Genomic DNA, 49,559 nt, shown 5'->3' with positions numbered 1-49,559 from the left:
GATGAGTCAAGCCGGCGACGATGCAGAACGAAGTGATGCTGAGGAGTGGCGCCGATGAGTCAAGCCGGCGACGATGCAGAACGAAGTGATGCGCAGGAGCGGCGCCCATGAGCCCCGCCGAGGGGGTGCCGGAGGTTCCCCCGCTCGATGCGTCCGGCCTGCGACTGGCCCTCGTTGCGAGTACCTGGCACAGCGAGATCTGCGACGCACTGCTGGCGGGTGCCAGCAAGGTGGCCTCGGAATCGGGTGTCGACGACCCGACGGTGGTCCGGGTGATCGGCGCGATCGAGATTCCGGTGGTGGCCCAGGAGCTTGCCCGCAACCACGACGCCGTCGTAGCGCTGGGCGTCGTGATCCGTGGGCAGACACCGCATTTCGAATACGTCTGCGATGCGGTGACCCAGGGCCTGACCCGGGTGTCGCTGGACACTTCCACACCGGTGGCCAACGGGGTGCTGACCACCGACACCGAGCGGCAGGCACTGGACCGCGCCGGCCTTCCGGAATCGGCCGAGGACAAAGGGGCCCAAGCCACGTTGGCGGCCCTGACCACCGCGCTGACCCTGCGTGAGTTGCGCGCTCGGTCGTGACTGAGCCTCCCGACCGCGAGACCTGGGATGCGGTGTTGCGTCCCCACCGCACGCGGCTGTTCGCCTATGGGGCTGCGGTGCTCATCGCCGGCGCGCACATCGTGGTGGGGCTGTTGCTCAAGGCGAGATCGACCGGCGTGGTTTTTCAGACTGCCGACCAGGTGGCGATCGCGGTGCTGGGGCTGGTCATCGCCGGCATCGTGCTGTTGTTCGCCCGCCCCCGGCTGCGGGTCGGGCCGTCGGGCGTATCGGTGCGAAACCTGCTGGGAGACAAGCTGATCGAGTGGCCCGATGTCGTCGATGTCTCGTTTCCGGTGGGCCACCGCTGGGCGCGCATCGACTTGCCCGACGACGAGTACATCCCGGTGATGGCCATCCAGGCCGTCGACAAGGGCCGCGCGGTGGAGGCCATGGACACGGTGCGTGCGTTGCTGACGCGCTATCGGCCGGACCTGCCGGCCTCCTGAGCGCTGTACAGGCCGGCGGGCTCGCTGCGTACCCGCAGCGGCCCGCCGCCTGACTACCTAACGCTTGAGTCGGAGACCCGTATCGGAGGCACTCAGTATCGGGTGCAGTCCGTCATCATCTGCTGGAAAATCGGCAGGGCCTGCTGGGCCCCCTGGTTGTGCTCGATCGCGTGCAGCAGGTTCACGCGCTGATCGGGCGACGACGCCAGGTACTGCTGCAAAAACTGCTGGTTCGGCGGCGACTGGTCGAGGTACTGGGCGGCCATCGGGTTCTCCGCGTGCACGGCCCGCATCGCCTGGTCGTAGCTACAGGTCGTGTTGATCATCGGACCGTAATCGGGGCTGGCCGATGCGACCCCGGCCCCAGCGGTCGACGCCAAAGCCAGGCCGCCGACGGTGACGGCCAGTTTGGCCCACGAGCGCTTCATCATTTACGGACTCCCTCCATTGCTGTGCCCCCACTCTAACGTTGAGTTAGAGCCTTGGTAGCCAGAACCGGCGCCGCCCAAACCGCCGGCAACGCGTACGGGCCGCTCAGGGGGCGTCCGTCTGCCCCGGTTCCGCCCCCTCGCTTTCGGGGCCCCAGCTGCTCGGTAGCAGCGGCATCCGGGGTCCGTCGTCCAAGGAATCGGCGCCGATTGTGGTCAACCCCACTGGGGCCGCATCGGGCCCGCGGGCGGTGCCGGCGAACCCCAGGGGCCCCGCGCCCCGGCTCGAGGCCGTCGCCGTGGTTTTGCCGGCGGCATCGGGCTCCGGGTCGGCGTCGAGGTATTCGTGGCGGCGGCCGGGGTCGATCAGGCCGGGCCGCTGGCGGCGCCGGCGGCGGGCCTGTTCCCGCCGGGCCGGGGCGGTCGCCGCGGCCGCGGTGCCGGGTTCGGCCGACCTCTGCTGGGCCCGCGCGCCGGCCGGGAGGTTCGCACCGGCGCCGATGCCCGGCGGGCCGACGACGTAGGGGTAATTGAAGCCGGCGACGGCGGTCGCGGGTGGCGCCGCGGGCGCCGCGGCGGACGCCGGGGCCGCCGCCGGTGCGGGCGCGGGCGCCGCGGCCGGTGTTGCGGCCGGAGCGGGGGCGCTCAGGCCGGGCGCCATCGCGACGGGCGCGCCGGTGTGGGACGGCGCCGGCGCGGCCGCCGCCCCGGGCAGGGTGGGCGCGGGTTGGGCGACGCCGGCCAGCCCGGCCAGCCCCGCCAGGCCGGCCGCCCCGGCGACGGGGAGGAAGGGGACGATCAGCCCGACCGAGAGCTGCGTCAGTTGCGGCACTTGGGGAATGAAGGTGTAAAGCGACTCGCCCGCCCAGTGCGGAACCTTGAGGAGTAGCGGGTCAGTCAGCAGGCTGTGGATGGCCGTGGACGGGTTGGATCCAGGCTGGTTCAGGTCCGTGGTGAGTTCCTGGGCGACCATCTGAACGCGATCTACCCACCAGCTCAGCTGATTTGCCCCCCCGCCCGCATCTTGGTTGGGGGGGTTGGTCAGCTGGATCGGCGGGGGTGGCGCGGTGGGCGGGACCCACGTCATCGCGGTCTGGGACACCGCTTCATACATCGCCATCGCGGTGGCCGCCCGCAGCCACATCTGCAAATACTCGAACTCGTTTTGCGCGATCGGAATCGTATTGACACCAAGGAAATTCGTCGCTATCAGGGAGGCGTTCAGGGCTTTGTTGGCTGCTATCTCCGCCAGTGTCGGCATGGCCGCCACCGCGGCGTTGTACGCGGCGATCACGGTGTCGTGCTCGAGGGCCGCCGCCGTGGCGTTGGCGCTGTTCTGCAAAAGCCAGGCCAGGTACGGCACGTGCGCGGCCACGAACTTCTCCGCGGTGGGCCCCTGCCACGTCCCGGCCTGCACCTCGGCCAACAACTCGCTGAGTTCGGTAGCCGCCGTGTCGTATTCGGCGCTCAAGTTCAGCCACGCCGTCTCCGAGTTCAACAACGAGGCGGGCCCCGGGCCGGTGGTGAGCGCCGCCGAATTCACTTCCGGTGGAAAGGCCGCCCAGATCGGCATCGTCATCGTTGGCCACCCTCGTCGTTGCGACACTGCGATTCGTTCGAAGGCTGCGGCGCCGTCGCGTGGCAGTGACGAGGGCGGCCGCGGTGCGGACAGCGGTCCGCATGTCATGAAGCTTATCGCCAGAGTGTCCGCAAATACGGATACGATCCGCGACTTTCACCGGAAATGCGAAGGTATTTGTCAGTCAGTGGACAGCCGGGCCAGGAACCCGTTCAACAGGAGCGTCTGGACCAACCCCGTCTGCTGCGGGGCGCTCAGGCCGGGCAGCTCGCCGACCCGGAATGGCTCGGTGCTCGACGCGAGGAACCGCATCGCGGCCTCGTGGTCGAGGCCGGCGGCCACGGACAGCTGAGCGAAGTGCAGGACAACGCGATCGGCGGCGCGGGTCACCCGCGCGTAGAGCGGCTGGTGCTTGCGCACCAGCGTCCGGGCGTCGATCCCGGCCGTGTCGCTCACCCGCCCGACCGGTGGGCATCGGCCGCGCCGGACCAGGACGTCCTCCAATGCGCCGAGGCCGTCGGCGACGATGTCGGGGCCCTCGACGGTGCGCAGGGTGTCGTGCACCAGGTCTTCCAGGCCGGCGCGGGCACCCGCGTCGTCCAGGTGGCGCGGCGACAGGCGGGTGTGCAGCCGGGGGTCGCGCAAGCTCAGCGCGTAGAGCGCGTGCGTGACGAGCGTGAGCACGGTGGGTGCGTGCAGCCCGATCGTCAGATGGACGGATGGCTCCGAGCGCGTTTCGGCCGAATGCACTTGGCCGCGTGGCAGATACAGCACGTCGCCGGCGCGCAGGCACACGTCGGTCGCCGCCGCGGGCCCGTCCGTCCCGACCCCTTTGCGGCTTTCGATCTCGTGTGGCGGCACGGGGGCGCCGGTGGACACATGCCACGTCTTGGATCCCCGGATCTGCAGGACCAGCACGTCGTGCGGGTCGTAGTGCGGGGCAAAGCCGGTGGCGTCGGGCGGCGTGACGTAGGCGTTGACCCGCGTCGGGAAGTTCAGCTCGACCTCGAGGGAATGCGACAGCGTGGCGACCGTGCGCAGGTACCGCTCGAGGCCGTTCAGCACGATGGTGTACCCGTCGGCCAGGCCCTCGCGGGCGCGGTCCGGGTCGAGGCTGCCGTCGCCGCGGCGATAGCTCGCCGGATCCCTGTCCTGGCCGCCCTTCACCAGCCGCACGGCCGACGGCTCCGCTCGCATCTGCTCGAGGAGTTCGTCGGCCGCGGGCAGCAGGCCGTCGAAGTAGCCCGGCTCGCCGCGCTGGATGTGGTGGTGCCTGATCGCCCAGATCTCGTCGAGGAACGCCTCGACCGAAACCGGCCGCAGCAACCAGGCCAGCGAGGACTCGGCGGCCACTGTTCCTCCCAACCCTTCCCGGCCTCCCCAACGTTCGTGGGCACCACAGTAGACCGGCGCCCCGCCTTTCTCGGCGCGTCGTTCCCGGCTACTAGCCTGGATCTGTGCCAGATCCCGCCACGTACCGCCCCGCGCCCGGGTCCATCCCGGTCGAGCCGGGCGTCTACCGATTCCGGGATCCGCACGGCCGGGTCATCTACGTCGGCAAGGCCAAGAGCCTGCGCAGCCGGCTCACGTCCTACTTCGCCGACATCTCCGGACTGCACCCGCGAACGCGGCAGATGGTCACCACCGCGGCCAAGGTCGAGTGGACGGTGGTCAACACCGAAGTCGAGGCGCTGCAGCTCGAATACAACTGGATCAAGGAATTCGACCCGCGGTTCAACGTCCGCTACCGCGACGACAAGTCGTATCCGGTGCTGGCGGTCACCCTCAACGAGGAATTCCCGCGGTTGATGGTCTATCGCGGCCCGCGCCGCAAAGGCGTCCGGTATTTCGGCCCCTACTCGCACGCGTGGGCCATCCGGGAAACTCTGGACCTGCTCACCCGGGTGTTCCCGGCGCGAACCTGTTCGGCGGGAGTGTTCAAGCGGCACAGGCAGATCGACCGTCCGTGCCTGCTGGGCTACATCGACAAATGCTCGGCGCCGTGCATCGGCAGGGTCAGTGCCGAACAGCATCGTCAGATCGTGGACGATTTCTGCGACTTCCTGTCGGGCAAGACCGATCGGTTCGCCCGCGAGCTCGAACAGCAGATGAACGCCGCCGCCGAGCGTCTCGATTTCGAGCGGGCCGCGCGGCTGCGTGACGACCTCGGCGCGCTGAAGCGGGCGATGGAAAAGCAGGCCGTGGTGCTCGGTGACGGGACCGACGCCGACGTGGTGGCCTTCGCCGACGACGACCTCGAGGCCGCGGTGCAGGTGTTCCACGTGCGCGGCGGGCGGGTCCGCGGTCAGCGCGGCTGGATCGTCGAAAAGTCCGCCGACCCGGGCGATTCCGGCGAGGAGCAGTTGGTCGAGCAGTTTTTGACGCAGTTCTACGGCGAGCAGGCCGAATTGGGCGGCGCCGCAGACGAATCGGTGAACCCGGTGCCTCGGGAGGTGCTGGTGCCCTGCCTGCCGTCCAACGCCGACGAGCTGACGAGCTGGTTGTCCGGCCTGCGCGGGTCCAGGGTCGTCTTAAGGGTGCCGCGGCGCGGTGACAAACGCGCGCTGGCCGAAACCGTGCAGCGCAACGCGAAAGAAGCTCTGCAGCAACACAAGCTCAAGCGGGCCGGTGATTTCAACGCCAGATCCGCTGCGCTGCAGAACATTCAGGAAGCCCTCGGGCTGTCCGAGGCGCCGCTGCGCATCGAATGTGTGGACATCAGCCACGTGCAGGGCACCGACGTCGTGGGCTCGCTGGTGGTGTTCGAGGACGGTCTGCCACGCAAATCGGACTACCGGCACTTCAGCATCCGGGAGGCCGCCGGACAGGGGCGCTCCGACGATGTCGCCTCCATCGCCGAGGTGACCCGGCGCCGCTTCGCGCGCCACCTCAGCGAGCAGAACGACCCGAATATGCTTTCGCCGGAAGGGAAGTCCCGCCGCTTTGCCTACCCGCCGAACCTGTACGTCGTCGACGGCGGCGCGCCGCAGGTCAACGCGGCCAGCGCGGTGCTCGAAGGGCTCGGCATCACCGACGTCGCGGTGATCGGGCTGGCCAAGCGGCTCGAAGAGGTGTGGGTGCCCTCGGAACCCGACCCCGTCATCATGCCGCGCAACAGCGAGGGTCTTTACCTGCTGCAGCGTGTCCGCGACGAGGCGCACCGGTTCGCGATCGCCTACCATCGCAGCAAGCGCTCCAAGCGAATGACGGCATCGGTGCTGGATTCGGTGCCAGGATTGGGAGAACATCGCCGTAAGGCACTGGTAAGCCATTTCGGATCGATAGCCCGCCTCAAGGAGGCCACCGTCGACCAGATCACCGCCGTTCCCGGCATCGGCGTCGCCACCGCCACCGCCGTCCTGGAGGCGCTGCGACCCGAGCAGGCCCCCGACGAGTCCAGGGCCGCGCAATGACGGGTCCGGGCGAGTTGGCGGGGAATCACTCGGTGGACGCCCCGGCCGGTATCGACGTCGTTCTCGTGACGGGGTTGTCCGGGGCCGGGCGGGGTACGGCGGCCAAGGTGCTCGAGGACCTCGGCTGGTATGTGGCCGACAACCTGCCCCCGCAGCTGATCACCCGCATGGTCGACCTCGGCATGGACGCGGGGTCGCGGATCACCCAGCTGGCGGTGGTGATGGACGTGCGGTCGCGGGGCTTCACCGGAGATCTGGATTCGGTGCGCACCGAGCTGGCGACCCGCAACATCGCCCCGCGGGTGGTGTTCATGGAAGCATCCGACGACATGTTGGTGCGCCGCTACGAGCAGAATCGGCGCAGCCACCCGCTGCAGGGCGATCAGACGCTGGCCGAGGGCATCGCGGCCGAGCGCCGGATGCTGGCATCGGTGCGCGCCACCGCCGACCTGATCATCGACACGTCGACGCTGTCGGTGCGGGGCCTGCGCGAGACCATCGAGCGGGCGTTCGGCAATGACGCCGGCGCGACCACCAGCGTCACGGTCGAGTCGTTCGGTTTCAAGTACGGCCTGCCGATGGACGCCGACATGGTGATGGACGTGCGATTCCTGCCGAACCCGCACTGGGTCGACGAATTGCGCCCACGCACCGGACAAGATCCCGCGGTGCGGGATTACGTGTTGAGCCAGCCCGGCGCGGCCGAGTTTCTCGACGCCTACCATCGACTGCTATCTCTGGTCGTGGACGGCTACCGCAGGGAGGGCAAGCGCTATATGACGGTCGCCATCGGCTGCACGGGGGGGAAGCATCGCAGTGTCGCGATCGCCGAGCAATTGATGCAGTTGCTGAACGCCGATCACCAGCTGTCGGTGCGCGTGCTGCACCGGGATCTGGGTCGCGAATGAGCGAGCCGTTCAACCGGGGCATCGTCGCGCTGGGCGGCGGACACGGCCTGTACGCGACCTTGTCGGCGGCCCGGCGCCTCACCCCCTACGTCACCGCCGTGGTGACCGTCGCCGACGACGGCGGATCCTCGGGCCGGCTGCGCGGCGAACTAGGGGTGGTGCCGCCCGGCGACCTGCGAATGGCGTTGGCGGCCTTGGCTTCTGACAGCCCGCATGGGCGTCTGTGGGCGACCATCCTGCAGCACCGGTTCGGCGGCAGTGGCGCTTTGGCGGGGCATCCGATCGGCAACCTGATGCTGGCCGGCCTGTCGGAGGTGCTGGCCGACCCGGTGGCCGCCCTCGACGAGCTCGGGCGCATCCTGGGCGTCAAGGGCAGGGTGCTGCCGATGTGCCCGATCGCCCTGCAGATCGAGGCCGACGTGTCCGGCCTGGAAGGCGACCCGCGGATGTTCCGGGTGATCCGCGGCCAGGTGGCGATCGCGACCACCCCGGGCAAGGTGCGCCGGGTGCGGCTGCTGCCGGACCACCCCCCGGCCACCCGGCAGGCCGTCGACGCCATCATGGCCGCCGACCTGGTGGTGCTGGGCCCCGGCTCGTGGTTCACCAGCGTGATCCCGCACGTGTTGGTGCCCGAGCTGGCGGCGGCGCTGCGGGCGACGTCCGCGCGCCGCGCCCTGGTGCTCAACCTGGTGGCCGAGCCCGGGGAGACCGCCGGGTTCTCCGTCGAGCGTCATCTGCACGTGCTGGCCCAGCACGCTCCGGGATTCACCGTGCACGACATCATCATCGACGCCGACCGGGTGCCGAGTGAGCGGGAACGCGAGCAACTGCGCCGCACCGCCACCCTGCTGCATGCCGAGGTCCACTTCGCCGACGTGTCCCGACCTGGTACACCTTTACATGATCCAGGCAAGCTCGCGGCGGCCCTGGACGGGGTCCGGGCGGCCCGCAAGGGTCCGGAAGCGGCTCCGGCCACGGCCACCGCGGATATTCGGGTCGACGGTGCAAAACCACCACCAGGTGGGGATGGGCCCGCCGGCAGCGGACCAAGGGGTGACGACTCGTGGCGATGACGACCGAAGTCAAGGACGAACTGAGCCGCCTGGTCGTGAAATCGGTCAGCGCGCGCCGGGCGGAGGTCACATCCCTGCTGCGGTTCGCCGGCGGGCTGCACATCGTGGGCGGTCGCGTCGTGGTCGAGGCCGAGGTCGATCTCGGCAATGTCGCCCGGCGGCTGCGCAAAGACATTTTCGAACTCTACGGCTACACCGCCGTCGTGCATGTGTTGTCCGCCAGCGGAATTCGCAAAAGCACCCGGTACGTGTTGCGGGTGGCCAACGACGGTGAGGCGCTGGCCCGCCAGACCGGGCTGCTCGACAACCGCGGCCGCCCGGTGCGCGGGCTGCCGGCCCAGGTGGTGGGCGGCAGCGTCGGCGACGCCGAGGCCGCGTGGCGGGGGGCCTTCCTGGCGCATGGGTCGCTGACCGAGCCGGGTCGGTCCTCGGCGCTGGAGGTCAGCTGCCCCGGCCCGGAGGCGGCGCTGGCGTTGGTGGGCGCGGCGCGGCGACTGGGGGTCAGCGCGAAGGCCCGCGAGGTGCGTGGCGCCGACCGGGTGGTGGTGCGCGACGGCGAGGCGATCGGCGCGTTGCTGACCCGGATGGGCGCCCAGGACACCCGGCTGGTGTGGGAGGAGCGCCGGATGCGCCGCGAGGTGCGGGCCACGGCCAACCGGCTCGCCAACTTCGACGACGCCAACCTGCGCCGCTCGGCGCGCGCGGCGGTCGCGGCGGCCGCCCGGGTGGAGCGGGCGCTGGAGATCCTCGGCGACACCGTCCCCGACCATTTGGCCTCGGCCGGCAAGCTGCGCGTCGAGCATCGTCAGGCGTCGCTGGAGGAGCTCGGCCGGCTCGCCGACCCGCCGATGACGAAAGACGCTGTGGCCGGCCGCATTCGGCGGTTGCTGTCGATGGCCGACCGCAAGGCGAAGATCGAGGGCATTCCCGACACCGAGTCGGCGGTGACGCCGGATTTGCTGGAAGACGCCTAACTGGTCGCGCGAATCGCTGTTCGCAAGGGGTGGCGGGGGCTACGGTCGGGGAATGAAACGGCTTTCGAGCGTTGATGCGGCGTTTTGGTCGGCCGAAACCGCGGGCTGGCACATGCACGTGGGGGCGCTGGCGATTTGCGACCCGAAGGAATGCTCCGAGTACAGCTTTGCGCGACTGCGCGAGCTGATCATCGAGCGGCTGCCGGAATTGCCGCAGTTGCGGTGGCGCGTCACCGGGGCGCCATTCGGCCTGGACCGGCCGTGGTTCGTCGAGGACGAGGACCTGGACCCCGACTTCCACATCCGGCGCATCGCGGTTCCGGCGCCCGGCGGCCGGCGCGAACTCGAGGAACTGGTGGGGCGGTTGATGTCCTACAAGCTGGACCGAGCCCGGCCGCTGTGGGAGATGTGGGTGATCGAGGGTGTCGAGGGCGGCCGGATCGCGTCGCTGACCAAGATGCACCACGCCATCGTCGACGGCGTCTCGGGCGCCGGCCTGGGTGAGATCCTGCTGGACGTCACGCCGGAACCGCGACCGCCGCAACAGGAGACGGTCGGATCGCTGGTGGGGTTGAATATTCCGGGCATCGAGCGGCGGGCGGTGGGCGCGCTCATCAACGTCGGCGTCAAGACGCCGTTCCGCGTCGCGCGGCTGGTGGAGCAGACCGTGCGCCAGCAGATCGCCACGCTGGGCGTGCGCAGCAGGCCGCCGCGCTACTTCGAAGCGCCCAAAACCCGCTTCAACGCGCCGGTTTCGCCACACCGGCGCATCACCGGCTGCCGCGTCGAACTGGCCCGCGCCAAGGTCATCAAGGACGCCTATGGTGTGAAGCTCAACGACGTGGTGCTGGCGTTGGTGGCCGGCGCCGCCCGCGACTACCTACTCAAACGCGGTGAGCTGCCTGCCAAACCGCTCATCGCGCAGATCCCCGTGTCGACGCGCACCGACGAGAACAAGGATGACGTCGGCAACAAGGTGAGCTCGATGACCGTCTCGTTGGCCACCCACATCGAAGACCCCGGGGAGCGGCTGCGGTCCATCCACGAAAGCACCCAGAACGCCAAGCTGATGGCCAAGGCGTTGTCGGCGCACCAGATCATGGGGCTGACCGAGACGACGCCGCCGGGGTTGTTGGGGCTGGCCGCGCGGGCCTACACCGCCAGCGGTCTGTCGCGAAACCTGGCCCCTATCAACCTGGTTGTCTCGAATGTTCCCGGCCCGTCGTTCCCGCTGTACATGGCCGGCGCCAAGCTCGATTCGCTGGTGCCGCTGGGGCCGCCGGTGATGGACGTCGCGCTGAACATCACCTGCTTCTCCTACACGGATTACCTCGACTTCGGCTTCGTGACGACGCCCGAGGTGGCCAACGACATCGACGACATGGCCGATCGCATCGAGCCGGCGCTCACCGACCTCGAAAAGGCCGCCGCGCGGGAGAACAGCTCGAGCTAGGCGTGCTGCCAGGCGATCTCGCGACTATGAGGCGCCGCCATCGGACCTAGGCGATCGCAAAAAGTGTTATGCAGCCCCCGGATTGTCGGCTTCGTCGTCGTCGTGTTCGTGGTGGAGGAGTTTTTCGGGGTGGTGGTAGGTGTTGGTGCGGGGTTGGCCGCGCTCGAGGTGGGGTGGTGGTTTCCATTCGGTGCCGCCGCGGGTGTTCTTGCGGGTGGTCCAGCCGCCGGGGTCGAGCATGCGGTGATGCGGGCCGCAGGCGAAGGTGAGGTCGTTGATGTCGGTGCTGTGACACTTGCTGTAGTCGGTGACGTGATGCACCTCGCAGTAGTAACCCGAGACGGTGCAGCCCGGGGCGGTGCAGCCGCGGTCCTTGGCGTACAAGACGATTCGTTGCCCTGGGGAGGCCAGCCGTTTGGTGTGGTAGAGCGCCAGGGCCTTGCCTTTGTCGAAGATGGCCAGGTAATGATGCGCGTGGCGGGCCAGGCGGATCACGTCGCTCATGGGCACGATGGTGCCCCCGCCGGTCAGCGCTCGCCCGGCGGCGGCCTCCAGCTCTTGCAGGGTGGTGGTGACGATGATGGAGGCCGGTAATCCGTTGTGCTGACCCAACTCCCCGGAGGCCAACAGCCCACGCAGCGCCGCCAGCAGGGCGTCGTGGCCGCGCTGAGCCTTCGAGCGGGTGTCACCGTCGATGGCGTCTTGGCTGGGCGTGCCGTCGACGCAGGGGGTGTCGTCGAGGGGGTTGCACATGCCCGGGGCGCCGAGTTTGGCCTCCACGGCTTCGAAGGTGGCCCGTAGTTCGGGGGTGATCAGGCCCCGCAACTCCGACATGCCGTCGGGTTGTTGGCGGCCCAGGGTCACCCCGCGTTTGCGGGCGCGGTCCTCGTCGGTGAAGAGGCCGTCGGGATTGAGGCAATCTTCGAGGACGTGGGCCAGGCCGTCGAGTTCGTCGGGCCGGTGATACGCGGCGTGACCGGCCAGGTCGGCTTCGACGCGCTCGCGGGTGACCGTGTCGATCCAGCCGGGCAGGCGGCGAAAGAATCTGCGGATCACCGCCACATGGGCAGCACCCAACTCACCGCGGCGTTGAGCGGCGGCGGTGGCCGCCAACACTGGGGGCAAGGGTTCACCGGTCAGGCCGTGGCGTGGGCCCAGATCGGCGGCGTCTTTGACCCGCCGGGCGGCTTCGGCGCGGCTGATCCGCAGGCGGTCGGCGATCGCGTGGTCAAGTTTGGCGCCGAGTTCTTGGATGCTGGCTTGGCGGGCCAGGTGGTTGATCAACGCATGCTCAGGCACGGGCAATCGGCGGCGCACGGTTTCGCAGCGTTCCAACAGCGCCAGGCACTCCCGAGGAGCCAGCGCATCAAAACTGAGCCCCGCCACGCCCTCGATGGCGGCATCGAGGGCGTCGAAGGCCGCGCTGATCGCGTCCCGATCGATGATGCCGCCCGAACTCATACCGCAGACATTACGAAGCGCCACCGACACAAAACCCCGCATTGTGACCACTGAAACAACAGTGACACAAGGGATTTCAATATACGTTTCCGATATCCGAAACCGCGTCGGCAGGAGGTGCGAGAACCGACGGCCCGGGGCGCGAGAGCCGACGGCCCGGGGCGCCGGAGCGCTGCTCGGGGCACCGCCTCGGGCGGCGGCGAGCCGTCCTAGTCGCGCTGGGGCGGACGCGTCGCGTACACCCACGACAAGAACCGCGCCACGGCCTCCGCGGAACGGTGGGCCCGCGGGGAACTGAAGATGTCGAAAGCGTGTTGGGCGTGCGGCAATTCGGCGTAGGCGACCGGCGACTTCGACACCGCGCGCAGCTCCTCGACGAACTCCTGCGCCTCGCCCACCGGGATCAGCGAATCGTCGTGGCCGTGCAGGACGAAGAAGGGTGGCGCGTCGGCGCGCAGCCGACGGATCGGTGAGGCGTCGACGTAGATGTCGCGGTGGGTGCTGAATTTCCGTTTGACGACGAACTTTTGGAGCAACTCCACGAATTCGCGGCGGCCCTCGCCCTCGGTGGAAAACCAGTCGTAGCGCCCGTACACCGGGACCGCGGCGACCACCGACGTGTCGGCGTCCTCGAAGCCCGGCTGGAACGCCGGGTCGTTGGGTGTCAGCGCCGCCAGCGAACACAGATGGCCACCGGCCGAACCGCCCGTGATCGCCACGAAATTCGGATCCCCGCCGTAGCGGGAGATGTTCTCCTTCACCCAGGCCAGCGCGCGCTTGACGTCGACGATGTGGTCGGGCCAGGTGTGCCGCGGCGACACCCGGTAGCCGATGGACACGCACACCCAACCGCGCGCGGCCAGGTGGCTCATCAGCGGATAGGCCTGGGGCCGGCGCATTCCGATCACCCACGCGCCGCCGGGCACCTGCACCAGCACCGGCGCCTTGCCGTCGCGCGGTAGATCGTGGCGGCGCCAGATGTCGGCCAGATTGGCGCGGCCGTGCGGCCCGTAGGACACCACGTTCGTCTTCTCGACGTAGCGGCGCCGCGCCACCGTATTGCCCAGCGGCAGGGTGCGACGCCCGCTGCGGGTGGGCTTGGTTTGCGGCAGCTTGTCGAGCGCCTCTTCATAGTCGTCGCCGAGTTGCTCGCGCAGCCCCGCCTCCAGCACCGGCCCGGGGGTCGTCACGCCGCGATACTTGATCACCGCCAGGATGGCCCAGGACGCCGCCGTCAGCGCCAGCGCCACCTTCCCGCGACGTCCCGCGAAGTCGCCGCGGCGCCCGCGCCGCAGCACGTCCAAAAGCGAAGCGGAGAAGTACACGCCCGGCACCTCGGACGCCGGCCATCCGAACCAGAACACCAGCACCGTGCTGTAGCCCTTGCGGGCCAGCGGCCGTAAACCGTTGGCGGCGTTGGCCAATTCCAGCGTGGCGCGCACCAGTGGCCTGGGCCTTCTGATCATCCGGGTAAACCGCATCAGCCGCCGACCCGTGCTCGCAGCTCCGCGCGCAGGATCTTGCCGGTGCTGCTGCGGGGAAGTTCATCAAGGACCGCGATCTCGCGCGGCACCTTGTAGTTGGCGAGGTTGTCCCGCACGTGTTGCTTGAGGGCGTCAGGGGTGGCCTTCTCATCAAGGTGGCCGCCCGGCTCCAGCACCACGAACGCCGCCAGTCGCTGGCCGTATTGTTCGTCGTCGACGCCGATCACCGCCGCCTCCGCCACGTCGGGATGTGCGGCGAGCGCCTTCTCCACCTCGATCGGGTAGACGTTCTCGCCGCCGGACACGATCATCTCGTCGTCGCGGCCGACGACGAACAGCCGTCCCGCGGAATCCAGATACCCGACGTCGCCCGACGACATGAATCCGGCGTGAAAGTCTTTCGTGCTGCCCGAGGTGTAGCCGTCGAACTGGGTGTTGTTGCGCACGTAGATGCTGCCGACCTCGCCGGCGGGCAGCTCGTTGAATTCCGGGTCCAGGATGCGGATTTCGGTTCCACCAGCCGGCCGGCCCGCGGTGTCGGGCGCCGCGCGCAGGTCGGCCGGCGTGGCGGTGGCGATCATGCCCGCCTCGGTGGCGTTGTAGTTGTTGTAGATCACGTCGCCGAACTCGTCCATGAACGCGGTGACGACGTCGGGGCGCATCCGCGAACCGGATGCCGCGGCGAACCGCAGGGACCGGCCGCTGTAGCGGCGCCGCACCTCGGCCGGCAGATCCATGATCCGGTCGAACATCACCGGCACCACCACCAGGCCGGTCGCCTTGTGCCTGTCGATCAGGTCCAGGGTGGCCTCCGGGTCGAATTTGCGCCGGGTGATCACCGGGCAGGCGAACGACGCCGCGAGCAGCAGCTGGGAAAAGCCCCAGGCGTGGAACATCGGCGCCACGATCACGATGGGCTCCTCCGCCCGCCACGGCGTGCGGTCCAGGATCGCCTTCAGCGTGCCGATTCCCGCGTTGCCGCCAGATTGCTTGGCGCCCTTGGGGGTTCCGGTGGTGCCGGAGGTGAGCAGGATCATCTTGCCCTTGCGCCCGGTGCGCTTCGGTTGCGCGCCTGCCCGGGCCGCGATCAGCCCCTCGACCGTGCGCTCATGCTCGGCATCGGTCCACGCCACGATGCGGGTCGCGTCAGGCGTGCCGGCCAGCGCGCGGTCCACCGTCTCGGTGAACTCCTCGTCGTAGATGACGGCGTCGACGCCCTCGCGGGTCACCACGTCGGCCAGCGCCGGCCCGGCGAACGACGTGTTGAGCAGCAGGATGTCGGAGCCGATCCGGTCGGTCGCCACCAACGCTTCGACGAATCCGCGGTGATTGCGGCACATGATCCCGACGACCCGGGGCTGGCCCGACGGCAACCCCTGCAGCGCCGCGGCGAGTGCGTTGCACCGCTCGTCGAGTTCGCGCCAGGTCAGGCTGCCCCGCTCGTCGATCAGGCCGGGCCGCTCCGGGCAGCGTTGGGCGGCGCTGGCGAACCCGGAGGTCATGCCCATGCCTTCGCGGCGCATGGCCGCGGCGATCCGCACGTAGCGATCCGGGCGCATGGGCGCGATCAGTCCGGCGCGGCGCATGGTGCCGATCAGACCAAGGGTCTCGCTCAAAGGATTTGGCATGACTCAGCCGAGGATCGGGAAGCGGCGCTTGGCGGCGAGCTCGGTCAGCGCCTCCTGCATCACCGACCGCACGTACTCGTCGACCTCGTCGATGTCGGGGTCCTCGCCGAACTTGCCGGCGATGTCGATCGGCTTCAGCACCCGGGTCACGATCTTGGTCGGCAGCGGCAGGTTGGGCGGGATGACGGCGCTCAGGCCGAAGGGGAAACCGAACGACACCGGCAGAATCGCGCTGCGCAGCAACCGTTTGATGCCCAGCCGCTCGGCCAGCCAGGTGCCGCGCGTCAGGTAGAGCTGCGTCTCCTGCCCGCCGATCGACACCGCGGGCACGATCGGGACGCCGGCGTCGATCGCGGTGCGGACGTAGCCCTTGCGGCCGTTGAAGTCGATGACGTTCTCCGACAGCGTGGGCCGGTAGGCGTCGTAGTCGCCGCCGGGGAACACGATCACCACCCCGCCGGACCGCAGCGCGACGGCCGCGTTCTCCCGGTTGGCCCGGATGTATCCGGTGCGCCGGAAGAAGTCCGCGGTGGGGCCCGTCATGAGGATGTCGTGGCTCAGCGTGTAGACCGGCCGGTCGTAGCCGAGCTTGTCGTAGAAGTGGGCGCTGAAGATCGGGACGTCCATCGGGAACATGCCGCCGGAGTGGTTACCGACCACCAGCGCACCGCCGGGCGGGAACGAGTCCAGGCCGTGTACCTCCGACCGGAAGTACGTCTTCAAGACCGGGCGCATCACCGCCATCAGGCGCTGGGTCAAGACGGGGTCGAATTTGCCGATGTCCCCGCCGTCGGCGTTGTCGCTGTCGGTCACGTTCCTCCCTTGACGCTCGCGCCGGGCCAGGTGCCGAGTCGAGTCCCTCGATGGTAGCGACCAAGGAAGCGCCGCCGTCATGGTGTTTCGCCATTTTCGCCCGCGTAAGCCGTTGAGCGGGCTGCGGTGCCGATACATTCGATGGGCCAGCTGGTTTTCCGACAGGAACGAGGCCGCCCATGGGATTCATGTCACCGGAGCTTCCGGACGTCGACCGCAGCACCTGGCCCACGTTGCCCCGTGCCACCCGGCTGCAAGTCGTGACCCGGCACTGGGCGGAACACGGCTTCGGCACGCCATACGCGGTGTATTTGCTCTACCTGCTCAAGATCGCCCTCTACGTCGCCGCGCCCGCCGCGATCATCTCGCTTACCCCCGGCCTGGGCGGTCTGGGCCGCATCGGCGACTGGTGGACGCAACCCATCGTCTACCAGAAGGCCGTCATCTTCACGCTGCTGTTCGAGGTCACCGGCCTCGGCTGCGGATCCGGGCCACTGACCGGGCGGTTCATGCCACCGATCGGCGGCATCCTTTACTGGTTGCGACCCAACACAATTCGGCTACCGGCCTGGCCCGGCAAGGTTCCGTTCACCCGCGGCGACACGCGCACCGCCTTCGACGTCGCGCTGTATGCCATCGTTCTGATCGGCGGGGTGTGGGCGCTGCTGTCGCCCGGTCACGGCGGGCCGGTCACCACCGCGGTCGATGTCGGCCTGATCGACCCCGTGCGGGTCATCCCGACGATCGTGGCGCTGGCCCTGTTGGGTCTGCGCGACAAGACGGTCTTCCTGGCCGCCCGCGGCGAACACTATTGGCTGAAGCTGTTCGTGTTCTTCTTCCCGTTCACCGATCAGATCGCGGCCTGCAAGCTCATCATGCTCTGCTTGTGGTGGGGCGCAGCGGTTTCCAAGCTCAACCATCATTTCCCTTACGTGGTGGCGGTGATGACGAGCAACAACGCGCTGCTGCGAAGCCGGGTGTTCACTCCGATCAAGCACCTGCTCTACCTCGACCATGTCAATGACCTGCGACCGTCGCTGCTGCCCAAGCTGATGGCCCACGTCGGCGGCACCACAGCGGAATTCGTGGTTCCGACGGTGCTGGTCTTCGTCGCCGCCGATCACCCGTGGCGGTGGTTTCTGATCGGGTTCATGGTGCTGTTCCATCTCAACATCATTTCCAACCTCCCGATGGGAGTCCCCTTGGAATGGAACGTGTTCTTCATCTTCTCGCTGTTCTATCTGTTCGGGCATTACGGCGCGGTCCGGGCCACCGATCTTCGCTCGCCCGTGCTGCTCGCCCTCGTGATCCTCGCGGTGGTGGTGGTCATCGTGGGAAACATGTTCCCCGAAAAGATTTCGTTCCTCCCGGCGATGCGGTACTACGCCGGCAACTGGGCCACCAGCGTGTGGTGCTTCCGCGCGGGCGCCGAGGAGAAGATCGACGCCGACATCGTGAAGAGCTCCGCGCTCGTCGTCAATCAGCTGGCGAGGCTCTACGACCCGGAAACCGCCGAAGTCTTGGCGGACAAGATCGCCGCCTTCCGCGCGATGCACGTGCATGGCCGGGCGCTCAACGGGCTGCTGCCGCGCGCGATCGACGACGAAGCCGACTACAAGATCCGTGAGGGCGAAATCGTTGCCGGGCCGCTCGTCGGGTGGAACTTCGGCGAGGGCCACCTGCACAACGAGCAACTGGTGGAGGCGGTGCAACGCCGCTGCCGCTTCGAGGACGGCGACGTCCGGGTCATCGTCCTGGAGGGTCAGCCCATCCACGTTCATCGGCAGTCGTATCGCATCTTCGACGCCAAGACCGGCCTGATCGAGGCGGGCTACGTCGACGTCAAGGACATGCTGACCCGCCAGCCGTGGCCCGAGCCCGGGGATGACTGCCCCGTCCACGTCATTGATGGCGCCCATGGCTAGGGCAGTCGTCGTCGGCGCCGGGCCCAACGGGCTGGCCGCCGCGATCCAGCTCGCCCGCCACGGTGTCGACGTGCAGGTGCTGGAGGCCGGCGAGACGGTCGGCGGGGGAGCGCGCTCGGCCGAGCTGACGGTGCCCGGGGTGATCCACGACGTCTGCTCGGCTGCGCATCCGATGGCAGTGGGTTCACCGTTCTGGCAGGAGATCGACCTGCCGAGCTACGGGCTGACCTGGAAGTGGCCGGAGGTCGACTGCGCGCATCCGCTCGACGACGGCACCGCCGGGTTGCTGTGCCGGTCGATCGACCGAACCGTGGCCGAAATGGGCGCCGACGGACGGCGGTGGCGGCTCGCGGTGGGCGATCTCGCCGCCGGCTTCGACGAGCTGTGCCAAGACCTGATGCGTCCGGTCCTGCATGTTCCGCACCACCCCATCCGGCTTGCTGCCTTCGGGCCGCGCGCGCTGTTGCCGGCGACCGTGCTGGCCCGCTGGTTTCGCACCGAGCGGGTGCGCGCGCTATACGGCGGCCAGGCCGCGCACGCTTACACCCGGCTCGACCGGCCGCTGACGGCCGCAATGGCGCTGATGTTCATGGCCAGCGGGCACCACTACGGCTGGCCGGTGGCTGCGGGCGGATCGGGTTCGATCATCGCGGCGCTAGCAGCCGTCCTGGCCGAACACGGCGCTGCGATCACCACCGGCGTCACGGTGACCAGCCGCAAAGACATTCCCGACGCCGACATCGTCATGCTCGACCTCACCCCGGCCGCGACGCTGCGGCTCTACGGCGACGCCATGCCCGGCCGCATCAAGCGCTCCTACCGGCGCTACCGCCAGGGGTCCTCGGCCTTCAAGGTCGACTACGCCATCGAGGGCCACATTCCCTGGACCAATCCCGACTGCGGTCACGCCGGCACCGTGCACCTGGGCGGGACATTCGCCGAGATCGCACACAGCGAACGCGAGCGGTCGCAAGGACGGATGTACCGGCGGCCGTTCATCATCCTTGGGCAGCAGTACCTGGCCGACCCGTCGCGCTCGGCGGGCAATATCAACCCGATCTACGCCTACGCCCACGTGCCGTTCGGCTACACCGGCGATGCCACCGAGATCATCACTGACCAGATCGAGCGCTTCGCGCCCGGATTCCGCGACCGCGTCGTCGCCACCGTCACCAGCGGTACCGCCGATCTGCAGGCCTACAACCCCAACTTCGTCGGCGGCGACATCATCGGCGGCGCCAACGACGGGCTCCAGGTGATCCTGCGGCCGCGGGTCTCGGTCAACCCGTACGCGACCGGTGTCCCCGGTGTCTATCTGTGTTCGCAGTCCACCCCGCCGGGGGCCGGCATCCACGGGTTGTGCGGCTACCACGCGGCCGAGGCGGCCCTGGGCTGGCTGCGCGAGCGCCGCAATCCGGCCTAGCGGTACGGGCCGCGTGTGGCCGACGTCACGGCCGATGTACCAGCGCGGCAACGGGTGGCGCCGCTGATCTAGGCTGGCGACGAGCGCAAATCAGCGGACACAGGAAAGAAGACGACAGGAGAGACAAGTGACGGTCCGAGTAGGTATCAACGGCTTCGGTCGAATCGGGCGGAACTTCTACCGGGCCTTGCTGGCTCAACAGGAGCAAGGCACCGCTGACATCGAGGTGGTCGCGGTCAACGACCTCACCGACAACGCCAGCCTGGCGCACCTGCTGAAATTCGACTCCATCCTGGGCCGCCTGCCGCACGACGTCAGCCTCGAGGGTGACGACACCATCGTCGTCGGCAACGCCAAGATCAAGGCGCTCGAGGTCGAGGAGGGCCCGGCGGCCCTGCCCTGGGGCGACCTGGGCGTCGACGTCGTCGTCGAGTCCACCGGCATCTTCACCAACGCCGCCAAGGCCAAGGGCCACCTGGACGCCGGCGCCAAGAAGGTGATCATCTCCGCGCCCGCCACCGACGAGGACATCACCATCGTGCTCGGCGTCAACGACGACAAGTACGACGGCAGCCAGAACATCATCTCCAACGCCTCGTGCACCACGAACTGCCTCGGCCCGCTGGCCAAGGTGCTCAACGACGAGTTCGGCATCGTCAAGGGCCTGATGACCACCATCCACGCCTACACCCAGGACCAGAACCTGCAGGACGGCCCGCACAAGGACCTGCGCCGCGCCCGCGCCGCCGCCCTGAACATCGTGCCGACCTCCACCGGCGCCGCCAAGGCCATCGGCCTGGTGCTGCCCGAGCTGAAGGGCAAGCTCGACGGCTACGCGCTGCGGGTGCCGATCCCGACCGGCTCGGTCACCGACCTGACCGCCGAGCTGCGCAAGTCCGCCACCGCCGAGGAGATCAACGCCGCGATGAAGGCGGCCGCCGAGGGCCCGATGAAGGGCATCCTCAAGTACTACGACGCGCCGATCGTCTCCAGCGACATCGTCACCGACCCGCACAGCTCGATCTTCGACTCCGGGCTGACCAAGGTGATCGACGACCAGGCCAAGGTGGTGTCCTGGTACGACAACGAATGGGGCTACTCCAACCGCCTGGTGGACCTGGTCGCCCTGGTCGGCAAGTCGCTGTAACCCGTGGCCGTCCACACGCTCAAAGACCTTCTCGGCGAGGGGGTTTCGGGCCGCGGCGTGCTGGTGCGCTCGGACCTCAACGTGCCGCTCGAGGACGGCAAGATCACCGACCCCGGGCGCATCACCGCCTCGGTGCCGACGCTGAAGGCGCTCGTCGAGGCGGGCGCCAAGGTGGTGGTCACCGCGCACCTCGGGCGTCCCAAGGACGGGCCGGACCCGAAGCTGTCGCTGGCGCCGGTCGCCGCGGCCCTCTCCGAGCAGCTGGGCCGCCACGTGCAGTTGGCCGGGGATGTCGTCGGTACCGACGCGCTGGCCCGCGCCGAGGGGCTGACCGACGGCGACGTCCTGCTACTGGAGAACATCCGCTTCGACCCCCGCGAGACCAGCAAGGACGACGGCGAGCGGCTCGCCCTGGCCCGCCAGCTCGCCGAATTGGTCGGGCCCACAGGCGCTTTCGTGTCCGACGGCTTCGGCGTGGTGCACCGCAAGCAGGCGTCCGTGTACGACATCGCGACCCTGCTGCCGCACTACGCCGGCACGCTGGTGGCCGAGGAGATCCAGGTGCTCCAGCAGCTGACCAGCTCCACCAAACGCCCCTACGCCGTGGTGCTCGGCGGGTCGAAGGTCTCCGACAAGCTCGGGGTCATCGAGTCGCTGGCCACCAAGGCCGACAGCATCGTCATCGGTGGCGGCATGTGCTTCACTTTCCTTGCCGCGCAAGGCTTCTCCGTCGGCAAGTCGTTGCTGGAGACCGAGATGGTGGACACCTGCCGCCGGCTGCTGGACACCTACGTCGACGTGCTGCGGCTCCCGGTGGACATCGTCGTGGCCGACAAGTTCGCCGCCGACGCGACACCGCACACCGTCGCCGCCGACGCCATCGGAGACGACCTGATGGGCCTGGACATCGGGCCCGGATCGGTCAAACGGTTCACCACCTTGCTGTCCAACGCCGAGACCGTCTTCTGGAACGGGCCGATGGGCGTGTTCGAGTTCCCGGCGTTCGCCGCGGGCACCAAGGGCGTCGCCGAAGCGATCGCCGCCGCGACCGGCAAGGGCGCCTTCAGCGTGGTCGGCGGCGGGGACTCGGCGGCGGCCGTGCGCGCGTTGGGCATCCCGGAAGGCGACTTCTCGCACATCTCCACCGGTGGGGGAGCGTCGCTGGAATACCTTGAGGGCAAGACGCTTCCGGGTGTCGAGGTACTGGACCGTCCGCAACCGACTGGAGGCGCAGCGTGAGCCGCAAGCCACTGATCGCCGGCAACTGGAAGATGAACCTCAACCACTTCGAGGCGATCGCGCTGGTGCAAAAGATCGCGTTCGCGCTGCCGGACAAGTACTACGACAAGGTCGACGTCACGGTGCTGCCGCCGTTCACCGACCTGCGCAGCGTGCAGACCCTGGTCGACGGCGACAAGCTGCGGCTGACCTACGGCGGCCAGGACCTGTCCCAGCACGACGCCGGCGCCTACACCGGAGAGGTCAGCGGCGCCTTCCTGGCCAAGCTGGGCTGCACGTTCGTCGTCGTCGGGCACTCCGAGCGCAGGACGTACCACCACGAGGACGACGCCGTCGTCGCCGCCAAGACCGCCGCGGCGCTCAAGCACGAACTGACCCCGATCGTCTGCATCGGCGAGCACCTCGAGGTGCGCGAGGCCGGGAACCACGTCATCCACTGCGAAGAGCAGCTGCGGGGGTCGCTGGCCGGGCTGTCCGCCGAACAGATCGGCAAGGTCGTCATCGCCTACGAGCCGGTGTGGGCGATCGGCACCGGGCGGGTGGCCAGCGCCGCCGACGCCCAGGAGGTGTGCGCGGCGATCCGCAAGGAATTGGCGTCGCTCGCCTCGCCCCAGGTCGCCGACTCGGTGCGGGTGCTCTACGGCGGCTCGGTCAACGCCAAGAACGTCGGCGAGCTCGTCGCCCAGGGCGACATCGACGGCGGCCTGGTCGGCGGCGCGTCGCTGGACGGCGAGCAATTCGCCACGCTGGCGGCCATCGCCGCCGGTGGGCCTCTTCCGTGATCCGGCCAAGGCACCGGTAGGCTGGCCGTCATGCAGTTGGCTTTGCAGATCACCCTGGTCGTCACCAGCATCCTGGTGGTGCTGCTGGTGCTGCTGCACCGCGCCAAGGGTGGCGGCCTGTCCACGCTGTTCGGTGGTGGCGTCCAATCGAGCCTGTCCGGATCCACCGTGGTGGAAAAGAACCTGGACCGCCTGACGCTGTTCATCACCGGCATCTGGCTGGTGTGCATCATCGGCATGGCGCTGCTGATCAAGTACCACTGACGACCTGACCGCCCCGCGGCACGCCGATACTGGGACGCATGGCTGACGCCTCCGAAGCCTCCGAGGACACCCTGGAACCGATCGGCGCCGTCCAGCGCACCCCGGTGGGGCGCGAGGCGACCGAGCCCATGCGGGCCGACATCCGGCTGCTGGGCGCCATCCTGGGCGACACGGTGCGCGAGCAGAACGGGCGCGAGGTGTTCGAGCTCGTCGAACGCGCCCGGGTGGAATCGTTCCGGGTGCGCCGCTCCGAGATCGACCGGGCGGAGCTGGCCCAGCTTTTCGAGGGCATCGACATCCACCAGGCCATCCCGGTCATCCGCGCGTTCAGTCACTTCGCGCTGCTGGCCAACGTCGCCGAAGACATCCACCGCGAGCGCCGCCGCGCTGTCCACGTCGCCGCCGGCGAACCACCGCCGGACAGCACCCTGGCCGCGACCTACGCCAAACTCGACGAGGCACAACTCGATTCGGACACGGTTGCCGACGCGTTGAAGGGCGCCGTGGTCGCTCCGGTGATCACCGCCCACCCCACCGAGACCCGCCGGCGCACCGTCTTCGTCACCCAGCACCGGATCACCGAGCTGATGCGGCTGCACGCCGAGGGGCACGCCGAGACCGACGACGGGCGCAACATCGAACTCGAGTTGCGCCGCCAGGTCCTCACGCTGTGGCAGACCGCGCTGATCCGGCTGTCCCGCCTGCAGATCACCGACGAGATCGAGGTGGGTCTGCGCTACTACGCCGCCGCGTTCTTCAAGGTGATCCCGCAGGTCAACGCCGAGGTCCGCGACGCCCTGCGCGCCCGCTGGCCCGACGCCGACCTGCTCGACGAGCCGATGCTGCAGCCCGGCTCCTGGATCGGCGGGGACCGCGACGGCAATCCGAACGTGACGGCCGACGTGGTGCGCGAGGCCACCGGCAGCGCCGCGTTCACCGCGCTGGCGCACTACCTGGCCGAGCTGACCGCGCTGGAGCAGGAGCTGTCGATGTCGGCGCGCCTGGTCTCGGTCACCCCCGCGCTGACCGAACTCGCCGGGGGCTGCGCGGAGAAGGCCCGCGCCGACGAACCGTACCGGCGGGCGGTGCGGGTGATCCGCGCCCGCCTCAGCGCGACGAGCGCGGCGATCCTGGACCGGACACCGCAGCAGGTGCTGGATCTGGGGCTGCCGCCGTACGAAACCCCGGCCGAACTGGGGGCCGATCTCGACATTATCGACGAGTCGCTGCGCGGCCACGGCAGCGGGCTGCTGGCCGACGACCGCCTGGCGCTGCTGCGAGAAGGCGTGCGGGTCTTCGGGTTTCACCTGTGCGGCCTGGACATGCGCCAGAACTCCGACGCGCACGAAGAGGTGATCGGCGAGCTGCTGGCGTGGGCCGGGGTGCACCCGGACTACCGTTCGCTGCCCGAAGACGAGCGCGTCGAGCTGTTGGCGGCCGAGCTGGGTACCCGCCGCCCGCTGGTGGCCGACGACGCGCAGCTTTCCGACCTGGCCCGCGGCGAGCTGGGTGTGGTGCGCGCCGCCGCGCACGCCATCAAGCGCTACGGACCGTCCGCCGTCCCCAATTACGTGATCTCGATGTGCCGTTCGGTCTCCGACGTACTCGAGGCCGCGATCCTGCTGAAAGAGGCGGGGCTGATCGACGCGTCCGGTCCCGAGCCCTACTGCCCGGTGGGCATTTCCCCGCTGTTCGAAACCATCGACGATCTGCACAACGGCGCGACGATCCTGCACGCGATGCTGGAACTTCCGATCTACCGGGCGCTGGTGGCCGCGCGCGGCGAGACCCAGGAAGTGATGCTGGGTTACTCGGACTCCAACAAGGACGGCGGATATTTGGCGTCCAGCTGGGCGGTGTACCGGGCCGAGCTGGCGCTGGTGGAAGTGGCCCGCAAAACCGGAATCCGGTTGCGGCTCTTCCACGGTCGCGGCGGCACCGTCGGGCGTGGCGGAGGGCCGAGCTACGAGGCGATCCTGGCGCAGCCGCCCGGCGCGGTGAACGGCTCGCTGCGGCTCACCGAGCAGGGCGAGGTGATCGCCGCCAAATACGCCGAACCGCGAGTGGCGCAACGCAATCTGGAGAGCCTGCTGGCCGCCACGCTGGAGTCCACGCTGCTGGACGTCGAGGGCCTGGGCGACGCAGCGGAACCGGCGTACGCGGTGCTCGACGAGGTGGCCGTGCTGGCCCAGCGCGCCTACGCCGAATTGGTGCACGACACACCGGGTTTCGTCGACTACTTCATGGCCTCCACCCCGGTCAGCGAGATCGGGTCGCTGAACATCGGCAGCCGCCCGACGTCCCGCAAACCCACCGAATCGATCTCGGACCTGCGCGCCATCCCGTGGGTGCTGGCGTGGAGCCAGTCGCGGGTCATGCTGCCCGGCTGGTACGGCACCGGGTCGGCATTCGAGCAGTGGATCGCGGCGGGCCCGCAGAGCGAGGCCGAGCGGGTGAGCATCCTGCACGACTTGTACCAGCGCTGGCCGTTTTTCCGCAGCGTGCTGTCGAATCTGGCTCAGGTGCTGGCCAAAAGCGACCTCGGCCTGGCGGCCCGCTACGCCGAATTGGTCGACGACGAGGAATTACGGCGCCGGGTCTTCGGCAAGATCGTCGACGAGCACGGCCGAACCATCGCCATGCACAAGCTCATCACCGGGCAGGACAACCTGCTCGCGGACAACCCTGCGCTGGCGCGGTCGGTGTTCAACCGCTTCCCGTACCTCGAGCCGCTGAACCACCTGCAGGTGGAGTTGCTGCGCCGGTACCGCTCCGGCGACGACGACGAACTGGTGCAGCGCGGGATATTGCTGACGATGAACGGGCTGGCGAGCGCGTTGCGGAACAGCGGCTGACGACGCGCGTACTTCCCGCGCTGACCACCGGTGTTGCGGCACGCGGTGTCGGCGTCGTTATGGTTGAGTCGTGGCTTGCCTGCGCGGGCCGCGCACGCAGGGACGAATATCCAACGGGGGAGGTTGGCATTTGAAATCCATCACATTCGGCAAGACGGGGCTTGAGGTTTCCCGGTTGGCCTTCGGTACCTGGGCGTTCAGCAGCGACTGGGGCCAAGCCGACGAGGACGCCGCGATCACCATGATCCAACGCGCGCGTGACCTGGGGATCAACTTTTTCGATACCGCCCAGCAATACGGGTTCGGGGAATCCGAGCGCATTCTCGGCAAGGCCCTTCGCGACGATTTCGCGCGGGCCCGCGACGAGTTGGTGATCGCCACCAAAGGCGGGTTGCGCAAAACCGACACGGGACTGGTCCGCGACGCCAGCCGCGAGTACCTGCGCAGCGGTGTCGAATCCAGCCTTCGCGCGCTGGGCGTGGATTACATCGACCTCTACCTGGTGCACTGGCCGGATCCCACGACTGCGGCGGCCGAGACGGGTGAAGCGCTCGCAGAACTGGTGTCGGAGGGCAAGATTCGGCACGTAGGTGTCTCGAACTACGACACGACCCAGATAGAGGAACTCTCGGCCACGCTTCCGGTAGAAGCGGTGCAGCCGCCGTACCACCTGTTTCGCCGTGACATCGAATCCGACCTGCTGCCCTATTGCCACGCCCACGACATCGGGGTGATGGTGTACGGACCGTTGGCGCACGGCCTGCTCACGGGAACCATGAAGCCAGACACCAGCTTTGCCGACGGCGACTGGCGCGGCAAGAGTCCGATCTTCACCGGCGAGGATTATCTGCGCAACCTGAAAGTCGTTGATGACCTGAGCCATTTGGCCATCGATCTCGGCGTCACGACGAGCCAGCTGGCCATCGCCTGGACGCTCGCGCAACCCGGCGTGCATACCGCCATCATGGGCGCGCAACACGTCACCTACCTGCAGGACAGCGCCGGTGCGGCCGACGTCACGCTGACCGACGCGGACCTCGCCGCGATCGAGGACATCATGAAGTCGGCGACGCCGGTCGGCGGCCCGGCCCCCGAGATGCACGAGAAAAAGGCGAGCTGACTCCGGGAGGGCGCCTAGCCCTTCACCAGCTCGCCGACGTGCGCGGTCACCGAATCGGCCAGGGCTTGCAGGTCATAACCGCCTTCGAGCACCGCCACCAATCGGCCGTCGCACAGCGTCTCCGCCGACTTCATCAATTCCCTGGTGACCCAAGCGAAGTCGTCGGTCGTCATGGTCAGCGAGCCCAACGGATCGCGCTCATGCGCGTCGAATCCGGCGGACACGATGATCAGTTCGGGTGAAAACGCGTGCAGCGCGGGCAGTATCCGGTCGGCGAAGGCGGCGCGCAGTTCGGCGCCGCCGTCCCCGGGTGCCAGCGGCGCGTTGAAGATGTTGCCGACCCCGGTTTCGCGCGCCGCACCGGTGCCGGGAAACAGCGGCATCTGGTGCGTGGACGCGTAGAGCACGCTCGGGTCGGAGTAGAAGATCTGCTGCGTGCCGTTGCCGTGATGGACGTCGAAATCGACGATGGCGACGCGCATCAGCCCGTGTTTGCGCTGCGCGTGCCGCGCGCCGATGCTGATGTTGTTGAACAGGCAGAAGCCCATCGCGCGCTCGGATTCGGCGTGATGCCCCGGCGGCCGGCACGCGACGAACGCGTTCTGCACGTCGCCGGCCAGCACCCGGTCCACCGCCCGCAGCGTGGCGCCCACCCCGCGCAAGGCCGTCTCCCACGTCGAGGGCTCCATCATGGTGTCGCCGCCGTCGAGATAGACGTAGCCGTGCTCGGGGCGCGCCGCCTCGAGCGCGTCCACGTAGCGGTTGGAGTGCACGTAGCGCGCGGCGGCAAGCTCGGCCGGCTCGGCCGTCTCGCGCACCAGCGCGTCGAACCGGGGCTGGCGCAGCGCCGCCTCCACCGCGCGGTAGCGGTCCGGCCGCTCCGGGTGCCCGGGGGCCGTCCGGTGCGCGGCGAAGGCGGAGTGGTGCAGCAGCAGCGTGGCCATCAGGGGACGGCGCCTACTCCGCGGTCCGGTTGCGCAGCCTGTCCAGCAGACCGCGCACCGCGTGCTCGGTGATCGCGAGGGGGGAGATCATGGTCTCGCCCACCTTCACCATCTCGTCGATCCGCGCGACGATGGCCTCCACGGGTTCGACCAGCACGATCAGCCGCTTGGCCAGATCGTCCAGGCTGGCCATGGTGCCGTCCAGGTGATCGAGGCCGGCTTCCAGGCGTTCCACCGTGGCGTTCAGCGCCGACAAGGAGCTGCTGAGCTCTTTCATGGTGTTGCTCAAACCGTCGAGGACGTCTTCGACCTGCTCCACCGTCTTGTCGGCGTTCAAGGCGGCCTGGGTGAGCGTCTTGATCCGGCTTCGCTCTTGCCCCCCGCGCACGGTTCTGTCTGCCATGACCGCCATTATGACCCGGACGGGCCGCCCGGGGACCCCACGGTCCGAATCGCGTCAGGCCACGCCGGACGGGTCCGACGGCAGCTTCGACGCGGCGTCCTCGTCGAGCAGCCAGAGCGTGGTCTCTTGACCGATCGCCCCGGCGGCCGGCACCGACACCGGCGCGGCGCCACCGATGGCCGCGGCCGCCGCGTCGGCCTTCCCGGCGCCCGACACCATCAACCAGACTTCGCGGGAACGCGCAATCGCGGGCAGCGTCAAGGTGATTCGTTGCGGCGGCGGCTTGGGGGAGTCCTCGACCGACACCACCATGCGGGTGGTTTCGAGCACGGCCGGGGTGTCCGGGAACAGCGAGTTGATGTGGCCCTCGGGGCCCATCCCCAGCAGGTGCACGTCGAAGTTCGGCACCGGCTGGCCGGGCGCGGCGTTGGCCGCCAGCAGTTGCTCGTAGGCCAGCGCCGCCGCGGCCAGATCGCCGCCGAATTCGCCGTCACTGGCCGGCATCGGGTGCACCTGGCTGGACGGGATGTCGACATGATCGAGCAACGCGGCCCGCGCCTGCTTGTCATTGCGCTCGTCATCGTCTTCGGGGACGTAGCGTTCGTCGCCCCAGAACAGGTGCACCTTGGACCACTCGATCGGCCGGTCCACCAGCGACCGCAACAGCCCGATGCCGTTGCCGCCGCCGGTCAGCACGACGAGCGCGCGGCCGCGGGCCGCGACCGCGTTCCCGATGGTGTCGGTCAGTCGCGTCGCGGCGGCGTCGACCAGGGCCTGGCTGTCCGGGAAGATTTCGATGCTGGTGCTCACACGTATTGCACTTTCTCAATGCCTTCCAGCGCGGTTTGGTAAATCTCGTCGGGATCCAGCCGACGCAGGTCTTCGGCGAGGCACTCGCCGGTTTCCCTGCGCGCCAACGGAAGCAGCGCGTCGGGACGCGACGTCCGGCTCAGCGTGGCCGTCCTGCCTTCTTGCGGGCGGCTCAACACGATGGTCTCGCTGCTGCGCGTCAGTTCGATCTTGAGCTCGCCGACCGCCCTGCGCACCGGGCCGTCGATCCGGCTGGCCAGCCACCCCGCCAGGACGTCGAGCGCCGGCTCGGTGGCCAGGCCGGACACCAGCGCCGACTCGATGGGCTCGTGCGGCGTCAAGTCGACGGCCGAGGTCAGCAGCGCCCGCCAGTAGGTGATGCGCGCCCAGGCGAGGTCGGTGTCACCGGCGGTGTATCCCGGCAGCCGGCTCTTGATCGCCGCCAGCGGATCGACCCCGTTGGTCGCGTCGGTGATGCGGCGAATCGCCAACCGGCCCAACGGATCCTGCGCGGGCACCGCCGGCGCGACGTCGGGCCACCAGGCCACCACCGGGATGTCGGGGAGCAGGAACGGGGTGACGACGCTGGCCGCGTGGCCGGACAGCGCGCCCGACAGCCGCAGCACCACGACCTCGCTGGCGCCGGTGTCGCCGCCGGCGCGCAGCTGTGCGTCCAAGCGGGGCTTGTCCGCGTACGGATTTCCCCTCATCGTGACGATGATCCGGCTGGGGTGTTCGTGGCTCGCGTCGTTGGCCGCCTGCAGCGACTCCTCGAGGATCTCCTCGCTGTCCGGCGCGATGATCAGCGTCAGGACCCGGCCCATCGCGACGGCGCCGACCCTCTCGCGGAGTTCGTCGAGTTTCTTGTTGACCGCGGTGGTGGTGGCGTCCGGCATGTCAATTATCAATTGCGCCACTCCTCCTCATCGCTGCGTCCCCCGCCAGCGGGAGGTACCCCCGCTGCATCGTCGTGGCGCGTATCACGGCCGCCGCCATTCCCGGCCCGTGCGGTGCAGCATCTCGAACGCGGAGTCCGGGCCCCAGGTGCCCGCCTCGTAAGGCTCGGGCTTGCCGCCGGCCGCCCAGTTATCCAACACGGGATCGAGTATCTGCCAAGCCAATTCGACCTCTTCATTGACCGGAAACAGCGACGGCTCACCCAGCAACACGTCGAGGATCAACTGTTCGTAGGCCTCCGGGGATTCCTCGGCGAACGCCGAACCGTAGGAGAAGTCCATATTGACGTCGCGGACCTCCATCGCGGTGCCGGGCACCTTGGAACCGAACCGCAGCGTGACGCCCTCGTCGGGCTGCACGCGGATCACCATGGCGTTGGTGCCCAGCTCGTCGGTCATGGTCGCGTCGAACGGCAGGTGCGGTGCCCGCTTGAAGATCAGGGCGATCTCGGTCACCCTGCGGCCCAACCGTTTTCCGGTTCGCAGGTAGAACGGCACGCCCGCCCAGCGGCGGGTGTCCACCTCGAGGGTGATGGCCGCGAACGTCTCGGTGGTCGAGTCCTTGGCGAACCCCTCTTCGTCGAGCAGCCCGAGGACCTTCTCGCCGCCCTGCCACCCCGCGGCGTACTGACCGCGGCTGGTGGTCTCGTCGAGCGGCTCGGCGAGCTGCGTCGCCGAGAGCACCTTGATCTTCTCGGCCTGCAACGCCCTGGGGCTGAAGCTGACCGGCTCCTCCATGGCGGTCAGCGCCAGCAGTTGCATCAGATGGTTCTGGATGACGTCGCGCGCGGCGCCGATGCCGTCGTAGTAGCCGGCCCGACCGCCCAGGCCGATGTCCTCGGCCATGGTGATCTGCACGTGGTCGACGTAGTGCGCGTTCCAGATCGGGTCGAACAGCTGATTGGCGAACCGCAACGCCAGGATGTTGCGGACCGTCTCCTTGCCCAGGTAGTGGTCGATCCGGAAGACCGACTCCTCGGGGAAGACGGCGTTGACGGACTGATTCAGCGCTTGCGCGCTCTCCAGGTTGTGGCCGAACGGTTTCTCAATGACAACTCGAGCCCACCCGTCCTTAGGCGGGCGAGCCAGACCGGACTTGTGCAGCTGATCGCACACGACCGGGAAGGACTTGGGCGGGATGGCCAGGTAGAAGGCGTGGTTGCCTCCGGTGCCCCGCTCGGCGTCCAGCTTGTCCAGTGTCTCGGCCAGCCGGGCGAACGCCTCGTCGTCGTCGAAAGCGCCTGGCACGAAACGGAATCCCTCGGCCAACCGCTCCCAGTTCTCCTCCCGGAAGGGAGTGCGGCAGTGTTCCTTGACCGCCTCGTACACCACCTTGCCGAAATCCTGCGTGCTCCAATCCCGGCGGGCGAAGCCCACCAGCGAAAAGCTCGGCGGCAGCAGCCCGCGATTGGCCAGGTCATAGATCGCCGGCATGACCTTCTTGCGTGCCAGGTCGCCGGTCACACCGAAGATGACCATCCCGCACGGCCCGGCGATGCGCGGCAGGCGCTTGTCGCGCTTGTCCCGTAACGGGTTATGCCATTGTTGCGCGGTGCGGGCTGGGCTCATTTGGAGGCGGAACCCAGCTGCTTCTGCGTTTCCTCCAGCAGCTCGGTCCACGAATCCACGAACTTCTCCACCCCTTCGTCTTCGAGCACCACGAAGACGTCGCTCAGATCGATGCCGATCTGGTCCAGCTTGTCGAATACCGCCTGGGCGTCCGCGGCGGTGCCGGTGACGGTGTCGCCCTTGATCACACCGTGATCGGCGACCGCGTCAATTGTCTTCTCCGGCATGGTGTTCACCGTGTTGGGCGCCACCAGTTCGGTGACATAGAGGGTGTCGGAGTAGTCGGGGTTCTTGACGCCGGTCGACGCCCAGAGCGGACGCTGCACCCGGGCCCCGTGGGCCTTGAGCGCTTGGTAACGCTCGTCGCCTTCGAACACCTCCTGGTAGGCCGCGTAGGCCAGCCGGGCGTTGGCCACACCGGCCTGGCCCAGCAGCGCCTTGGCGTCCTCGGACCCGATCTTCTCCAGCCGCTTGTCGACCTCGGTGTCCACCCGGGAGACGAAGAACGAAGCCACCGAATGGATCTTGGACAGGTCGTGTCCGCCTTCGCGGGCCTTCTCCATGCCGGCCAGGTAGGCGTCCATCACGGCCCGGTACCGCTCGACGGAGAAGATCAGCGTGACGTTGACCGAAATCCCTTCCGCCAGAACGGCGGTGATCGCCGGAATCCCGGCCTCGGTGGCCGGGATCTTGATGAACAGGTTCGGCCGGTCGACGATCTTCCACAGCTCGACGGCCTGAGCGATGGTCTTGTCGGTGTCGCCCGCCAGCCGGGGGTCGACCTCGATCGATACCCGGCCGTCGACGCCGTCGGAGTTCTCCCACTCACGCGTCAACACGTCGCACGCGTTGCGCACGTCGTCGGTGGTGACGGTGCGGATGGTGGCGTCGACGTCCGCGCCGCGCTCGGCGAGCTCGGCGATCTGGCTGTCGTAGGCATCGCCCTCGGCGAACGCCTTCTGGAAGATCGACGGGTTGGTGGTCACGCCGACGACGCTCTTGGTGTCGATGAGCTCCTGCAGGTTCCCCGACCGCAGCCGCTCCCGCGACAGGTCGTCGAGCCACACGGAAACGCCCGCGGCGCTCAGCGCCGCGAGGTTAGGGTTCTGAGCGGTCATGTGAATTACCCTTTCCTCAGTTATCCACGACTTGTTCCGCGGCGGCAGCGACGGCTTCGGCAGTGAAACCGAATTCACGGAATAAGGTCTTGTAGTCGGCGGATTCGCCGTAGTGCTCGATCGAAACGATCTTTCCGGTGTCACCGACCAGCTTGTGCCAGCTCTGCGCGACGCCGGCCTCGACGGCCACCCGTGCCGACACCGACGGCGGCAGCACGCTGTCGCGGTAGTCGTCGGGCTGGGACTCGAACCATTCGACGCACGGCATGGAGACCACCCGCGCCACAATGTCCTTGTCCGCCAACAACTTCTGCGCCTTGACGGCGAGCTGGACCTCCGAGCCGGTGGCGATCAGCACCACGTCGGGGTCCTGGCCGGCCTCCTCGCCGTCCGAGCCCAGGATGTACCCACCGCGGGCGACCCCCTCGGCGCTGGTGCCCTCGAGCACCGGCACGCCCTGGCGGGTCAGGATCAGCCCCACCGGGCCGCTGCCGTTGCCACGGGCCAGGATCGTGCGCCAGGCGTGCGCGGTCTCGTTGGCGTCGGCCGGACGCACCACCGACAGCTTGGGGATGGCGCGCAACGCCGCGAGGTGCTCGATCGGCTGGTGGGTGGGGCCGTCCTCGCCCAGCCCGATGGAGTCGTGCGTCCACACGTAGATGGTGTCGATGTCCATCAGCGAGGCCAGCCGCACCGCGGGACGCATGTAGTCCGAGAACTGCAGGAACGTGCCGCCGTACGCGCGAGTCGGGCCGTGCAGCACGATGCCGGACAGGATCGCGCCCATCGCGTGCTCGCGAACGCCGAAATGCAGCGTGCGACCGTACCAGTCGGCGGTGTAGTCCTTCGTCGAAATGGACGGCGGGCCAAAGGATTTCACGCCATCCATGGTGGTGTTGTTGCTGCCCGCGAGGTCGGCCGAGCCGCCCCACAGCTCGGGCAGTTTCGGTCCCAGCGCGGACAGCACCTTGCCCGAGGCCGCCCGGGTGGCCAGCTCCTTGGAACCCGGCTCCCAGTGCGGGATGTCGGCGTCCCAGCCGTCGGGCAGTTCCTCGGCGGTCAACCGGTCCAGCAGCGCCTTGCGGTCGGGCTCGCGCTGCACCCACGCGTCGAAATCCGCCTGCCACTTCTCGTGCGCTTCCTTGCCGCGGTCGACCAGCTTGCGGGTGTGGGCGATCACCTCGTCGCGCACCTCGAAGTTCTTGTCCGGGTCGAAGCCGAGGATCTGCTTGACGGCGGCGACCTCCTCGTCGCCCAGCGCCGCGCCGTGCGCCTTACCGGTGTTCATCAACTTCGGCGCGGGATAGCCGATGATGGTGCGCAGCTCGATGAACGACGGCCGGTCGGTGACGGCCTGGGCGGCCGCGATGGCCTCCTGGATGCCCACGACGTTCTCGCCGCCCTCGACCCTCTGCACGTGCCAGCCGTAGGCCTCGTAGCGCGCGGCGGTGTCCTCACACAGCGCGATGTTGGTGTCGTCCTCGATCGAAATCTGGTTGTGGTCATAGAAAACGATGAGGTTGCCCAGTTGCTGGACGGCCGCCAGCGACGAGGCCTCCGAGGTGACGCCCTCTTCGATGTCCCCGTCGGAGGCGATCACGTAGATGAAGTGATCGAACGGGCTGGTGCCCGGGGCGGCGTCGGGGTCGAACAGGCCGCGCTCGTAGCGGGCGGCCATCGCCATGCCGACGGCGGACGCCAGGCCCTGCCCGAGCGGACCGGTGGTGATCTCAACGCCCTTGGTGTGGCGGAACTCCGGGTGCCCGGGCGTCTTGGATCCCCAGGTGCGCAGCGACTCGATGTCGGAGAGCTCCAGGCCGAAACCGCCCAGGTACAGCTGCAGGTACAGGGTCAGGCTGCTGTGCCCGCACGACAGGACGAACCGGTCGCGGCCCAGCCAGTGGGTGTCGCTGGGGTCGTGGCGCATCGTCCGCTGGAACAGCGTGTACGCCAGCGGGGCCAGGCTCATCGCCGTCCCGGGGTGGCCGTTGCCGACCTTTTGCACCGCGTCGGCCGCCAGCACCCGAATGGTGTCGACGGCGGCCGAGTCGAGCTCGGACCAGTCGTCCGGAAGGTGCGGTTGGGTCAGCGTGGAGATCTCTTCGAGTGTCGTCACAGACTCAGTCCTTGGGTCATCGAGCTGATCAATCCCACCCTAGTGCGGGAGGGCCGGCTCTTGCAGAGCAGGATTTCGGGTACCCGCGGCCGGCAGGTGAGAAAATTACGCGCCCGTCGAAAGCCCTTGACATTCAGTTCGGAAAACTGGGAAAAGTCTGCGGGAACGGACCCACGGGCGGGGCATCGCCGCCACTCGGTCTACCATCGTCTGTAGTAGATGCTGCGCGCCGCTGCGACCCCGAGGAGTTATTGCGTGAGCGTTCGCGGGCGCGCCGCGCCGAGCCGATTGCCAAGCCGGGTGCGAGGCACGGTGCTGGCGTATCTGGCGCTGACCAAGCCGCGGGTCATCGAGCTGCTGCTCGTGACCGCGATCCCGGCGATGCTGCTCGCCCAGCGCGGCACGGTCAACCCGCTGCTGATCGTCAACACCCTGATCGGCGGCATGCTGGCCGCCGGGGGCGCCAACACGCTGAATTGCGTGGCCGACGCGGACATCGACAAGGTGATGAAGCGCACGGCGCGCCGGCCGCTGGCGAGGGCCGCGGTGCCCACCCGCAACGCCCTGGTGCTCGGGCTGGTGCTGACGGTCGGGTCGTTCTTCTGGCTGTGGTGGACGACCAACCTGCTGTCGGGGCTGCTGGCCCTGGCGACGATCGCGTTCTATGTGTTCGTCTACACCCTGCTGCTCAAGCGCCGCACCTCGCAGAACGTCGTGTGGGGCGGTGCGGCCGGCTGCATGCCGGTGATGATCGGTTGGTCCGCAGTGACGAACACGATCGGCTGGCCGGCCCTGGTGATGTTCGCCATCATTTTCTTCTGGACGCCGCCGCACACCTGGGCGCTGGCGATGCGCTACAAGGACGACTACAAAGCGGCGGGCGTCCCGATGCTGCCGGCCGTCGCGACCGAGCGCCAGGTGACCAAGCAGATCCTGATCTACACCTGGCTGACGGTGCTGTCCACCCTCGCGCTGGCGCTGGCGACGGGCTGGCTGTACGCGGCGGTCGCCGTGGTGGCCGGGGTGTGGTTCCTTGCGATGGCGCACCAGCTGTACGCGGGGGTGCGCGTCGGTGAGCCCGTCAAGCCGCTGCGGCTGTTCCTGCAGTCGAACAACTACCTGGCGGTGGTGTTCTGCGCGTTGGCGATCGACTCGGCCATCGGGCTGCCGCACCTGTTCTGACGATCTGGGGCCGCCACTCGGGCGCCGCCAGTCACTTGGGCCACTCCCGTCTCTCCGAGAGAGTGGACCGCGAATGCCCACCTCCCCGCGACAATGGCCCGGCCCGAGTTGTCGCAACCCCACCACGGCGAGTAGCGGCAACCCACCACGGCGAGTAACGGCAACCCACCACGGCGAGTAGCGGCAACCCACCACGGCGAGTAAGGGCAACCCCACCACGGCGAGTAAGGGCAACCCCACCGAGGCGAGTAACGGCAACCCCACCGCGCCTAGTAACGGCAACCCCACCACGATGCGTTGTCGCTCGGAGGTGGGCAAAACGCCCATGCCTTCCGCGGCGAGACCAATGTGACCCCTGTGACTCGACAGCCCTCAGGGCACCAGCACGATCGAGCCCGTGGTCTTGCGGCCCTGCAGGTCCTCGTGGGCGCGGGCGGCATCGGCCAGAGGGTAACGCCCGCCGACCTCGACGGTGATGTCGCCACGGGCGATCGCGGAGAACAATTCCTCTGCGCGCCAGCTGAATTCCTGCCCGGTGCGGACGAAGTGCGCCAGCGACGGCCGGGTCAAAAACACCGAGCCGGCGGCATTGAGCCGCTGCGGATCGAACGGGGGAACGGGCCCGCTGGCCGCGCCGAACAGCGCGAGCGTGCCCCGCACGGCCAGGCTGGCCAGGCTGGCGTCGAAGGTGGTCGCGCCCACGCCGTCGTACACCGCGGCCACCCCGGCACCGTCGGTCAACGCCCGGATCTGCTCGCCGAACTCGTCGGCGTCGTCGGGGTAGGAGAGCACCTCGTCGGCGCCGGCCTTCGCCGACATCCGCGCCTTCTCCGGGGTCGAGACCGTCGTGATCACCCGCGCGCCGAGTAGGTGCGCCCACTGCGTCAGGATCAGGCCGACACCGCCCGCGCCCGCGTGCACCAGCACCGTGTCGCCGGCCTGCACCGGATACACGGACTTCAACAGGTAATGCGCGGTCAGCCCCTTCAGCAGCGCCGAGGCCGCCACGTCGGCGGGAACGCCGTCGGGCACCGACGCGGTGAAAGACGCTGGGGCGGTGGCATATTCGGCATAACCGCCGGAAGCCGCGGCGGTGACCACCCGGTCGCCCGCGGTGAACCCCTCGACGCCCTCGCCGGTGTCCACCACCGTGCCGCTCGTCTCCTGGCCGAGGATGAACGGCAGCTGGCGCGGGTACTGGCCCGAGCGGAAATACGTGTCGATGTAGTTGACGCCGATGGCCTCGGCCTCGATCAGCACCTCGCCCGGACCGGGGGAGGGTTGCGGCGTATCGACGTAGCGCAGCACCTCGGGGCCGCCGGTTTCGCTGACTTCGATTGCGTGCATGTGCTTATCATGCCCGGGCATGAAGCTCGCTCGTCCGGACGTCTTCCATCCCCGCATCGTGCTGGCGGGGCCCGGCGACGACCCCGACGACGCGGGGCTGGCGCCCGCGCTGCGCCGGCGTGGCCTGCACGCGCGGTGGCTGTCCTGGGACGACCCGGGGACCGCCCAGGCCGACCTGGTGATCCTGCGGGCCGCCCCGGTCGGGCCGGGCCGGCGCGACGAATTCCTGGCCTGGACCCGCCGGGTGCGCCACCTGCTCAACCCGCCCGACGCCATCGCCTGGAATTTCGCTGAGCGCTATCTGCGCGATCTCGCGGACGACGGGATCCCGACTGACCCTGGCGCGACGGCCCGCTCGACATTGATCTTTCTCGGCGGGGAGCGATCGCACGCCTGGCCGGGCGAGCCGGAGTTCGAGTCCTGGGACCTCGCCCATGCCGCGCTGGCAGCGGCCGCCGAACGCGCCGGGGTCGGCGCGCGGGAGCTCCTCTACGCGCGCGCCGACGTGGCGGGGGACCGGTTGGTGAAGCTGGATCTCGTTGCGCCGCAACTGGGTTGGCGACACGTGGACGCCGCCACCCGCGAGCTCGCGCAGCGCCGGTTCGCCGTGGCGGTCGAGTCAGGCTGTGATCGGCTCGGGCTCGGCCCGCTCTCGCATCGACGCCCATAGCGCCGCGGTGGCGGCGGTGGCCGCCGCGGCCCCCGCAACGTGCAGGGCGACGAGCGCCGCCGGGACGCCGGTGTAGTACTGGGCGGTGCCGACGGCGGCCTGCGCGCACAGCAGGACGAGCAGCACGCCGAGCCGCCGCAGCACGGGGCGGGTGGCGCGCACCGCCAGCAGCCCGAAGCCCAGGCCCACGACCAGCGCGAGGTAGGCGACCAGCAGCGAGGAGTGCACGTGCACCAAAGTGGCGACTTCGACCTTGAGTCGCGGCACCGTCCGGGTGGCGCTGCGGTCACCCGCGTGGGGGCCGGCGGCCGTCACCAGCGTGCCGGTGATCAGCACCGCGGCCAGGTTCACGCCCGAGAGCGCGGTCAGCGCGCGCAGCGGCGCGGGGATCAGCACGCGCACGGCTCCGTCGTCGGGTTCGCCGATCTTGACGTAGAGCAGCACCGCGAGCCACACCATCGTCATCGACGTCAGCAGGTGGATGGCCACCGTCCACCAGAGCAGCCCGGTGCGCACGGTGATGCCGCCGATGACCGCCTGGACGACGGTCGACACCGGCATCAGCCACGCATACACCAGGACCTCGCGCCGTCGGCGGGCCCGCGTCACCGCGAGCACGGCCAACGCCGCGGTGATCACCACGGCGAAGGTGACCATCCGGTTGCCGAACTCGACGGCCTGGTGGATGCGCGGCACCTCGGCGTGGGCCACCGGGACGAAGCTGCCCGGAAAGCATTGCGGCCAGGTGGGGCAGCCCAGCCCCGAGGCGGTGACGCGCACGATCGCGCCGGTGATGGCGATGCCGCCCTGGGTCAGGATGACGGCCGCGGCGATCAGCCGCTGGACGCCCAGACTGGGATTGGGGAGCAGGTCCACCAGCCGCAACAGCGTTCGTCCGAGCACGGCCCGATCCTAAGGCACCGAAAACTACATGTTGTAGTACGCCCTGGGTCGCCGAACGGTCGTCAGGTGAACCGGAACCAGCGCAGCGCGCTCAGCGCGCCCAGCGCGCCCCAGGCCGCCAGGACGATCACCCCGAACCAGTCCACCGACATGGTCATCGCCTGGGACAGCGCCTCGGTCAGCGCGCCCGACGGGGTCAGCCGGGCCGCCCATTTCACCCCCGTCGGGATGATGTCGGTCTCCACGGTCAGCGCGCCCAGGCCGGCGAAGACGAACCACATCAGGTTGGCGACCGCGAGCACGATCTCGGCCCGCAGCGTCCCGCCGAGCAACAGGCCGAGGGCCGCGAACACCACGGTGCCGAGCGCGATGACCCCCGCGCCCAACGCCAACGCGAGCAACGCGGGTCGCCAACCCAGCGCAAAACCGATGGCGCCCAACAGGATTGCCTGCAAGAACACGACCGTGACGACGGCCAGGGACTTGCCCGCGATGATGCCCCACACCGGAAGTGGCGTGGCGCCAAGCCGTTTCAAAGCCCCGTAGCGGCGGTCGAAGGCGACCGCGATCGCCTGCCCGGTGAACGCGGTCGAGATCACCGCCAGCGCCATGATGACCGGGGTGAACGTGGCGGCGCGGTGCTGGCCGAACGAGCCGAGCGGCAGCAGCGTGAGCCCGACCAGCAGCGTGATCGGGATGAACATGGTCAGCAGCAGTTGTTCGCCGTTGCGCAGCAGCAGCTTGAGCTCCAGACCGAACTGCGCGGCCAGCATCTTAGGCACCGTGCTGGGGCGCGGGTCGGGCGCGAAAGTGCCCGCGGGGAAAGGTGATTCGCTCATGGCCGCAACTTCCTGCCGGTGAGGTCGAGGAACACGTCCTCGAGGCTGCGTTGCTCGACGCGCATATCGGTGGCCAGCACGTCGATCCGGGCACACCACGCCGTGACCGTCGCGAGCACCTGCGGGTCGACCGGGCCCTCGACCAGGTACTCGCCCGGCGTCACCTCGGTGGCTTTGTAGTCCTCGGGCAGCGCCGCGGACAATAGGGAGAGGTCGAGCCGCGGCGGCGCGCTGAACCGCAACTGGTCCTTGGCCCCGCTGCGCATCAGCTCCGTGGGCGTGCCCGAGGCCACCGTCGCCCCGTTGTCGATGATGACGATCCGGTCGGCGAGTTCCTCGGCCTCCTTGAGCTGGTGGGTGGTCAGCAGGACCGTCACGCCGTCGCGGCGCAGCGCGTCGATCAGCTCCCACACCAGCAGCCGCGCGTGGGCGTCCATGCCCGCGGTGGGCTCGTCGAGGAACACCAGTTCGGGCCGGCCGACCAGCGCGCACGCCAGCGCGAGCCGTTGCTGTTGCCCGCCGGAGAGCCGCCGGTAGGTGGTGCGCGCGGCGTCGGTGAGGCCCAGGATGTCCAGCAGCCAGGCCGGGTCCAGCGGATCGGCCGCGTAGGCGGCCACCAGGTCGAGCATCTCGCCGGCGCGGGCCGCCGGGTACCCGCCGCCGCCCTGCAGCATCACGCCGATCCGCGCCCGCAGCCGCGCGTTGTCGGCGATCGGGTCCAGGCCGAGCACCTCGATGGTGCCGGCGTCCGGGCGCACGAAGCCCTCGCACATCTCGACCGTCGTGGTCTTACCGGCGCCGTTGGGCCCGAGCAGGGCCAGCACCTCGGCGGCGTGCACTTCCAGGTCGAGATCGGAGACCGCTGTGGTGGATCCGTAGTACTTGCTCACGCCGTGCAGCCGCACGACAGTTTCGGGGGATTCGCGGGATTCGCGGACGTCGTCGGCGCGGCTCACGTGGAATCAGCGTAGGCGTCATGGGTCGGCGCCGGCCGCGGGGTCGGGGCAGGTTGCGCGGGCGATGACGGGTCGGCGGCCGGTCGGGGGTCGGTTTCCCGGGCCGGCGCCGGCGGGGGCCGCCAGGGCAACCGGGTGTAGGTCAGCGCGATGAGCAGCACCACGATGACGGTGCTGGCCAAGGTGGCGTCCACGATCTGGAACAGCGCGAACCGGTCGCCGTTGGCGGTCGGGCCGAAGATGCCGACGACGAGGCTGATAACGATCGCCGCCACCCGGAAGCCGGTGCGGGTGGCCCAGCAGGCCAGCGGGATGATCGCCCACAGCAGATACCAGGGCTGAACGACCGGGAACAGCAGCACGCAGATGCCCAGCGCGACGCCGAGGCCGCCGATCGGGTGCAACCGGCCGCGGAAGACGGCCAGCAGCAGCCACGCCACCATGACCGTGATGATCAGCACACCGATCGCACGGGTCAGTCCCAACACCGCGGTGGTGTGATCGCCCAGGCCCAGCAGGATGCCCACCTGCCCGGTGCCGAGCGCCAGCAGCGTCGGGGGCGACATCCAGCTGCGCACCACGTTCGCGGTGCCCAGCGTGTAGATCCAGCCGAAGCCCAGGCCGCTGGCCCAGCCCACGACGGCCATCACCGCCAGCGACAGGGCCGCCATGCCGCCCCCGGTCAACAGCAGGGCGCGCAGGTTTCCTCCCCGCCGGTAGGCCAGGGCCATCGTGACGAAGCCCAGCGCCAGCAGCGACGGCAGCTTCACCTGCGACGACAGCGTGATCAGGACGGCGCCGGCCACCAGCATGCCCAGCGGTTCCCAGTCGGGACCCGGCTTGAGGGAGCGCGGCAGCAGGCGCGGGGTGTCGACACCGCGCAGCGCGAATTCGGCGCCCGCCAGCATCAGGCCCAGCATCAGCGCCTCGTTGTGCACGCCGGCCACCAGATGCATGATCAGCAGCGGATTGGCCGCGCCCAGCCACAGCGCGCTGACCTCGGCGACGCCACAGCGCCGGGCCAGCCGGGGCGTCGCCCACACGATCAGTGCGACGCCGAGCAGCTCGACGAGCCGGTGGCACAGCACGGCCGCGACGATGTTCTCCCCGGTGATCGCCGAAATGCCGCGCCCCATCCACAGAAACAGCGGGCCGTAGGGCGCGGGCGTCTCGCGCCACAGCGTCGGCACGGACAGGGTGAAGATGTGGGACAGGCCCAGCCCGGAGGCCGGGCCGACCCGGTACGGGTCGAGTCCCTCCAGGGAGATCTGGCTCTGCGCCAGGTAGGAGTAGACGTCCTTGCTGTACATCGGTGGGGCGATCAGCAGCGGCAGCACCCACAGCAGCAGGGTGCGGTCCAGGTCACCGCGCGACATCCGCCGGTTGCCCAGCGCGAACCGGCCGAGCATCAGCCAGGCCAGCGCCATCATGACCGCGCCCGTGGTCGTCATCGTCAACGACACGGTCTGGATGCGCGACGGCAGGTTGAGCAGCCGCACCCCGAACGTCGGGTCCTGCACGACGGGCCGCGCCCCGGCGCCCAGCGCGCCGATCGCCATCAGCATCGTGCCGCTGGCGCCGAACAGGCGGATGCGGCGGAGCGAGGTCAGCTCGGTATCGTTCAGCGGCGTACCCACCGCCTGCTCGTCGCCGTGCAGACTCGCGATCGACGAGCTCAGCGTGTGGTGGCGGGCTGACATCTTCAGCAGCGTAGCCGTCCGGCGGTGTGACCAGCGCAACGCCAGGGCAGGGGACCCTTGCTAGACCGATCGTCGGAATTGCGTCACACTGGTGTTGTGAAAATCCGAACCAGCCCCGATGGCGTCGTCGCGCCCGACGTCGGCGCTGCGAGCTCGGATCGTCACACCCGCCGCGCCATCGTGCGCCTGCTGCTGGAATCCGGAACGATCACCGCGGGCGAGATCGGTGACCGGCTGGGCCTGGCGGCCGCCGGTGTGCGCCGGCACCTCGACGCCCTGATCGAGGCCGGCGATGCCGAGGCCACGGCCCCCGCGGCATGGCAGCAGGCGGGGCGCGGGCGTCCCGCGAAGCGCTACCGGTTGACCGCCGGCGGTCGGGCCAAGCTCGACCACGCCTACGACGACCTGGCGGCGGCGGCCATGCGGCAGCTTCGCGAGATCGGCGGCGAAGAGGCGGTTCAGGCGTTCGCCCGGCAACGGATCGACGCCATCTTGACCGAGGTCACCGCGGCAGACAGCGCGGCGGACGACGACGTCGAGGCGGCCGCCGAACGGATCGCCACCGCGCTGACCAAGGCCGGCTATGTCGCCAGCACCACCCAGGTCGGCGGGCCGATTCACGGCGTGCAGATCTGCCAGCACCACTGCCCGGTCTCGCATGTCGCCGAGGAATTCCCCGAGCTGTGCGAGGCCGAACAGCAGGCGATGGCCGAGGTGCTGGGCACCCATGTCCAGCGGTTGGCGACCATCGTCAACGGCGACTGCGCCTGCACCACGCACGTCCCGCTGACGCAGAGCAAGGCTTCAAGTACGGCGCCCAGCCCGCGCCACATGACCGACACCACGAGCATCAAAGGAGCGTCTCGATGACACTCACACCCGAGGCCAGCAAGACGGCTACCGCGCCGCTGACCCAGGAAGAGGCGATCGCCTCCCTGGGGCGGTACGGCTACGGCTGGGCCGACTCCGACGTCGCGGGCGCCAGTGCCCAGCGGGGGCTGTCCGAGGCGGTGGTCCGCGACATCTCCGAGAAGAAGAGCGAGCCCGAGTGGATGCTGCAGGCCCGGCTCAAGGCGCTGCGCATCTTCGAGCGCAAGCCGATGCCGACGTGGGGCTCGAACCTGGAGGGCATCGACTTCGAGAACATCAAGTACTTCGTGCGCTCCACCGAAAAGCAGGCGGCGACCTGGGATGACCTGCCCGAGGACATCCGCAACACCTACGACCGGCTGGGCATCCCCGAGGCGGAGAAGCAGCGCCTGGTCGGTGGCGTGGCGGCGCAGTACGAGTCCGAGGTGGTCTACCACCAGATCCGCGAGGACCTCGAGGCCCAGGGCGTCATCTTCGTCGACACCGACACCGGCCTGCGCGAGCACCCCGAGATCTTCCAGGAGTACTTCGGCACCGTGATCCCGGCGGGGGACAACAAGTTCTCCGCGCTCAACACCGCGGTGTGGAGCGGCGGCTCGTTCATCTACGTCCCACCGGGCGTGCACGTCGACATCCCGCTGCAGGCCTACTTCCGGATCAACACCGAGAACATGGGCCAGTTCGAGCGGACGCTGATCATCGCCGACGAGGGTTCGTACGTGCACTACGTCGAGGGCTGCACCGCGCCGATCTACAAATCGGACTCGCTGCACTCGGCCGTCGTCGAGATCATCGTCAAACCCAATGCGCGCGTTCGCTACACGACGATTCAGAACTGGTCGAGCAACGTCTACAACCTGGTCACCAAGCGCGCCCGCGCCGAGGCCGGCGCGACGATGGAGTGGGTCGATGGCAACATCGGATCCAAGGTCACCATGAAGTACCCGGCGGTCTGGATGACCGGCGAGTACGCCAAGGGCGAGGTGCTCTCGGTGGCCTTCGCCGGCGAAGACCAGCACCAGGACACCGGCGCCAAGATGTTGCACCTGGCGCCCAACACGTCGAGCAACATCGTGTCCAAGTCGGTGGCGCGCGGCGGGGGCCGCGCCTCGTATCGCGGCCTGGTGCAGGTGAACAAGGGCGCCCACGGATCACGCTCCAGCGTGAAATGCGATGCGCTGCTGGTCGATACGATCAGCCGCAGCGACACCTATCCGTATGTCGACATCCGCGAGGACGACGTCACGATGGGGCACGAGGCCACCGTGTCCAAGGTCAGCGAGGACCAGCTCTTCTACCTGATGAGCCGCGGCCTGACCGAGGACGAGGCGATGGCGATGGTGGTGCGCGGCTTCGTCGAGCCGATCGCCAAAGAGCTGCCGATGGAGTACGCGCTGGAGCTCAACCGCCTGATCGAGCTCCAGATGGAAGGCGCGGTCGGCTAGTGACGAATCTGACCGAAGCGGTCGAGGGGTCGTCGCTTACCGCGCTGAACAAGGGGGAGCTGTTCTCCTCCTTCGACGTGGACGCGTTCGAGGTCCCGCACGGCCGCGACGAAATCTGGCGCTTCACCCCGTTGCGCCGGCTGCGCGGCCTGCACGACGGTTCGGCGCATGCCACCGGCAAGGCGCAGATCACCGTCACCGAACAGCCGGGTGTGCGCACCGAAGTCGTGCGTCGGGGCGACGAGCGGCTGGGCCAGGGCGGCGTTCCCACCGATCGCGTTGCGGCTCAGGCTTTCTCGTCGTTCAACTCCGCGACCGTGGTGACCGTGGCGCGTGACACCGAGGTCGCCAAGCCCATCGAGATCGTGGTGGACGGGCCGGGCGAGGGCGCGGTCGCCTACGGGCATCTGCAGATCCGCGTCGAGGAACTCGCGCGGGCCATCGTGGTCGTCGACCTGCGCGGCAGCGGAACCTACGCCGACAACGTCGAGATCATTGTTTCAGACTCGGCGGCGCTCGGGGTGATCTGGATCGCCGACTGGGCGGACGACATGGTCAACGTCAGCGCGCATCACGCACGGCTGGGCAAGGATTCGGTGCTCGGCCACGTCAACGTGACGCTCGGGGGAGACTTGGTGCGCACCTCGACGACGGTGCGGTTCACCGCCGCCGGCGGCGACGCTCAACTGCTCGGCACCTACTTCGCCGATGACGGCCAGCACATCGAATCCCGGCTGCTCGTCGACCACGCTCACCCCAATTGCCGCTCGGACGTGCTGTACAAGGGTGCGCTGCAAGCGGATCCGGAATCCGACCGTCCGGACGCACACGCCGTCTGGGTCGGCGACGTGCTGATCCGCGCCGAGGCGACCGGCACCGACACCTTCGAAACCAACCGCAATCTGATCCTCACCGACGGCGCCCGCGCCGATTCGGTGCCCAACCTCGAGATCGAGACCGGTGAGATCGTCGGCGCCGGACACGCCAGTGCCACAGGGCGATTCGACGACGAGCAGGTGTTTTACCTACGGGCCCGCGGCATCCCCGAAGACCAGGCCCGCCGATTGATCGTGCGCGGCTTCTTCGCCGAGATCATCCAAAAGATCGCCGTGCCCGCCGTGCGCGAGCGCCTGACCGAGGCGATCGAACACGAGCTTGAGCTGACCGAAGGAAACAAGAACTGATGACCACGCTCGAAATCAAGGACTTACACGTCAGCGTCGCGCGCACCAACGAGGCCGACGCCATCGGAATCCTCAAGGGCGTCGACCTCACGGTGAAGTCGGGGGAGACGCATGCGCTGATGGGTCCCAACGGATCCGGCAAGTCCACGCTGTCCTACGCCATCGCCGGGCACCCGAAGTACGAGGTGACGTCCGGATCGATCACGCTGGACGGCCAGGACGTGCTGGCGATGAGCGTCGACGAACGCGCCCGGGCCGGGCTGTTTCTCGCGATGCAGTACCCGATCGAGGTGACCGGGGTGTCCATGTCGAACTTCCTGCGCTCGGCCGCCACCGCCGTGCGCGGCGAGGCGCCGAAGTTGCGGCACTGGGTCAAGGAAGTCAAGGCCGCGATGGACGACCTGGGAATCGACCCGGCGTTCTCCGAACGCAGTGTGAACGAAGGCTTTTCCGGCGGTGAGAAGAAGCGCCACGAGATTCTTCAGCTGTCGCTGCTCAAGCCCAAGATCGCCATCCTGGACGAGACCGACTCCGGCCTGGACGTCGACGCGCTGCGGGTGGTCAGTGAGGGTGTGAATCGCTACGCCGAAGCCGAGCATGGCGGCGTTCTGCTGATCACGCACTACACGCGCATCCTGCGCTACATCCAGCCGCAGTTCGTCCACGTGTTCGTCGGCGGGCGCATCGTCGAAGCCGGCGGCCCGGAATTGGCCGACCAGCTCGAGGAGCACGGTTACGAGCGCTTCGTGCAGGCGGCGTCTGCGAAGGCCTGACATGACTCGGCGTGATGCAGCGGCTTCCGCTCTCGATCTCGCGGCGATCCGTGCCGACTTCCCGATCCTCAAGCGCGTCATGCGCGGCGGAAATCAGTTGGCGTATCTGGACTCCGGGGCGACGGCCCAGCGGCCGCTGCAGGTGCTCGACGCCGAGCGCGAGTTTCTGCTGACGTCCAACGGGGGCGTGCATCGTGGTGCGCACCAGCTGATGGAGGAGGCCACCGACGCCTACGAGCAGGGCCGCGCCGACATCGCGGCGTTCGTCGGCGCGGACGCGCACGAGCTGATCTTCACCAAGAACGCCACCGAGGCGCTCAACCTGGTCTCCTATGTGCTGGGCGACAACCGGTTTGAGCGTGCCGTCGGCCCCGGCGACGTCATCGTCACGACCGAGCTCGAGCACCACGCCAACCTGGTCCCCTGGCAGGAACTGGCCCGCCGCACCGGTGCCACGCTGCAGTGGTACGGGATCTCCGGCGAGGGCCGCATCGACCTGGACTCGCTGGAGCTCGACGAGCGGGTCAAAGTCGTTGCCTTCAGCCATCATTCCAATGTCACCGGCGCGCTCGCGCCGGTGGACGAACTGGTCTCGCGCGCCAAAGCCGTCGGCGCGCTCACCGTGCTGGACTCCTGCCAGTCGGTGCCGCACCGCCCGGTCGACTTCCACGCGCTCGACGTCGACTTCGCCGCCTTCTCCGGGCATAAGATGCTGGGCCCCAATGGGATCGGCGTGCTGTACGGACGCGGGGAGTTGTTGTCGGCGATGCCGCCGTTTCTCACCGGCGGCTCGATGATCGAGAACGTCGCCATGGACGCCTCCACCTACGCCGCGCCCCCGCAGCGTTTCGAGGCCGGCACCCCGATGACGTCCCAGGTGGTCGGGCTGGCCGCGGCCGCCCGCTATCTCGGCGGCATCGGCATGGACGCCGTCGAGGCGCACGAACGTGGGCTGGTCGCCGCTGCCATCGAGGGCCTGTCCGGGATCGAGGGTGTGCGGATCGTCGGGCCCACCACACTGGAAAACCGTGGTTCGCCGGTGTCATTCGTCGTCGACGGTGTGCACGCGCACGACGTCGGGCAGGTCCTCGACGACGACGGCGTCGCGGTGCGCGTGGGGCACCACTGCGCGCTGCCGCTGCACCGCCGGTTCGGGCTGGCGGCCACCGCCCGGGCGTCCTTCGCGGTGTACAACACCGCCGAGGAGGTCGAGCGGTTGGTCGCGGGCGTGCGCCGCGCGCTGGATTTCTTCGTCCGCGATCGCAAGCGCGGCGAAGCCGGGGGCACCGGGTCGTCGCCATGGGTTGGGAGACAATGATCTTGCGCCTCGAACAGATGTATCAGGACGTGATCCTCGATCACTACAAGCACCCGCAGCACCGCGGGCTGCGGGAACCGTTCGGCGCCGAGGTGTTCCACGTCAACCCGGTCTGCGGTGACGAGGTCACCCTGCGTGTCGCGCTGTCCGAGGACGGCGAAACCATCACCGACGTGTCGTATGACGGGCAGGGCTGCTCGATCAGCCAGGCGGCCACCTCGGTCCTCACCCAGCAGGTGATCGGTCAAAGTGTCGGCGATGCCCTCAAGACCATCACCGCGTTCACCGAGATGGTGTCCTCCCGCGGCACCATCGAGGGCGACGAGGACGTGCTCGGCGACGGGGTCGCGTTCGCCGGGGTGGCCAAATACCCCGCCCGGGTGAAATGCGCGCTGCTGGGGTGGATGGCATGCAAAGACGCGCTGGCACAGGCTTACTCACGACAAGAACCAGACCTCGAGGAGGTTACAGATGAGCGAGACCACCACACCGCATGACGAGTTGCTCGCCGACGTCGAGGAAGCGATGCATGACGTCGTCGACCCCGAACTCGGCATCAACGTCATGGATCTGGGCCTGGTGTACGGCTTGGAGGTCGAGCACGGCGAGATGGGCCCGGTGGCGTTGATCGACATGACGCTCACCTCGGCGGCCTGCCCGTTGCAGGACGTCATCGAGGACCAGTCGCGCAGTGCGCTCGTCGGCGCCGGCCTGGTCGATGAGCTGAAGATCAACTGGGTGTGGAACCCGCCGTGGGGCCCGGACAAGATCACCGACGACGGGCGCGAGCAACTGCGCGCCCTGGGCTTCACGGTCTAGAACTTCGGTATCGACTCGAATCCCGCGCCGCTCTGCAGTCATCGTCTTTGCGCAGAACGGAAATGGCGCCTTTGGCCTCGAAGATCGCGAGGTTGATGCGGTCGGCGTTGGGGTGGCCGTGCAGGCGTAGCACGGCTTCCAGGTCGGCTGCGGTCAACCCGCATTGGCGCAGATTGCGTCGGTCTACCTTCCCGTCGCGGATCAGCACTTTCAGCGGTGGATCGATGAACCGTCGAACCCCCGGAATGAAGCGCAATCGTGCCAACGCCGCGTGGGTGACCAGGAGGCAGATCAGCGCCGTGGTTGCGCTGAGCCACGACGCGTCGCTGGCGGTGGCGGCCCTGCCGACGATGGCGCCCGCGGCGACCGCGGCGATCCAGTCGAAGGGCGCGAATTCGGCGAGGGTGCGCCGCTCCGTGAAGCGAAACAGGACCGCGGCGGTGAGGAACAGCGTCGAGGATTTGATGGCGGCACCGGTTACACCGGCCGAGTCGCCGATCAGGGCATGAAATATTCGGTCCACGCGTGCCTCCGTTCCAGGTAGTGAGCCTGGCCCCAACCGTTGTGAACTGTCATCACCCTTCACCGCCAATCACCCGGGTGAATGAACG

44 protein-coding genes are annotated in these 49,559 nt (G+C 68.8%); 24 read left to right on the top strand and 20 right to left on the bottom strand.

Annotation, left to right across the window (positions count from 1 at the left end; translation table 11 throughout):
- The first annotated feature begins 107 nt into the window (after positions 1–107).
- A complete protein-coding gene (ribH, locus tag K883_RS24200) occupies positions 108–590 on the top strand; it encodes a 6,7-dimethyl-8-ribityllumazine synthase (RefSeq protein WP_020822961.1) in 483 nt (160 codons plus the stop codon).
- On the top strand, positions 587–1,057 hold the full coding sequence (locus tag K883_RS24195; RefSeq protein WP_020822960.1) for a PH domain-containing protein: 471 nt from the start codon (positions 587–589) through the stop codon (positions 1,055–1,057). The genes ribH and K883_RS24195 overlap by 4 nt, the downstream gene beginning before the upstream one ends.
- Before the next feature lie 92 nt (positions 1,058–1,149).
- Here the strand turns inward: K883_RS24195 and K883_RS24190 are convergent, their stop codons facing one another.
- The 3 genes from K883_RS24190 to K883_RS24180 all read right to left on the bottom strand — a co-directional run bounded on the left by K883_RS24190 (position 1,150) and on the right by K883_RS24180 (position 4,417).
- Positions 1,150–1,488, bottom strand: a complete 339-nt coding sequence (locus K883_RS24190) for a hemophore-related protein (RefSeq protein WP_008258171.1) — start codon at positions 1,486–1,488, stop codon at positions 1,150–1,152.
- 103 nt (positions 1,489–1,591) lie between these two features.
- Positions 1,592–3,064, bottom strand: a complete 1,473-nt coding sequence (locus tag K883_RS24185) for a PPE family protein (protein WP_020822959.1) — start codon at positions 3,062–3,064, stop codon at positions 1,592–1,594.
- Between the two features lie 180 nt (positions 3,065–3,244).
- Positions 3,245–4,417: a cupin domain-containing protein gene (locus K883_RS24180; RefSeq protein WP_014380472.1), complete on the bottom strand. Its 1,173-nt coding sequence runs from the start codon at positions 4,415–4,417 to the stop codon at positions 3,245–3,247.
- 104 nt (positions 4,418–4,521) lie between these two features.
- Between K883_RS24180 and uvrC the strand changes: the two genes are divergently transcribed.
- From uvrC to K883_RS24155, 5 genes are read left to right on the top strand one after another with little or no spacing between them, the layout of a single operon-like run.
- Positions 4,522–6,477, top strand: coding sequence for an excinuclease ABC subunit UvrC (gene uvrC / locus K883_RS24175; RefSeq protein ID WP_008258168.1), 1,956 nt, complete (start codon positions 4,522–4,524; stop codon positions 6,475–6,477).
- Positions 6,474–7,385, top strand: coding sequence for an RNase adapter RapZ (gene rapZ / locus K883_RS24170; protein ID WP_008258167.1), 912 nt, complete (start codon positions 6,474–6,476; stop codon positions 7,383–7,385). The genes uvrC and rapZ overlap by 4 nt, the downstream gene beginning before the upstream one ends.
- Positions 7,382–8,458 (top strand): YvcK family protein, encoded by a 1,077-nt coding sequence (locus tag K883_RS24165; protein ID WP_009956168.1) that lies wholly within the window; start codon positions 7,382–7,384, stop codon positions 8,456–8,458. The genes rapZ and K883_RS24165 overlap by 4 nt, the downstream gene beginning before the upstream one ends.
- Positions 8,455–9,432: a DNA-binding protein WhiA gene (gene whiA / locus K883_RS24160; RefSeq protein WP_026071328.1), complete on the top strand. Its 978-nt coding sequence runs from the start codon at positions 8,455–8,457 to the stop codon at positions 9,430–9,432. Before K883_RS24165 ends, whiA begins: the two co-directional genes overlap by 4 nt.
- A gap of 52 nt (positions 9,433–9,484) precedes the next feature.
- Positions 9,485–10,885, top strand: coding sequence for a WS/DGAT/MGAT family O-acyltransferase (locus K883_RS24155; protein ID WP_008258164.1), 1,401 nt, complete (start codon positions 9,485–9,487; stop codon positions 10,883–10,885).
- A gap of 66 nt (positions 10,886–10,951) precedes the next feature.
- On the opposite strand, the gene K883_RS24150 is transcribed toward K883_RS24155, so the two are convergent.
- The 4 genes from K883_RS24150 to K883_RS24135 all read right to left on the bottom strand — a co-directional run bounded on the left by K883_RS24150 (position 10,952) and on the right by K883_RS24135 (position 16,271).
- Positions 10,952–12,346 (bottom strand): HNH endonuclease signature motif containing protein, encoded by a 1,395-nt coding sequence (locus K883_RS24150; protein ID WP_036456051.1) that lies wholly within the window; start codon positions 12,344–12,346, stop codon positions 10,952–10,954.
- 209 nt (positions 12,347–12,555) lie between these two features.
- Entirely contained in the window at positions 12,556–13,827 is a 1,272-nt protein-coding gene (locus K883_RS24145; RefSeq protein ID WP_036456050.1) for an alpha/beta hydrolase, read from the bottom strand.
- The gene (fadD12, locus tag K883_RS24140) at positions 13,827–15,458 is read right to left on the bottom strand and encodes an acyl-CoA ligase FadD12 (protein ID WP_036429009.1); all 1,632 of its coding nucleotides are present in this window, start codon (positions 15,456–15,458) and stop codon (positions 13,827–13,829) included. The genes K883_RS24145 and fadD12 overlap by 1 nt, the downstream gene beginning before the upstream one ends.
- Positions 15,459–15,461: 3 nt before the next feature.
- Positions 15,462–16,271: a lysophospholipid acyltransferase family protein gene (locus K883_RS24135; protein WP_008258136.1), complete on the bottom strand. Its 810-nt coding sequence runs from the start codon at positions 16,269–16,271 to the stop codon at positions 15,462–15,464.
- A gap of 179 nt (positions 16,272–16,450) precedes the next feature.
- On the opposite strand from K883_RS24135, the gene K883_RS24130 reads away from it, so the two are divergent.
- The 8 genes from K883_RS24130 to K883_RS24095 all read left to right on the top strand — a co-directional run bounded on the left by K883_RS24130 (position 16,451) and on the right by K883_RS24095 (position 27,026).
- Positions 16,451–18,196 carry a DUF3556 domain-containing protein gene (locus K883_RS24130; protein ID WP_008258133.1) on the top strand — a complete coding sequence of 582 codons (1,746 nt, stop codon included), beginning with the start codon at positions 16,451–16,453 and terminating at the stop codon, positions 18,194–18,196.
- Positions 18,189–19,619: a phytoene desaturase family protein gene (locus K883_RS24125; RefSeq protein ID WP_008258131.1), complete on the top strand. Its 1,431-nt coding sequence runs from the start codon at positions 18,189–18,191 to the stop codon at positions 19,617–19,619. The genes K883_RS24130 and K883_RS24125 overlap by 8 nt, the downstream gene beginning before the upstream one ends.
- 127 nt (positions 19,620–19,746) lie before the next feature.
- Complete coding sequence (gap, locus tag K883_RS24120; protein WP_008258129.1) at positions 19,747–20,766, top strand: type I glyceraldehyde-3-phosphate dehydrogenase; 1,020 nt, start codon at positions 19,747–19,749, stop codon at positions 20,764–20,766.
- 3 nt (positions 20,767–20,769) lie between these two features.
- Positions 20,770–22,005: a phosphoglycerate kinase gene (gene pgk, locus K883_RS24115; RefSeq protein WP_008258128.1), complete on the top strand. Its 1,236-nt coding sequence runs from the start codon at positions 20,770–20,772 to the stop codon at positions 22,003–22,005.
- Positions 22,002–22,787, top strand: coding sequence for a triose-phosphate isomerase (gene tpiA, locus K883_RS24110; RefSeq protein ID WP_008258127.1), 786 nt, complete (start codon positions 22,002–22,004; stop codon positions 22,785–22,787). The genes pgk and tpiA overlap by 4 nt, the downstream gene beginning before the upstream one ends.
- Before the next feature lie 30 nt (positions 22,788–22,817).
- Positions 22,818–23,051 carry a preprotein translocase subunit SecG gene (gene secG / locus K883_RS24105; RefSeq protein WP_008258126.1) on the top strand — a complete coding sequence of 78 codons (234 nt, stop codon included), beginning with the start codon at positions 22,818–22,820 and terminating at the stop codon, positions 23,049–23,051.
- 38 nt (positions 23,052–23,089) lie between these two features.
- Positions 23,090–25,906 carry a phosphoenolpyruvate carboxylase gene (gene ppc / locus K883_RS24100; protein WP_020822948.1) on the top strand — a complete coding sequence of 939 codons (2,817 nt, stop codon included), beginning with the start codon at positions 23,090–23,092 and terminating at the stop codon, positions 25,904–25,906.
- A gap of 130 nt (positions 25,907–26,036) precedes the next feature.
- The gene (locus K883_RS24095) at positions 26,037–27,026 is read left to right on the top strand and encodes an aldo/keto reductase (RefSeq protein ID WP_008258123.1); all 990 of its coding nucleotides are present in this window, start codon (positions 26,037–26,039) and stop codon (positions 27,024–27,026) included.
- A 14-nt stretch (positions 27,027–27,040) separates the two neighbouring features.
- On the opposite strand, the gene K883_RS24090 is transcribed toward K883_RS24095, so the two are convergent.
- From K883_RS24090 to tkt, 7 genes are all read right to left on the bottom strand, one after another.
- Positions 27,041–27,970 (bottom strand): histone deacetylase family protein, encoded by a 930-nt coding sequence (locus tag K883_RS24090; protein ID WP_008258121.1) that lies wholly within the window; start codon positions 27,968–27,970, stop codon positions 27,041–27,043.
- Positions 27,971–27,983: 13 nt separating this feature from the next.
- Positions 27,984–28,382: a hypothetical protein gene (locus K883_RS24085; protein ID WP_036429006.1), complete on the bottom strand. Its 399-nt coding sequence runs from the start codon at positions 28,380–28,382 to the stop codon at positions 27,984–27,986.
- Positions 28,383–28,427: 45 nt separating this feature from the next.
- A complete protein-coding gene (pgl, locus tag K883_RS24080) occupies positions 28,428–29,183 on the bottom strand; it encodes a 6-phosphogluconolactonase (RefSeq protein ID WP_036456048.1) in 756 nt (251 codons plus the stop codon).
- Positions 29,180–30,091 carry a glucose-6-phosphate dehydrogenase assembly protein OpcA gene (gene opcA / locus K883_RS24075; protein WP_008258116.1) on the bottom strand — a complete coding sequence of 304 codons (912 nt, stop codon included), beginning with the start codon at positions 30,089–30,091 and terminating at the stop codon, positions 29,180–29,182. The genes pgl and opcA overlap by 4 nt, the downstream gene beginning before the upstream one ends.
- A 72-nt stretch (positions 30,092–30,163) precedes the next feature.
- A complete protein-coding gene (gene zwf, locus K883_RS24070) occupies positions 30,164–31,708 on the bottom strand; it encodes a glucose-6-phosphate dehydrogenase (protein ID WP_020822945.1) in 1,545 nt (514 codons plus the stop codon).
- Positions 31,705–32,826: a transaldolase gene (tal, locus tag K883_RS24065; RefSeq protein ID WP_036456047.1), complete on the bottom strand. Its 1,122-nt coding sequence runs from the start codon at positions 32,824–32,826 to the stop codon at positions 31,705–31,707. The genes zwf and tal overlap by 4 nt, the downstream gene beginning before the upstream one ends.
- A gap of 16 nt (positions 32,827–32,842) precedes the next feature.
- The gene (gene tkt / locus K883_RS24060) at positions 32,843–34,942 is read right to left on the bottom strand and encodes a transketolase (protein WP_020822943.1); all 2,100 of its coding nucleotides are present in this window, start codon (positions 34,940–34,942) and stop codon (positions 32,843–32,845) included.
- Between the two features lie 255 nt (positions 34,943–35,197).
- On the opposite strand from tkt, the gene K883_RS24055 reads away from it, so the two are divergent.
- Entirely contained in the window at positions 35,198–36,124 is a 927-nt protein-coding gene (locus tag K883_RS24055; protein WP_008258105.1) for a heme o synthase, read from the top strand.
- A 372-nt stretch (positions 36,125–36,496) separates the two neighbouring features.
- Here K883_RS24055 and K883_RS24050 read toward each other — a convergent pair whose 3' ends face one another.
- Positions 36,497–37,471: a quinone oxidoreductase family protein gene (locus K883_RS24050; protein WP_020822941.1), complete on the bottom strand. Its 975-nt coding sequence runs from the start codon at positions 37,469–37,471 to the stop codon at positions 36,497–36,499.
- Between the two features lie 19 nt (positions 37,472–37,490).
- Between K883_RS24050 and K883_RS24045 the strand changes: the two genes are divergently transcribed.
- Complete coding sequence (locus tag K883_RS24045) at positions 37,491–38,141, top strand: ATP-grasp domain-containing protein (RefSeq protein ID WP_036456045.1); 651 nt, start codon at positions 37,491–37,493, stop codon at positions 38,139–38,141.
- Here K883_RS24045 and K883_RS24040 read toward each other — a convergent pair.
- The 4 genes from K883_RS24040 to mptB all read right to left on the bottom strand — a co-directional run bounded on the left by K883_RS24040 (position 38,091) and on the right by mptB (position 42,545).
- Entirely contained in the window at positions 38,091–39,044 is a 954-nt protein-coding gene (locus K883_RS24040; protein ID WP_020822940.1) for a COX15/CtaA family protein, read from the bottom strand. The two genes, K883_RS24045 and K883_RS24040, sit on opposite strands and share 51 nt — an antisense overlap.
- Positions 39,045–39,106: 62 nt before the next feature.
- Positions 39,107–39,883, bottom strand: coding sequence for an ABC transporter permease (locus K883_RS24035; RefSeq protein ID WP_036429002.1), 777 nt, complete (start codon positions 39,881–39,883; stop codon positions 39,107–39,109).
- Positions 39,880–40,839 (bottom strand): ABC transporter ATP-binding protein, encoded by a 960-nt coding sequence (locus K883_RS24030; RefSeq protein WP_179945128.1) that lies wholly within the window; start codon positions 40,837–40,839, stop codon positions 39,880–39,882. Before K883_RS24030 ends, K883_RS24035 begins: the two co-directional genes overlap by 4 nt.
- Positions 40,836–42,545 (bottom strand): polyprenol phosphomannose-dependent alpha 1,6 mannosyltransferase MptB, encoded by a 1,710-nt coding sequence (mptB, locus tag K883_RS24025; RefSeq protein ID WP_255358963.1) that lies wholly within the window; start codon positions 42,543–42,545, stop codon positions 40,836–40,838. The genes K883_RS24030 and mptB overlap by 4 nt, the downstream gene beginning before the upstream one ends.
- A gap of 90 nt (positions 42,546–42,635) precedes the next feature.
- Between mptB and K883_RS24020 the strand changes: the two genes are divergently transcribed.
- The 7 genes from K883_RS24020 to K883_RS23990 are packed head-to-tail and all read left to right on the top strand — an operon-like array spanning position 42,636 to position 48,948.
- A complete protein-coding gene (locus tag K883_RS24020; RefSeq protein WP_008258097.1) occupies positions 42,636–43,409 on the top strand; it encodes a helix-turn-helix transcriptional regulator in 774 nt (257 codons plus the stop codon).
- Positions 43,406–44,854: a Fe-S cluster assembly protein SufB gene (gene sufB / locus K883_RS24015; protein ID WP_008258096.1), complete on the top strand. Its 1,449-nt coding sequence runs from the start codon at positions 43,406–43,408 to the stop codon at positions 44,852–44,854. The genes K883_RS24020 and sufB overlap by 4 nt, the downstream gene beginning before the upstream one ends.
- Positions 44,854–46,038 (top strand): Fe-S cluster assembly protein SufD, encoded by a 1,185-nt coding sequence (sufD, locus tag K883_RS24010; protein ID WP_008258095.1) that lies wholly within the window; start codon positions 44,854–44,856, stop codon positions 46,036–46,038. Before sufB ends, sufD begins: the two co-directional genes overlap by 1 nt.
- On the top strand, positions 46,038–46,811 hold the full coding sequence (sufC, locus tag K883_RS24005; RefSeq protein WP_008258094.1) for a Fe-S cluster assembly ATPase SufC: 774 nt from the start codon (positions 46,038–46,040) through the stop codon (positions 46,809–46,811). Before sufD ends, sufC begins: the two co-directional genes overlap by 1 nt.
- A gap of 1 nt (position 46,812) precedes the next feature.
- A complete protein-coding gene (locus K883_RS24000; RefSeq protein WP_020822938.1) occupies positions 46,813–48,129 on the top strand; it encodes a cysteine desulfurase in 1,317 nt (438 codons plus the stop codon).
- The gene (gene sufU / locus K883_RS23995; RefSeq protein WP_020822937.1) at positions 48,126–48,626 is read left to right on the top strand and encodes a Fe-S cluster assembly sulfur transfer protein SufU; all 501 of its coding nucleotides are present in this window, start codon (positions 48,126–48,128) and stop codon (positions 48,624–48,626) included. Before K883_RS24000 ends, sufU begins: the two co-directional genes overlap by 4 nt.
- Positions 48,601–48,948, top strand: a complete 348-nt coding sequence (locus K883_RS23990; protein WP_008258091.1) for a metal-sulfur cluster assembly factor — start codon at positions 48,601–48,603, stop codon at positions 48,946–48,948. The genes sufU and K883_RS23990 overlap by 26 nt, the downstream gene beginning before the upstream one ends.
- On the opposite strand, the gene K883_RS23985 is transcribed toward K883_RS23990, so the two are convergent.
- A complete protein-coding gene (locus tag K883_RS23985; RefSeq protein WP_020822936.1) occupies positions 48,938–49,471 on the bottom strand; it encodes a DUF421 domain-containing protein in 534 nt (177 codons plus the stop codon). The two genes, K883_RS23990 and K883_RS23985, sit on opposite strands and share 11 nt — an antisense overlap.
- Positions 49,472–49,559: the final 88 nt, after the last annotated feature.

The sequence above is a fragment of the Mycobacterium sp. TKK-01-0059 genome (genome assembly GCF_000709305.1).
GTDB lineage: Bacteria > Actinomycetota > Actinomycetes > Mycobacteriales > Mycobacteriaceae > Mycobacterium > Mycobacterium intracellulare.
This window is presented reverse-complemented; position numbering and strand designations above follow the sequence as displayed.

Bases quoted from the DNA above. Each gene is read 5' to 3' on its own strand.
- fadD12 (WP_036429009.1), bottom strand. From the start codon at position 15,458: ATGCCAAATCCTTTGAGCGAGACCCTTGGTCTGATCGGCACCATGCGC.
- sufU (WP_020822937.1), top strand. From the start codon at position 48,126: ATGATCTTGCGCCTCGAACAGATGTATCAGGACGTGATCCTCGATCAC.
- K883_RS24185 (WP_020822959.1), bottom strand. From the start codon at position 3,064: ATGACGATGCCGATCTGGGCGGCCTTTCCACCGGAAGTGAATTCGGCG.
- ppc (WP_020822948.1), top strand. From the start codon at position 23,090: ATGGCTGACGCCTCCGAAGCCTCCGAGGACACCCTGGAACCGATCGGC.
- sufC (WP_008258094.1), top strand. From the start codon at position 46,038: ATGACCACGCTCGAAATCAAGGACTTACACGTCAGCGTCGCGCGCACC.
- K883_RS24090 (WP_008258121.1), bottom strand. From the start codon at position 27,970: ATGGCCACGCTGCTGCTGCACCACTCCGCCTTCGCCGCGCACCGGACG.
- whiA (WP_026071328.1), top strand. From the start codon at position 8,455: ATGACGACCGAAGTCAAGGACGAACTGAGCCGCCTGGTCGTGAAATCG.
- K883_RS23990 (WP_008258091.1), top strand. From the start codon at position 48,601: ATGAGCGAGACCACCACACCGCATGACGAGTTGCTCGCCGACGTCGAG.
- ribH (WP_020822961.1), top strand. From the start codon at position 108: ATGAGCCCCGCCGAGGGGGTGCCGGAGGTTCCCCCGCTCGATGCGTCC.
- secG (WP_008258126.1), top strand. From the start codon at position 22,818: ATGCAGTTGGCTTTGCAGATCACCCTGGTCGTCACCAGCATCCTGGTG.
- sufB (WP_008258096.1), top strand. From the start codon at position 43,406: ATGACACTCACACCCGAGGCCAGCAAGACGGCTACCGCGCCGCTGACC.
- K883_RS24000 (WP_020822938.1), top strand. From the start codon at position 46,813: ATGACTCGGCGTGATGCAGCGGCTTCCGCTCTCGATCTCGCGGCGATC.
- zwf (WP_020822945.1), bottom strand. From the start codon at position 31,708: ATGAGCCCAGCCCGCACCGCGCAACAATGGCATAACCCGTTACGGGAC.
- tal (WP_036456047.1), bottom strand. From the start codon at position 32,826: ATGACCGCTCAGAACCCTAACCTCGCGGCGCTGAGCGCCGCGGGCGTT.
- K883_RS24085 (WP_036429006.1), bottom strand. From the start codon at position 28,382: ATGGCGGTCATGGCAGACAGAACCGTGCGCGGGGGGCAAGAGCGAAGC.
- K883_RS24155 (WP_008258164.1), top strand. From the start codon at position 9,485: ATGAAACGGCTTTCGAGCGTTGATGCGGCGTTTTGGTCGGCCGAAACC.
- K883_RS24145 (WP_036456050.1), bottom strand. From the start codon at position 13,827: ATGCGGTTTACCCGGATGATCAGAAGGCCCAGGCCACTGGTGCGCGCC.
- K883_RS24125 (WP_008258131.1), top strand. From the start codon at position 18,189: ATGGCTAGGGCAGTCGTCGTCGGCGCCGGGCCCAACGGGCTGGCCGCC.
- rapZ (WP_008258167.1), top strand. From the start codon at position 6,474: ATGACGGGTCCGGGCGAGTTGGCGGGGAATCACTCGGTGGACGCCCCG.
- K883_RS24165 (WP_009956168.1), top strand. From the start codon at position 7,382: ATGAGCGAGCCGTTCAACCGGGGCATCGTCGCGCTGGGCGGCGGACAC.
- K883_RS24150 (WP_036456051.1), bottom strand. From the start codon at position 12,346: ATGAGTTCGGGCGGCATCATCGATCGGGACGCGATCAGCGCGGCCTTC.
- K883_RS24035 (WP_036429002.1), bottom strand. From the start codon at position 39,883: ATGAGCGAATCACCTTTCCCCGCGGGCACTTTCGCGCCCGACCCGCGC.
- K883_RS24130 (WP_008258133.1), top strand. From the start codon at position 16,451: ATGGGATTCATGTCACCGGAGCTTCCGGACGTCGACCGCAGCACCTGG.
- K883_RS24045 (WP_036456045.1), top strand. From the start codon at position 37,491: ATGAAGCTCGCTCGTCCGGACGTCTTCCATCCCCGCATCGTGCTGGCG.
- K883_RS24190 (WP_008258171.1), bottom strand. From the start codon at position 1,488: ATGATGAAGCGCTCGTGGGCCAAACTGGCCGTCACCGTCGGCGGCCTG.
- K883_RS24050 (WP_020822941.1), bottom strand. From the start codon at position 37,471: ATGCACGCAATCGAAGTCAGCGAAACCGGCGGCCCCGAGGTGCTGCGC.